The sequence below is a fragment of the Paraburkholderia sp. BGA-UO-ETr-F12 genome (assembly GCF_059567945.1).
This window is the reverse complement of the sequence record NZ_JCAQOZ010000046.1, coordinates 458,832-500,529: the sequence shown is the minus strand read 5'-3', so window position 1 is coordinate 500,529 and position 41,698 is coordinate 458,832. Positions and strand designations below refer to the sequence as shown.

Annotated in this window: 41 protein-coding genes and 2 pseudogenes (1 of these 43 running past the window's edge); 18 read left to right on the top strand and 25 right to left on the bottom strand. The window is 61.5% G+C overall.

Going from position 1 to position 41,698, the window contains the following annotated elements; genetic code table 11:
- Positions 1–355: 355 nt before the first annotated feature.
- Positions 356–1,087 (bottom strand): TetR/AcrR family transcriptional regulator, encoded by a 732-nt coding sequence (locus AC57B6_RS21500; protein WP_028645872.1) that lies wholly within the window; start codon positions 1,085–1,087, stop codon positions 356–358.
- A 297-nt stretch (positions 1,088–1,384) separates the two neighbouring features.
- Here AC57B6_RS21500 and AC57B6_RS21495 point away from each other — a divergent pair, with 297 nt between their 5' ends.
- From AC57B6_RS21495 to AC57B6_RS21480, 4 genes are all read left to right on the top strand, one after another.
- The gene (locus tag AC57B6_RS21495) at positions 1,385–2,566 is read left to right on the top strand and encodes an isovaleryl-CoA dehydrogenase (RefSeq protein WP_106356306.1); all 1,182 of its coding nucleotides are present in this window, start codon (positions 1,385–1,387) and stop codon (positions 2,564–2,566) included.
- Positions 2,567–2,694: 128 nt separating this feature from the next.
- Complete coding sequence (locus AC57B6_RS21490; RefSeq protein ID WP_028194802.1) at positions 2,695–4,302, top strand: carboxyl transferase domain-containing protein; 1,608 nt, start codon at positions 2,695–2,697, stop codon at positions 4,300–4,302.
- A gap of 28 nt (positions 4,303–4,330) precedes the next feature.
- On the top strand, positions 4,331–5,116 hold the full coding sequence (locus AC57B6_RS21485; protein WP_496422062.1) for an enoyl-CoA hydratase/isomerase family protein: 786 nt from the start codon (positions 4,331–4,333) through the stop codon (positions 5,114–5,116).
- Between the two features lie 107 nt (positions 5,117–5,223).
- Entirely contained in the window at positions 5,224–7,257 is a 2,034-nt protein-coding gene (locus AC57B6_RS21480) for an acetyl/propionyl/methylcrotonyl-CoA carboxylase subunit alpha (protein ID WP_028194800.1), read from the top strand.
- 26 nt (positions 7,258–7,283) lie between these two features.
- Here AC57B6_RS21480 and AC57B6_RS21475 read toward each other — a convergent pair whose 3' ends face one another.
- Positions 7,284–8,075, bottom strand: a complete 792-nt coding sequence (locus AC57B6_RS21475; protein WP_028194799.1) for a phosphate/phosphite/phosphonate ABC transporter substrate-binding protein — start codon at positions 8,073–8,075, stop codon at positions 7,284–7,286.
- Positions 8,076–8,093: 18 nt separating this feature from the next.
- Entirely contained in the window at positions 8,094–8,372 is a 279-nt protein-coding gene (locus AC57B6_RS21470) for a DUF1488 family protein (protein WP_028194798.1), read from the bottom strand.
- Positions 8,373–8,955: 583 nt separating this feature from the next.
- Here AC57B6_RS21470 and AC57B6_RS21465 point away from each other — a divergent pair.
- Both AC57B6_RS21465 and AC57B6_RS21460 read left to right on the top strand, forming a co-directional pair.
- Positions 8,956–10,257, top strand: a complete 1,302-nt coding sequence (locus AC57B6_RS21465) for an NAD(P)/FAD-dependent oxidoreductase (protein WP_496422061.1) — start codon at positions 8,956–8,958, stop codon at positions 10,255–10,257.
- A 42-nt stretch (positions 10,258–10,299) separates the two neighbouring features.
- Positions 10,300–10,668: a cupin domain-containing protein gene (locus AC57B6_RS21460; RefSeq protein WP_028194796.1), complete on the top strand. Its 369-nt coding sequence runs from the start codon at positions 10,300–10,302 to the stop codon at positions 10,666–10,668.
- Between the two features lie 254 nt (positions 10,669–10,922).
- Here AC57B6_RS21460 and AC57B6_RS21455 read toward each other — a convergent pair whose 3' ends face one another.
- Positions 10,923–11,801 carry a LysR family transcriptional regulator gene (locus AC57B6_RS21455; RefSeq protein ID WP_281664353.1) on the bottom strand — a complete coding sequence of 293 codons (879 nt, stop codon included), beginning with the start codon at positions 11,799–11,801 and terminating at the stop codon, positions 10,923–10,925.
- Between the two features lie 116 nt (positions 11,802–11,917).
- Here AC57B6_RS21455 and AC57B6_RS21450 point away from each other — a divergent pair, with 116 nt between their 5' ends.
- Positions 11,918–12,529 (top strand): NIPSNAP family protein, encoded by a 612-nt coding sequence (locus AC57B6_RS21450; RefSeq protein WP_028645876.1) that lies wholly within the window; start codon positions 11,918–11,920, stop codon positions 12,527–12,529.
- A 42-nt stretch (positions 12,530–12,571) separates the two neighbouring features.
- On the opposite strand, the gene AC57B6_RS21445 is transcribed toward AC57B6_RS21450, so the two are convergent.
- Genes AC57B6_RS21445 through AC57B6_RS21435 form a run of 3 tightly spaced genes read right to left on the bottom strand, consistent with a single transcriptional unit; the run spans position 12,572 to position 16,127 of the window.
- Positions 12,572–14,062, bottom strand: a complete 1,491-nt coding sequence (locus tag AC57B6_RS21445; protein ID WP_496422060.1) for an MFS transporter — start codon at positions 14,060–14,062, stop codon at positions 12,572–12,574.
- A gap of 15 nt (positions 14,063–14,077) precedes the next feature.
- Positions 14,078–14,902, bottom strand: a complete 825-nt coding sequence (aroE, locus tag AC57B6_RS21440) for a shikimate dehydrogenase (RefSeq protein WP_252890356.1) — start codon at positions 14,900–14,902, stop codon at positions 14,078–14,080.
- Positions 14,903–14,936: 34 nt separating this feature from the next.
- Positions 14,937–16,127 (bottom strand): YncE family protein, encoded by a 1,191-nt coding sequence (locus tag AC57B6_RS21435; protein WP_496422059.1) that lies wholly within the window; start codon positions 16,125–16,127, stop codon positions 14,937–14,939.
- 199 nt (positions 16,128–16,326) lie between these two features.
- Here AC57B6_RS21435 and AC57B6_RS21430 point away from each other — a divergent pair, with 199 nt between their 5' ends.
- On the top strand, positions 16,327–17,220 hold the full coding sequence (locus AC57B6_RS21430; protein WP_496422058.1) for a LysR family transcriptional regulator: 894 nt from the start codon (positions 16,327–16,329) through the stop codon (positions 17,218–17,220).
- 99 nt (positions 17,221–17,319) lie between these two features.
- Here the strand turns inward: AC57B6_RS21430 and AC57B6_RS21425 are convergent, their stop codons facing one another.
- The 5 genes from AC57B6_RS21425 to AC57B6_RS21405 form a co-directional block, all read right to left on the bottom strand.
- Complete coding sequence (locus AC57B6_RS21425; RefSeq protein ID WP_496422057.1) at positions 17,320–18,510, bottom strand: mannitol dehydrogenase family protein; 1,191 nt, start codon at positions 18,508–18,510, stop codon at positions 17,320–17,322.
- Positions 18,511–18,512: 2 nt separating this feature from the next.
- Positions 18,513–19,523, bottom strand: a complete 1,011-nt coding sequence (locus AC57B6_RS21420; RefSeq protein ID WP_252890352.1) for a zinc-binding alcohol dehydrogenase family protein — start codon at positions 19,521–19,523, stop codon at positions 18,513–18,515.
- Positions 19,524–19,633: 110 nt separating this feature from the next.
- Positions 19,634–20,578, bottom strand: a complete 945-nt coding sequence (locus AC57B6_RS21415; RefSeq protein WP_028194789.1) for an ABC transporter substrate-binding protein — start codon at positions 20,576–20,578, stop codon at positions 19,634–19,636.
- An 81-nt stretch (positions 20,579–20,659) separates the two neighbouring features.
- Positions 20,660–21,676, bottom strand: coding sequence for an ABC transporter permease (locus AC57B6_RS21410; protein WP_028194788.1), 1,017 nt, complete (start codon positions 21,674–21,676; stop codon positions 20,660–20,662).
- Positions 21,673–23,181, bottom strand: a complete 1,509-nt coding sequence (locus AC57B6_RS21405) for a sugar ABC transporter ATP-binding protein (protein ID WP_496422056.1) — start codon at positions 23,179–23,181, stop codon at positions 21,673–21,675. Before AC57B6_RS21405 ends, AC57B6_RS21410 begins: the two co-directional genes overlap by 4 nt.
- Before the next feature lie 559 nt (positions 23,182–23,740).
- Here AC57B6_RS21405 and AC57B6_RS21400 point away from each other — a divergent pair.
- Positions 23,741–24,439 carry a FadR/GntR family transcriptional regulator gene (locus AC57B6_RS21400; protein ID WP_028194786.1) on the top strand — a complete coding sequence of 233 codons (699 nt, stop codon included), beginning with the start codon at positions 23,741–23,743 and terminating at the stop codon, positions 24,437–24,439.
- Between the two features lie 82 nt (positions 24,440–24,521).
- Here the strand turns inward: AC57B6_RS21400 and AC57B6_RS21395 are convergent, their stop codons facing one another.
- The 8 genes from AC57B6_RS21395 to AC57B6_RS21360 form a co-directional block, all read right to left on the bottom strand.
- A complete protein-coding gene (locus tag AC57B6_RS21395) occupies positions 24,522–25,163 on the bottom strand; it encodes a DUF1109 domain-containing protein (RefSeq protein ID WP_496422055.1) in 642 nt (213 codons plus the stop codon).
- A 91-nt stretch (positions 25,164–25,254) separates the two neighbouring features.
- Entirely contained in the window at positions 25,255–26,034 is a 780-nt protein-coding gene (locus tag AC57B6_RS21390; RefSeq protein ID WP_496422054.1) for an HvfC/BufC N-terminal domain-containing protein, read from the bottom strand.
- The gene (gene bufB, locus AC57B6_RS21385) at positions 26,024–26,947 is read right to left on the bottom strand and encodes an MNIO family bufferin maturase (RefSeq protein WP_496422053.1); all 924 of its coding nucleotides are present in this window, start codon (positions 26,945–26,947) and stop codon (positions 26,024–26,026) included. The genes AC57B6_RS21390 and bufB overlap by 11 nt, the downstream gene beginning before the upstream one ends.
- A gap of 32 nt (positions 26,948–26,979) precedes the next feature.
- A complete protein-coding gene (locus AC57B6_RS21380; protein ID WP_028194783.1) occupies positions 26,980–27,291 on the bottom strand; it encodes a BufA1 family periplasmic bufferin-type metallophore in 312 nt (103 codons plus the stop codon).
- A 159-nt stretch (positions 27,292–27,450) separates the two neighbouring features.
- The gene (locus tag AC57B6_RS21375) at positions 27,451–28,092 is read right to left on the bottom strand and encodes a DUF1109 domain-containing protein (RefSeq protein WP_496422052.1); all 642 of its coding nucleotides are present in this window, start codon (positions 28,090–28,092) and stop codon (positions 27,451–27,453) included.
- Positions 28,089–28,634, bottom strand: coding sequence for a sigma-70 family RNA polymerase sigma factor (locus AC57B6_RS21370; RefSeq protein ID WP_144194204.1), 546 nt, complete (start codon positions 28,632–28,634; stop codon positions 28,089–28,091). The genes AC57B6_RS21375 and AC57B6_RS21370 overlap by 4 nt, the downstream gene beginning before the upstream one ends.
- 16 nt (positions 28,635–28,650) lie before the next feature.
- Positions 28,651–28,809 (bottom strand): hypothetical protein, encoded by a 159-nt coding sequence (locus AC57B6_RS21365; protein ID WP_496422051.1) that lies wholly within the window; start codon positions 28,807–28,809, stop codon positions 28,651–28,653.
- A gap of 82 nt (positions 28,810–28,891) precedes the next feature.
- Positions 28,892–29,593, bottom strand: a complete 702-nt coding sequence (locus AC57B6_RS21360; protein ID WP_496422050.1) for a glutathione S-transferase family protein — start codon at positions 29,591–29,593, stop codon at positions 28,892–28,894.
- Positions 29,594–29,765: 172 nt separating this feature from the next.
- Here AC57B6_RS21360 and AC57B6_RS21355 point away from each other — a divergent pair, with 172 nt between their 5' ends.
- Positions 29,766–30,359, top strand: a complete 594-nt coding sequence (locus AC57B6_RS21355) for a TetR/AcrR family transcriptional regulator (protein WP_406869597.1) — start codon at positions 29,766–29,768, stop codon at positions 30,357–30,359.
- Positions 30,360–30,444: 85 nt separating this feature from the next.
- On the opposite strand, the gene AC57B6_RS21350 is transcribed toward AC57B6_RS21355, so the two are convergent.
- Positions 30,445–31,218: a YkgJ family cysteine cluster protein gene (locus AC57B6_RS21350; protein ID WP_406869598.1), complete on the bottom strand. Its 774-nt coding sequence runs from the start codon at positions 31,216–31,218 to the stop codon at positions 30,445–30,447.
- Positions 31,219–31,455: 237 nt separating this feature from the next.
- Here AC57B6_RS21350 and AC57B6_RS21345 point away from each other — a divergent pair, with 237 nt between their 5' ends.
- Positions 31,456–31,896 (top strand): thioredoxin family protein, encoded by a 441-nt coding sequence (locus tag AC57B6_RS21345; RefSeq protein ID WP_496422049.1) that lies wholly within the window; start codon positions 31,456–31,458, stop codon positions 31,894–31,896.
- Positions 31,896–32,624: a cytochrome c biogenesis CcdA family protein gene (locus AC57B6_RS21340; RefSeq protein ID WP_496422048.1), complete on the top strand. Its 729-nt coding sequence runs from the start codon at positions 31,896–31,898 to the stop codon at positions 32,622–32,624. Before AC57B6_RS21345 ends, AC57B6_RS21340 begins: the two co-directional genes overlap by 1 nt.
- Positions 32,625–32,842: 218 nt before the next feature.
- Here the strand turns inward: AC57B6_RS21340 and AC57B6_RS21335 are convergent, their stop codons facing one another.
- Positions 32,843–34,945, bottom strand: coding sequence for a protein-disulfide reductase DsbD family protein (locus AC57B6_RS21335; RefSeq protein ID WP_496422047.1), 2,103 nt, complete (start codon positions 34,943–34,945; stop codon positions 32,843–32,845).
- 78 nt (positions 34,946–35,023) lie between these two features.
- Positions 35,024–35,716: a DUF1223 domain-containing protein gene (locus AC57B6_RS21330; protein ID WP_496422046.1), complete on the bottom strand. Its 693-nt coding sequence runs from the start codon at positions 35,714–35,716 to the stop codon at positions 35,024–35,026.
- 281 nt (positions 35,717–35,997) lie between these two features.
- Here AC57B6_RS21330 and AC57B6_RS21325 point away from each other — a divergent pair, with 281 nt between their 5' ends.
- The 5 genes and pseudogenes from AC57B6_RS21325 to AC57B6_RS21305 all read left to right on the top strand — a co-directional run bounded on the left by AC57B6_RS21325 (position 35,998) and on the right by AC57B6_RS21305 (position 39,555).
- On the top strand, positions 35,998–36,678 hold the full coding sequence (locus AC57B6_RS21325) for a peroxiredoxin-like family protein (protein ID WP_252890345.1): 681 nt from the start codon (positions 35,998–36,000) through the stop codon (positions 36,676–36,678).
- A 100-nt stretch (positions 36,679–36,778) separates the two neighbouring features.
- Positions 36,779–37,351 (top strand): annotated as a pseudogene (locus AC57B6_RS21320) (sigma-70 family RNA polymerase sigma factor).
- Positions 37,348–37,989 (top strand): DUF1109 domain-containing protein, encoded by a 642-nt coding sequence (locus AC57B6_RS21315; RefSeq protein WP_474631764.1) that lies wholly within the window; start codon positions 37,348–37,350, stop codon positions 37,987–37,989. The pseudogene AC57B6_RS21320 and the gene AC57B6_RS21315 overlap by 4 nt, the downstream one beginning before the upstream one ends.
- A 270-nt stretch (positions 37,990–38,259) precedes the next feature.
- Positions 38,260–38,508, top strand: a complete 249-nt coding sequence (locus tag AC57B6_RS21310) for a DUF4148 domain-containing protein (RefSeq protein ID WP_030100360.1) — start codon at positions 38,260–38,262, stop codon at positions 38,506–38,508.
- Positions 38,509–38,670: 162 nt separating this feature from the next.
- Entirely contained in the window at positions 38,671–39,555 is an 885-nt protein-coding gene (locus AC57B6_RS21305; RefSeq protein WP_042274023.1) for a patatin-like phospholipase family protein, read from the top strand.
- A 93-nt stretch (positions 39,556–39,648) separates the two neighbouring features.
- Here AC57B6_RS21305 and AC57B6_RS21300 read toward each other — a convergent pair whose 3' ends face one another.
- Positions 39,649–40,152 carry a DoxX family protein gene (locus AC57B6_RS21300; protein ID WP_496422045.1) on the bottom strand — a complete coding sequence of 168 codons (504 nt, stop codon included), beginning with the start codon at positions 40,150–40,152 and terminating at the stop codon, positions 39,649–39,651.
- Between the two features lie 227 nt (positions 40,153–40,379).
- Positions 40,380–40,691: a BufA1 family periplasmic bufferin-type metallophore gene (locus AC57B6_RS21295; RefSeq protein WP_028194768.1), complete on the bottom strand. Its 312-nt coding sequence runs from the start codon at positions 40,689–40,691 to the stop codon at positions 40,380–40,382.
- 618 nt (positions 40,692–41,309) lie between these two features.
- On the opposite strand from AC57B6_RS21295, the pseudogene AC57B6_RS21290 reads away from it, so the two are divergent.
- Positions 41,310–41,698 (top strand): annotated as a pseudogene (locus tag AC57B6_RS21290) (DoxX family protein) (its annotated part continues 787 nt past the right edge of the window); the annotation flags it as partial.

The window sequence follows — 41,698 nt, the reverse complement described above, 5'->3', positions numbered from 1 at the left end:
CGGGCGGCATTCGACTGGTCCTCAGCCATGAACCAGTTCGCGATTCTGTTTGGAGAGCGTTTTACCAACGCACGCGGGTAACTCCGCTAACCGCCTCGCACACAAAAATGCGGACAGGTTCCCGCACAGGGGCAACGCTAATAGACCACTAACAAAGCAAGGAAAGGCCAAAAGACCAACCCAAACAGACCACTAACAAACCAAGGAAAGGCCAAAAGGCCAACAACAGAATGGACCACTGACACAACAAGGAAAGGCCAAAAGACCAACAACAGAACGGACCACTAACAAATCAAGGAAAGGCCAAAGAGCAAGACCAAAAAACAAACCCGCCGAACAGGCAAAAAACCACCCCCTACACCCCACCCGCCGCGCGAGCGGCCTCATCAAACCGCCGATTCGCCTCAGCCACGTCAGCCCTGAACTGCTGCAACGCACTGACAGCCAAATCCACCGGCATTAACGCCGCCCACAAAACATCGATCAACTGATCCGCGGTAGCGTCAATATCAATATGCCGATTCGCCAAAGTGGCATCCCAAAGCACATGTTCCATCGGCCCGAACACCATCGACCGGAGCAGCCTCAGTGGCATGTCGGCGCGGATCTGCCCAGTCTCCTGGCCTCGTGCCAGCACCCGCATCAACGGCGCCGTGTAGCGCCGCTGCAATTCGGTCAGCGCCTCACTCAACTCATGATGCCGGGCCCGGCCCTCGGACAACACCAGGGCGCACAGATCAGTGCCATTAACCAGCATCAGCCGCAAATGCGTGCGCACAATAAATGCAAACTGCTGCCGCACCGTGCCGTCACGCGGCAACCCGGATTCGATCGCTTCAATGATCTCGTCGTACCAATCGCCGATCACCCGCGCGCATAACTCGCGCTTGCCGCGGAAATAACTGAAGACAGTCGCCTCGGAAATGCCCAGGCGCTGCGCAATCTCCGCCGTCGTCGCGCGCTCGTAACCCTTCTCGGAGAAGACGTCGCGTCCCGCCTCCAGAATCTCCTTCACGCGCTGCTGCGACTTGCGCCCGGCCGGTTGGCGGCGCGAGGCAGGTAACTCGGCCTTCAAGGCAACCGTCATATGAGTTAAGTTCAGTTTTGTGGGGCAGATAGCCCCGGTAGCGACAATATTATCACGCTATAGCCTCGCCACAAGACCAGAGAATGCGGGCAGGCCAGTTTCTGAGTGTTACTCAAAATACCTATTGACGCTTACGTAAATCTAGCGTGAAATGCGGCTTGAACATTTCGCGCCTCGTGCAGGACGGTGCTGGCAGCGCAGAACGCCCAGAAGGCCGCCGCCGTCCGCTGAGCCGCACTCGGACCAGCCGCGCCTACCCAGGCTGAGCGGCCGCCAACGAACTCTGGAGACACCGCAATGAGCAACCTGCCCGGTTTGCAATTCCCGCTCGGCGAAGAAATCGAAATGCTGCGTGACAGCATTGCAGGCTTCGCCGCCAAAGAAATCGCCCCGCGTGCCGCGGAAATCGATCGCACGGATCAGTTCCCCATGGACCTGTGGCGCAAATTCGGCGATCTGGGCGTGCTCGGCATGACGGTCTCGGAGGAATACGGTGGCGCGAATATGGGCTACACGGCGCACATGATCGCGATGGAAGAAATCTCGCGCGCGTCGGCATCGGTCGGACTCTCGTATGGCGCTCACTCGAATCTGTGCGTCAACCAGATTCATCGCAACGGCACGACGGCGCAAAAGGAAAAGTATCTGCCCAAACTGGTGTCCGGCGAGCACGTCGGTGCACTCGCCATGAGCGAGCCGAACGCGGGCTCGGACGTTGTCAGCATGAAACTGCGCGCGGACAAGAAGGGCGACCACTATGTGCTGAACGGCACCAAGATGTGGATCACCAATGGCCCGGATTGCGACACGCTGGTCGTCTACGCGAAGACCGATCCTGAAGCGAATTCGCGCGGCATCACCGCGTTTATCGTCGAGAAGGGCATGAAGGGCTTCTCGGTCGCGCAAAAGCTCGACAAGCTTGGCATGCGTGGGTCGCACACCGGCGAACTGGTGTTTCAGGACGTCGAAGTGCCGGAAGAAAATATTCTCGGCCAGTTGAACGGCGGCGTGAAGGTGTTGATGAGCGGCCTCGATTATGAGCGCGCGGTGCTCGCCGGTGGTCCGACCGGCATCATGGTCGCGGTCATGGACGCAGTCGTGCCGTACATCCACGATCGCAAGCAGTTTGGTCAGCCGATCGGCGAATTCCAGCTCATTCAAGGCAAGGTCGCCGATCTGTACACCACGCTGCAAGCGTGCCGCGCGTATCTCTACGCAGTCGGCCGTCAACTCGATACGCTCGGCAAGGAACACGTGCGCCAGGTGCGCAAAGATTGCGCGGGCGTGATTCTCTACACCGCTGAAAAGGCGACGTGGATGGCCGGTGAGGCGATCCAGATTCTCGGCGGCAATGGCTATATCAACGAGTACCCGGTCGGCCGTCTATGGCGCGATGCCAAGCTCTATGAAATCGGCGCGGGCACGAGCGAAATCCGCCGCATGCTGATTGGCCGTGAACTGTTTGCCGAGACGGCTTGAACCAAATTTTGCATGGGACCAGAGTCAGCGCTATAGGAGCAGCGTAAGCGCTTTGCGACCAGAGTCGGCGCTAATGCGTCAACTCTGGTCAACGCGCTAACTGTGGTCGACACCGGAGAAGCCACGCAATGCCGATCATCGAATCAAAGCTGAACCCGCGCTCGGACGACTTCCGCGCCAATGCGGCGGCGCTCGAAGCGCTGGTCGCCGATCTTCGCGCGAAGATCGAGAAACTCGCACTGGGCGGCGGGCAAGCTGCGCGCGACAAACATACGGGCCGCGGCAAACTGCTGCCGCGCGACCGGATCGAGAAACTGCTCGATCCGGGTACGCCGTTCCTCGAGTTCTCGCAACTTGCGGCCTATGGCATGTACCACAACGACGCGCCCGGCGCGGGCGTTATCACGGGCATCGGCCGTATCGCGGGGCAGGAGTGCGTGATCGTCTGCAATGACGCAACCGTCAAAGGCGGCACGTACTATCCCATCACCGTGAAAAAGCACGTGCGGGCCCAGGAGATCGCCGCCGAAAACCATTTGCCATGTGTCTACCTGGTCGACTCGGGCGGGGCGAATCTGCCGAATCAGGACGACGTGTTCCCCGATCGCGATCACTTCGGCCGCATCTTCTTCAACCAGGCGAATCTGTCCGCGGCGGGCATTCCGCAAATCGCCGTCGTGATGGGTTCGTGCACGGCGGGCGGCGCGTATGTTCCCGCCATGAGCGACGAGTCGATCATCGTCAAGAATCAGGGGACGATTTTTCTGGGCGGCCCGCCGCTGGTCAAAGCCGCAACCGGCGAAGTAGTGAGCGCGGAAGACCTGGGCGGCGGTGACGTGCACACGCGGCTTTCGGGCGTGGTCGATCATCTCGCGCAGAACGATGCGCATGCGCTGGGCATTGCGCGCAGCATCGTCGGCAATCTGAATCGCACGAAGCAGGTGCCGGTGGCGTTGCAGGAGCCGAAGCCACCGCGTTATGACGTCAAGAGCATGTACGGCGTGATTCCCGTCGACACGCGCAAGCCGTTCGATATTCGCGAAGTGATTGCGCGCATCGTCGACGATTCGGCTTTCGACGAATTCAAGGCCCGTTACGGCACCACGCTCGTCTGCGGCTTTGCGCATATCTGGGGGCATCCGGTCGGCATCATCGCGAACAACGGCATTCTTTTTTCGGAGTCGGCGCTCAAGGGCGCGCACTTCATCGAGCTATGCTGCCAGCGCAAGATTCCGCTGGTGTTCCTGCAGAACATCACGGGCTTCATGGTCGGGCGCAAGTACGAAAACGAAGGCATCGCACGTAACGGCGCGAAGATGGTGACAGCGGTAGCTACGGCGAAGGTGCCGAAGTTCACGGTGATCATCGGCGGGTCGTTCGGCGCCGGCAACTACGGCATGTGCGGCCGTGCGTATTCGCCGCGTTTCCTGTGGATGTGGCCGAACGCGCGCATTTCGGTGATGGGCGGCGAGCAGGCGGCGTCGGTGCTGGCTACGGTCAAGCGTGACGGCATCGAAGGCAAGGGCGGTTCGTGGAGCGCCGAGGAAGAAGAGGCGTTCAAGCAGCCGATTCGCGATCAATACGAACACCAGGGCCACCCGTACTATGCAAGCGCGCGTCTGTGGGACGACGGCGTGATCGATCCGGCGCAAACGCGCGACGTGCTCGGTCTGGGCCTCTCCGCGACGATGAACGCGCCGATCGAAGACACGCGTTTCGGCGTGTTCAGAATGTGACCAAACGCTACGCGCAGGAGCTGCAACGATGCAATACGAAACGCTGAATCTCGGTTTCGCCGGGCAGATCGCCACGGTTACGTTGAATCGGCCTGACGTCCGCAATGCGTTCAACGAAACCATGATCGCCGAGGTGACGTCGGCCTTCACGGCGCTCGATGCTCGCGACGACGTCCGCGCGGTGGTGCTCGCCGCGCACGGCAAGGCGTTCTGTGCGGGCGCCGACCTGAACTGGATGAAGAAGATGGCCGCTTACTCGGACGCGGAGAACCGCGCCGACGCGATGCTGCTCGCCAACATGCTGGCGTCGATCTATCGCTGCAGCAAACCTGTGATCGCGCGCGTGAACGGCGACGCGTACGCGGGCGGCATGGGTTTGATCTCGGCGTGCGATATCGTCGTCGCGGTAGAGAGCGCACGTTTTTGCCTCTCGGAAGCGCGTCTTGGCCTGATCCCGGCGACCATCGCACCGTACGTGATCCGCGCGCTGGGCGAGCAGGCGTCGCGCCGCTACTTCACCACCGCCGAGCAGTTCGATTGCGCGACGGCGTATCGCCTCGGTCTCGTCAGCGAAGTGGTGAGCGCGGAGCAACTCGACACTACCGTGCAGCAGATCGCGCAAACGCTTTGCGCAAACGGTCCGCAAGCGGTGCGTGCCTGCAAGCAGCTGGTGCAGGACATCGCCGGGCACGAGTTGAACGACGCGATGATCGAAGACACGGCGGCGCGCATTGCGCGTACGCGCGCCGGGGCGGAAGGCCGCGAAGGCGTTGCATCGTTCCTTGAGAAGCGTACGCCGTCCTGGCGCAGTTGAAGCATCGCGAAGGCACCTATTCCGAGGCTCAGGCAGGCCTCCACCAGAACACCCCGGCCCCCGACGGGACACGTCGGGACACTTCGGGACAATCACCGAGACACCTCATGTTCAACAAGATCCTGATTGCCAACCGCGGCGAGATTGCATGCCGCGTCGCCGCGACCTGCAAGCGGCTCGGCATCGCGAGCGTGGCCGTGTATTCCGATGCGGACGCCAACGCGAAACACGTGGCCGCCTGTGACGAGGCGGTGCACATCGGCGGATCGACCGCGGCGGAAAGCTATCTGCGGGTCGAACGCATCATCGAAGCCGCGCGCGCCACTGGCGCACAGGCGGTGCATCCGGGCTATGGCTTCCTGTCGGAAAACGAAGACTTTGCGCATGCCTGCGAAGCGGCCGGCATCGTCTTCATCGGACCGCCGGTCGAAGCGATCGCCGCGATGGGCTCGAAGGCGGCCGCGAAAGCGCTGATGCATGCGGCTGCCGTGCCGCTCGTGCCGGGCTATCACGGCGACGATCAGGATGCGCAACTGCTGCATCGCGAAGCCGATGCGATCGGCTATCCGGTCTTGCTGAAGGCGAGCGCGGGTGGTGGCGGTAAAGGTATGCGGGTCGTCGAACGCACTGAGGATTTCGCGGCGGCGCTGGCATCGTGCAAGCGCGAAGCGGCCAGCAGCTTCGGCAACGATCGCGTGCTGATCGAAAAATATCTGACGCGGCCACGTCACGTGGAAGTGCAGGTCTTCGCGGACCGTCACGGCGGCGCGGTGTATCTGTTCGACCGCGATTGCTCGGTGCAGCGGCGTCACCAGAAGGTGCTCGAGGAAGCGCCGGCGCCGGGTTTGTCGGCGGAGATCAAACGCGAGATGGGCGAGGCGGCCGTGGCCGCCGCGCGCGCGGTGAATTACGTCGGGGCGGGGACGGTCGAGTTCATCATGACCGGCACCGGCGATTTCTACTTCATGGAGATGAACACGCGTCTGCAGGTCGAGCATCCGGTCACGGAAATGGTGACGGGGCAGGACCTGGTGGAATGGCAACTGCGCGTTGCCGCCGACGAACCGCTGCCGCTCTCGCAGGAACAACTGAAAGTCGACGGGCACGCGATCGAAGCGCGTATTTACGCCGAGCACCCGGCACGCGGTTTCCTGCCGTCGACGGGTACGCTCAAGCATCTGCGCATGCCGGAAGGCGTCGAATTTTCGATCGGTGAGCCGGGCCGCAAAGCCTCGGTTCGCATCGACAGCGGCGTGCGTGAAGGCGATACGATCACGCCGTTCTACGATCCGATGATCGCCAAGCTGATCGTTCACGGCGCGACGCGTGAAGAAGCGCTCGCGCGGCTGAATCGCGCGCTCCGGGCCTGCGAAGTGGTGGGGCCGCATACCAACGTCGAATTCCTGCAACGTATCGTCACGAGCGAACCGTTTGCAACGGGCGATCTCGATACGGGTTTGATCGAACGTCATCACGATGCCTTGTTCGCGCCGGCCAGGAAGCCTTTCAAGGAGGCCCTGGCGCTCGCCTGCGCCGCGTTGCTGACGCGCGAAGGCGGCAGCGCGCATGGCGCGTCGCCGTGGGATGCGCTATCGCACTGGCGCCTGAACAGCGGCTACACGCAGACGCTAGGCTGGCGCGACATTGACAGCAACCGCAGCGCAAACGAAAGCGACAGCGTCTTCACGGTCACGTTTGCCCGCGACGGCGCCACGCAAACGCTCGAACACGATGGTGTGCGCGAGAACTTCACGTGGTCGGGCGGCACAGGCGAGCACGAATACCGTGCGACGATTGGCGACGCGCGGGTGACAGGGCGCGTTTTCATCGACGCCGACACGTTCCACGTGTTCTGCCTCGGCGAGGCGCTGGCCTTCGAGTGGCAGAACCTGCTCGCGCATGCCGCGGATGCCGAAGGCGGCGAAGGCCGTTTGACCGCGCCGATGCCGGGTAAGGTGATCGCGGTGCTGGTCGAACCAGGCACGGTGGTGGAGAAGGGCACGCCGCTGATCGTGATGGAAGCGATGAAGATGGAGCACACCATCGGTGCGCCGGCGGCAGGCACGGTGTCGGAAGTGCTGTATGCGGTCGGCGATCAGGTCGCCGATGGGGCGCAGCTTCTGGTGCTGGACGTAAGCTAGTAATCCAGCCCGGAGGCGCAGAAGGCTTAAACGAGGCGCACGTAACCGTTAGCGCGCGCTTCGTTTTCGAGTTGCTCGATCCGTTCGTAATCCGTCAGCGGCAACGTGGAAAAGCCCTTCAAACGCAAGCGTTTGGCGCGCTCGGGCTGAGTGCGGTGTGCTTCGCTCAGGGCCTCGCGCAGCGTCTCGATCGTTGCGGACGGCACGTTGCCGGAGGCGATCAAAGGCAAGCCCGGCGACGCCGCCGTCATGCCGATTTGCCGAACCCGTTGCGCCAGTTCCGGCAGCTCATCGCAGACAAACGCGAATGTCACGCAGTCGATCGCGGCGATGTCCGCGCGATTTTCCACGACCGCGCGCAATGATCCGAGATGCGAACCGGTGCGCAGGACAGCACTGAAAAATGCGCCGTTGCGGGCAAGCGGCGCCACCGCGTGGCGAAATACATTCATGCCGCTATTCGAATCGTCCTGATTGTAGGCCGCCCGTGCGCCGCGGCACGCCGCGAGCGAATCGAACGGCGCATCGACCCGCGTGACCAGTACGCTCGAATAATCCGCGCCTTCGCAGCCCGGCGCATCGAATTGCGGCGTGGCGACTAGTTGAACCTGCTCGTTCAATCCATGCATCAGGGGATAGCCGCAGGTTTGCGAGAGCAGTACGTTAGGGCGCCGCCAGAAGCCGTGCAACTCCTCGTCGGGCTCGACGATGCGGCAGGCCGGCTTCACCCTGCTTAAGACGTCGCCCAGCCAATCGCGCCACGCAGTCGCGAGCGCGGGCGTCACGTTGTACATCGGCAGGGCGGCGATCCAGGTCATGACGCAATTCTGGCATATCTAATGTCTGACCATTCGGAATTCGTCGAGCCCCAGGCGCACGGGCTCGCTCTGTTTGAATGGCCATTTACACTCCACCACTTTCAGTATCTCGAGTTGCGCGGCCTCGAACGCAACAAGCAAATCGCGGCGCCGCTTGCTTGCTGCGCCACAATAGGTCATCAGTGCCTCGGCGCTGACCTCGAAGATCCGCACCCGATCGTCAAAACAGACCCGGAACGCGACGGTCGCGCATTCTGTGACACAGGGCCTGAATCCTTCATCGACATATACCGACATCGCCATCTCCCGCCACCTGCCCGAGTCATCACGGTGACAGGGCGTGAGCTTCCGGTCTGTGGGAAAACCGGCATTTGAGGGTAAAAGGGCACGGCGAGTACCAGGTCGCGAGACACCTTGAGCCGAATGGGGTTTCCCGGCTCGTGCACGTATATACACCAGAACTCAGCGGGCTTTCGCATCACCGCGACCTCTCCGCACAAACCCTGGTTTAACCCGCGTTCCTCGCGGATTGCCGCTTTGTGCTGCCGCTCTTCATTTTTTGCTTCCCACATTGTGTCTCGACGGCATGTTGCTGCGCGGGCCCTGCGCTGGGCCGGTCGTGCACACGGTGGCGCGTCACGCGTTGCCGATATGCGCTAACGGTCGCCTTTCTGGGCGCTTAAAGTAAATCGCATCGTGCAGACCGCCTCGCAATGCAGGCCGGGCAACCGCAGGTACCGGCGGCGCAGCTCGATGTACAGCATTAAACCGGCATTAGGCACGGCGAGTCCGCTCCCGGCCAGACGAGGGTACGCGACCTGGTGCTCCGATCGATTAATTTTGCGCGCTTTGATGATGCAACGCGCCAGCAGGAAATACGATGCACATTGACGAAACCGCTACGTACTACACGGCCACGAAAAAATACGAGCTGAGCTTCCCGTCGCTGGAGGAGGATATCCAGGCCGATGTGGTCATCATTGGAGGGGGCTTTTCGGGCATTCATACCGCGCTCGAACTGGCTGAGAACGGCGTGACAAACACCGTCGTACTCGAGGCCCGCTACCTGGGTTTCGGTGGAAGCGGTCGCAACGGCGGCCAGGTAATGGCGGGAATCGGCCATGACCTCGATGCGATCAAGAAGGATGTCGGTGAAGAGGGACTGCGTACCATTTTCGCACTCAGCGATCTCGGCCCGCAGATCATGCGCGAACGCATCGAGCGATACAACATCGACGCCGACTTTTGCAGTGGTTACGGGTATCTGGCCTACAACGCCCGCCAGGCGAAAACGCTGCGCAGTTGGGAAAAGGACTTCAAGTCGCTCGGCAGCCAGCACGAAATCCGCTACGTGGAAGGTGCCGACGTCAAACAGATCATCGGATCGGATGTCTATCACGCAGGCCTGCTGCATATGGGCGGCGGGCACGTGCATTCGTTGAACCTGCTGCTCGGCGAAACGAAGGCGGTAGCGGAAATTTACGGCGTGCGTATCTTCGAGTACAGCCCGGCACTCCAGATCACCTACGGCGACATGGTTCATGTGCGCACCGCGAAGGGCAGCGTCAGGGCCAGCAAGATCGTCTGGGCATGCGATGGCTTCATCAACGGACTCGAGCCGGAACTGCACAGAAGCACGATCAATGTCTACGCGTTCAACTCCATGACGGAGCCGTTGAGCGACGAGCTGATCGAACGTATCAGTCCGATTCGCGGTGCGTACAGCGATATCCGGCCGGTCATTAATTACTATCGCGTGACGAACGAGAATCGTTTGTTGTTCGGCTCGTCCACGGCGCTCATCGAGCATATGCCGAGTGACCTGAAAGAGTGGAACCGGCGGCTAATGCTCGAAGTCTTTCCCTATCTTAAGGACGTCAAGATCGACCTGGCCTGGGGCGGCCCGATGGCCACCACGCTCAATCTTTTTCCGCAGATTGGCACGCTGCCGGACCGGCCCAACGCGTTCTTTGTGCAAGGCTATTGTGGATTCGGCGTCACGCCCAGCCAGATCATCTGCAAGATTCTGGCAGAGGGCATTCTGGACGGCTCGGATCGCTACCGTCTGTTGAGTTCGATTCCGCGGGGGAGCATCCGGGGCAAGGATCAATATCGAGCGTTCCTGGTCTCGCTCGGTAAAGTGATGCACCAGACGTCGGGCTACTGGCATGGCCGGCGTTGATTTCTTCTAATTCGCTAACTGATTGATAAGGAGTACCAATACGTGAGTCTTACCGCGATTCAACACGGCATCAAGATTTCCGAACTCGACGCCTGGGGAAAACTGAGCGACCTCGGCGGCCAAATCCTCGAAGGGGGCGATGTCGCGGCGTTCGGCAGAATGACGCACGGGGCGCCGACTGATCCTGTTTCGGCGGCGTATTTCGGAACCACCAAGGGCAAGTTCCGGCTCGTTTACCCGTTCTCGGAGCAGGCGACGGTGGTCGAGGGCGAGGTCCGCATTACAGACGAGTCGACGGGCGAAACCCGTAGCTTCAAGGCTGGCGATTCGTGGTTCGTTGCGAAGGGGACGTCGACGGTCTGGGAAGTGGTCTCGGACGGCTTCGTGAAGCATTACCTCGCATTCGTCTGAACGCCGCGCGCCATACCGGCGCCATGGTACCGAGCCGCGCGTGTCGGGCGCCGGTTCGGTCGAACGATGCCAGTTACTTTGCCCGTGAATACCGGCGACTCTTCGGCGAATTGCCTTCGCAGACATCGCGCAAGGGCTGAATCCGCTCACGTGCCACTGTTGCCGATGCTAGCGCGAACATCTTTTGCGACAGACGCATGACATTTTCGCGCTGGGGCTCGCTGGGGCGCATTTCTGCCACAGTTGACGGCGATCTATTTGCGGGCGTCCTTATCGGCGTAATGGGTTTCTCGACCGATGTGGTGGACCAGGAATTCCATAACAGCCTTGATCGCAGGCGTACGGCGCAGGTCGGGGTAGGTCACCAGCCAGAGCCCGGTTTCGGGCGGCTCGGATCCAATGTCCAGTCTGACCAGTTCAGCGTCGTTGTCGCCGATCATCGTGGGCAGAAGTGCAACACCCACGCCGTTGCGCGCGGCCATCTGCTGCCCGGTCGCATCGCTCGCTTCGAATACGATGGGCCGCTCGTCGATATTTTTGCGCAGCCACTTTTGATGTTTCACATGATCCAGCGACGAGTCATAGACGATGAACTCCCATTGCGCGGAAGGGCGAGCCGCATAGGCACGGCTGGCATATAGACCAAACCGGATTGTGCCTATGCGCCGTGCAACGAGACTGCCTTCCTCGGGCTTGACCATGCGAACAGCAATATCCGCGACGCCTCGGTCCAGTGGTGCTATGTCGGGCGATCCCTCCATCACGATCTTCAAGGCCGGATGCGATTCACGGAACGTGCGTATGTGCGGTGCGATGCAATAGTTACCCACTGTAGGCGGCACGCTGATACGGACCGTGCCGGACAGCGTGGACGACGCCCGCAGCGCGTATGTTTCAATTGTCCCGGCGCCTTGGGCCATGGATCGGGCGAGCATGGCGATGGCCTTTCCGTCCTCGGTCAAACGGGTGCTGCGGGGGAGCCGGTGAATCAGTTTCAGTCCGAGCGCCGACTCCAGAGACGTTACACGCCGCCCCACGGTGGCGTGTTCGACTGACAGTTTGCTTGCCGCGCCCGAGAGCGTCCCGGTGTCCGCAAGTACCAGAAAGTACTGCAAATCTTGCCAGTCGAACATAGCGATTTTTTAACAGAGTTTGTGAACCGATGAGGAATTCCCAGGCGACCACGGTAAGTCTAGTCTCGTTTGTGGCGGTCGACTGAAGACCGTTCACGGACTTAGGAGAATCTGACATGCTCTACGAACTGGTTACCTTGTCGTCGCATATTCTGAAGCTGCCGGAGGTGATCGCGAACGCGGAAGCCTACCTCAATCATCCCGAAACCACAGGTTGCCGGCTCGGCGCATGGACCTCGGAAAACGGGCGGCTAGGGAGCGTGCGCATTCTGCGAGGGTTCGCCGATGCCGAGGAATTGTCTCAGGAAAGAACGCGTGCGTTACATCACGCGAACCCGTTCGGAGCGGCAGGCAGCACCTGTACGATCGAGATGGAGAGCTACGCCGGCTTTCCTTTCCTTCCTCCCGTCGAACCGGGTTCGTTCGGCAGGTACTACGAGTTCCGCACCTACTGGCTAAGACCAGGCGGACTCGTGCCTACTATGGCGGCGTGGCAGGCCGCGATGCCTGAGCGGTCAAAACGCTCCCCTCTGACCGTCAATATGTACGCGCTTGACGGCGTGCCGCGCATCACGCACATATGGCCCTGGGAAAGCCTGGATGAACGCATCGCGATACGTGCAAAGTCTTTCGCCGATGGAATCTGGCCACCCGTAGGCGGCCCCGAGAATTTCTATGAGGCGACGTCCACGATCTGGATACCGACGATCAATTCGCCACTGCGGTGACATGGATTCTGTTGCGATCCCGCGCCGTAGCGCTCGTATCGATCAATTTTCTTCGGCGAGCTTTGCTGCGGCAAAACCGTTCACTGGTGCGTCAGCAGCGTCGCGTAGATCATCGAGATCACGCCCGCGTGTTTCCGGTGTGAAATAGGTCGTTACCACGCCGATCAAACTAAGAATCGCGACGTAGCTGGCAAGCGGAATCCACGCCAGAAGCGTCCCTTCGTGTCCACCCCAATGCACCGTCGCCCAGGCGATGATGGATGCGCCGACGAGCGGCGCCACGCCGCCTGCGATGACGGCCGACACTTCGCGTCCCACCGCCACGCCGGCATAGCGATGCTGCGCGCCAAAGAGCTCCGGCAGCAACGCACCCTGCGTCGCGAACATGCCCCAGACGCCGGCCAGCGCGACGCATAACATCGCAATGCTTGCCGTAGCGTTGCCGAGGCTCAGCACCCACCAGGTCGGATAGGCCAGCAGCAATTGATAAAAAGCGAAGGCGCGATAGACGGCGATGCGTCCGAACCGGTCGCTCGCCATGCCGGCCAGCGGAATGATGATCGCCCCCGAGGCGCCGGCGAGCAGCAGGGCGATCGGGCCGATCTGGCCTTTGAGGCCGGTCGCGGTCGCGATGTAGCTGATAGCGAGTGATTGATAGATCGACGAACCGCCGTTCTCGGCCATGCGCATGCCGATGACTTTGAGGAGCGTCGGTTTCGAATGCCGCATGAGGTGCTTCAACGGATTCTCGTTGACCTCGCTTCGCGCTTCGAGTTTGGCAAACGACGGCGACTCCTTGAGCTTCAGCCGGATCCAGATCGCCACCGCAATGATCACAGCGCTCAGCAGGAACGGTACGCGCCACAGCCAGCTTTGCGAAAGGTCTTCGACGCGGACCAGCGCGAAGTAGATCGCAGCCGCCATCACGGTGCCGAGCAACACGCCCATGAACGGCAACGCGGCGAAATAGCCGCGCCGTTTGGCCGGCGCGTACTCCGCCATCAACACGGCGGCGCCTGCCTGTTCGGCGCCGGCGCCCAGTCCCTGCAGCAAGCGGCACCCCACGAGCAGGATCGGCGCCCAGATGCCAGCGGACGCATAGGTGGGCAAAACGCCGATGAGCGTGCTGGCGATGCCCATCAAAAGGATCGTCGCCATCAGAACGAACCTGCGTCCGTAACGGTCGCCGAGCGTGCCGAAGATGATGCCGCCCACCGGCCGGATGGCGAAGCCGAGAAAGTACGCGCCGAAGCTCGCGATCAGTCCGATGGCCGGCGTGCTGGACGGAAAGAAGAGCGGCCCGAAGATCAGCGCCGACGCGAGGTTGTACAGCGCGAAGTCATAATATTCCAGAGCGCTGCCGAGCGACGCAGCCCATGCGGCACGATACAGGTCGGCGTTTGTGACCTCGTGCTTGCCGCCATTGGCGCGCGCGCCGGTGGTATGACCTGGACTGCGTGGGTCCATTGCAACGGTTTGCTGGTTTTTCATCTTGTCGTCTCCTCCAATCGGGAATGCCATCCGGTCACTCATGACCCGAATGCTCCTCTAGCCGACGCGTGCAATCTCGTCGAGCAAGGCCGTGCTCATCGTATCGAGCGGCGCGGGCTTGCCCGTGTAAAGCTCGATCTGACCGCAGAATTGATGCAGCAGCATCCGCGTGCCATCGACGACGCGGCATCCAAGCTCAGCGGCGTCGCGAATCAGCTTGGTGCGCACGGGGATAAACGCCGCATCCATGATGAACAGATGCGCCGCAAGTTGTTCGGGCTTCAGCGGATTGACGTCGGGCGCGCGGAAGCCGGCGGCTGTTGCATTGACCACGCCGTCGAACCCGGCCGCATCGAAATCGTTCAGATCGCCGCCGAAAGCAAGGCCGAAGTGGTGGGCGAGTTCTTCTCCACGCGACGCGGTGCGGTTGAATACCGTGATCTCCGCACCGGCGCGCCGTACGCCCCAGGCGATTGCGCGCGCCGCGCCGCCCGCGCCGAGCAGCGCGATGCGGCGGCCCGGTAGCAAGGTTACTTCTTCGAGCGCGCGCACCGCGCCTGTGCAGTCGGTGTTGTAGCCGGTCAAGTGGCCGTCGCGGTTGTCGATCGTATTCACGGCGCCGATTTCGCTCGCCGTTTCGTCGAGCGCGTCGAGGTAGGGAATGACGGCCTGTTTGTGCGGCATCGTCACATTCAGGCCGCGAATGCCGAGCGTGCGCATCGCGTTGATCGCACCGGCGACATCCTCTATACCGAAGCTCACAAATGTATAGTCGACGCCGAGCGCCTGATAAGCCGCGTTGTGCACCTTGACGTTGAACGTGAATGGCTGGCCGGCGAGCGAGCCGCATAGCGTCGGAATCGAGTGAGGCATGAAGCGCATGGGCTATTTCCCTGTTGTGTTCAGTTGACGATGGTCAGCGCGGGGTCGTACGAAGCGACGAAGGGCCGCCCGTCAGCGCAATGCGCTGCCCGGTGTCCTGCAGATGGCCGCCGTTCACCGCAAACATGGCGAGCTGCTTCTCGACGTTGAACTGCACGATCAGATGCTTGCTGTCGGCGGTAAACACGATGCCCTGCGCAGCTTCGCCACCCGGCGCCTCGGACATCTTTACGGCCTGGCCGTTGCGGATCGCGAACAGAAGCACCTTGCCGCGCGCATGGCGTCCGGGGTTGTCCGGCGTCAGGTTCGAGCCGTCCATGGCCTGTACGCCGATCCACTTGCCGTCGGGCGAGATCGCCACGCCCTCGGGCAGCGACGGCACCGCGAAGTGCTGCACCGCGCGGAACGGTTCGTGCGACACGTCGATGAGCGTGATCGCGTCGGCGTCGCCCGCGAGCGTGCCCGCGTAGCCGGGCAGGCCGGCGAGACCGACGTCGCTCACGACGGCCCATTTACCGTCGCTCGATACGTCGACGGTGTAGGGCGCCACGCCACTCGACAGACGTACGCCGCTGTCGGTGACATGGCCGTCCGCAACATTCAGCACGGCGACGCCTTGCTCGTCGCGCAGTGCAACCAGCGCATGCCTCGCGTCGTGTGTGAAGCTCACGCCGGCCAGACGCTTCTGGCCGATCTTCAGCGTATCCGCCAGCGTCACGCGGTTTCCGTCTATGCCGAGCACCACCACGCTACCGTCGACGCACGCGACGAGCGCAAGTTTTCCGCTGCGGTCGATGGCGATGCCCTGCGGATGGCTGCCGATCTCGAGTCGGCTAACAGCGGGCGGCGACGCGTGCAGATCGACGACCTGGACAAAGGAATCCATCAGCAGCTTATTGGCGGCGTGGCCATAGCGGGTAGGCGCGCCGACCAGCGCCACGGCGGCGTCTGGCGTGACCGCGACCGCCTGCGGCGGTCCCTGAATACCGTTCTCCACCTCTACCTGAAGCTTGACCTGCGGGGGAAAGCGGCTGGCGTCGAGAAGCGTGAGCGTGTCGGGTTGAGCATTGGCCGGGTAGGTATCGCGCCCTTCGACACGCTGATACTTGCCGTCATTGCCCGAGACGATCCAGTCCGCGGCATGTGCGGCGCATGCCGCGAATGCGATTGTCAAACCGGCGAGCGTTTGCGCGCCGCGCGTCCGGCTCGCGATGAATGAGTGCATGTCGATGTCTCCGATCTTTTGTTTGTGGCGTATTGCCGTGCTGGCCGGCGTTTACCGGACTGCACTGCGTGCCCAGTGAGGCAGCCCGTAACCTTGAATGCCCACAAGTTCAACGCAAGTGCAGCAAACGCGCCAATAGTCTTTCGTGACGTTGTTATCATGATTCGTGATAACAAGCGACCGCTTGCGGAGAGACACCATGGAATTGAAGCACCTGCGCGCGTTCGTGGCACTGGCTGAAGAGCTGCATTTCGGCCGCGCGGCGCAGCGTCTATGTATCGTGCAGCCCGCGCTGAGCATGCAGATCAAGGCACTGGAAGAGGAACTGGAGGTGCGGCTCTTCGAGCGCGACCGGCATAACGTTGCGTTGAGCGACACCGGGCGGCTCTTTCTGCCCGAAGCGCGCGCCACGCTTCATCAGGCGATGCGCGCGGAGCAGACCGCGAGGCTTTCCGCGCGTGGGGAGATTGGCGTGCTGCGCATTGCGTTCGTGTCGTCGGTCCTGCCGAAACTGCTGCCTGATCTGATCCGCAGCATGCACGCACGCTATCCGCTCATTACGCTGGAGTTGAAGGACATGACGACGCCGGAGCAGATCGCCGCCTTGCACGGCAACAAGCTCGACTTCGGCCTGATACGCATGCCCGTGAGCGGCGCAGGACTCGAAACGCGCATTGTGCTCGAGGAATCGTTCGTGGTGGCGGTGCCTGAAGATCACGCGCTAGCCGCGAAGCCCTTGATTCATCCGACCGATCTAAGCGGCTCGCCCGCTTTCGTGCTCTCGCGGCGATACGCGCCCGGTTTTTACGACGAGATGCTGGTCGCGCTGACACAGCAGGGCGCGGTGCTCGACATCGCCCAGGAGTTGGGCGAATTCCCGACCATGCTGGCGCTGGTGGCGGCGGGACTCGGCATCGGCGTTATTCCGGCTGCTGCGGCGCTGGCTTTGCCGCCCAAGGTCGCCGCGCGTCCGCTCGATCTTCCTGGTCACCGTACCGGCATCGGTCTTGCGTACACGCGGCTCGATAGCGCGGCGAAACGTGTGCTCTTCGAAGTGATGATGCAAAGCGTCGGAGATGCATCGGATAACTGATGATCGTCGCCGAAAAACGACGACCTTGGCAAAGCGAGTTCGCTTTCTTCATCACCCGATGTTGCCCGGCCGTCGCTGCAACGTGACAGTGCCATCGTGTCAGATGTCGCCAGCCATCATTTCTGTAAGAAGTGGTTGATCGACTATCGTGCCGTTAGCTCGCGTCAGTGAGGCCGCCAACGCCAACAATGGGACGACCCGACGCTGCTTCTTCTGCGCATGGTTCTGTGCAATATCGGCAAGGCGGTGCGCCAGAAAGGGATTGAGCAAGCGTTCGCGAACCTGTGCGACGTAGGCCAGCGCATCATCCCCCTCACCGAGGAGATCGAATACCGGCAAGACCTCCTGTTGCCAGACCTTCTCCAGTTCCGCGCGCAGGGCAGGGTCGTTCATCGCACCGCAGACCGTCTCTTCAGCCGCCCGAGCGTCGCGTAACCAGCGCTCGGCGAGAAAGGTATGCCCGAGATTCAGCAGGAACAGCTTGCGTCGCTCGAAATGGTGAAGATTGTCAGTGAGGACGATCGAAGGATGGACGCAGGGCACCTGCAGTCGCGGCTGCTTTTCTATCGCCCACAATGCATATGGTTCGGCTATCGCGCCCACGGGCCGGATCGGCTCCGACACGATCCGGTCGACCAGCGAATTGGCCCATACGCAATGTTCCGTCAGATAGCGGATAAAGTCGTCGGGCATGTGCCATTGCAACGCCAATTCCGCGGCAATGCCTCTTAACACTTCACCGTTTTTCTCGATCAGCTCGCAAGGAAACAGCGATAGCGGTGCGTCGGGCCGGTTTTGCCAACGCGTGTGCAAGAGGGACAGCAGTCTGGCGGGGAAGCTGTGCGGTACGCGGCTCGGGTCAGCGAAAGCGCGAGCGTTGTCGCGTTCGTCGAGTCGATAGCCCTGGTCTCCCGTGTTCGAAATAATGATCTGTACAGGACCGGAGATCGCCTCGCGCAGCAGAGCCCAATCCTTGCGGACGTGCACGGCCTGGCGTATCGCGCGCCCGGTCAGCGTCGCGTCAATCAGTCGACCCGCGTGCAGTCCGCGTACGTGGACCGGATAGCCGCTGCCGTTCGCGAGCGCGGCGATGCGCGCGGCGCTGTCGGCGTTTTCTGTGGTCTGAACCACGGTAATGCCGCCTGGCGCCGCGCCTGGTTGGCCGGACTCGAGCGCCTCCGAGACGAACAGATCGACATGCGCCTGCAGGAAACGGCTCGTGCCAAATTGCAGAATGGGTTGTGTGAGCGGTGCGTCCGGTGCCTGGTCTTCCTCATGCGAAGGGCGCATCGCTAACATTCCACGATAGCCTTCACGACACCGCCGGCAGGATCGAGCAGTGTTGCGAAGCGAGCAGGGACATCGGCTAGCGCGAGTCTGTGCGTGTTCAGCGCACGGTCCGGGATATGGCCGGCGCGCATCGCCTCAATGACCGTTTCGAAGTCCTCGAGCGTCGCATTGCGGCTGCCGAGCAGGGTGGCTTCGCGCTTATGGAATTCTGGGTCGGAAAAACTGATCGTGTCGGCCACGATGGAAACGAGTACATACCGGCCGCCATGGGCGATGAATTGGAAGCCGCGCTCCATTGCCTTGGGGTTGCCGGTCGCGTCGAACACCACGTCGAAGAAGTCGCCCTCCGTCAGCGCCGACAATCGCGCGTGATCGCCGTCGCCAATCTGCACCGCTGCGGCGGCGCCCAGATGTTGCTCGCAGAAATCGAGCCGGTCCGCACGCGTGTCGAGGGCGGTCACCGTCGCGCCGCGCAGTCTGCAGAAGGTCAGGACCGCCATGCCGATCGGCCCCGCACCGACGACGAGCACGCGTTCACCCTGCTTCACGTCGCCGCGCCTGACCGCATGCGCGCCGATTGCAAGGAACTCGACCATGGCCGCCTGATCGAGCGTGATGCCTTCGGCCTTGTGGACGAACTGCGCGGGTACGCTCAGGTACTCGGTGAACGCGCCGTCTCGATGCACGCCCAACACCTGGATATTCATGCAGCAATTGGTTTTGCCGCGACGGCACGCGATGCATTGACCGCACGACAGATACGGCATCACGAAGACCTGGTCGCCGGCTGCCAGTCCGCTGCGCGGCGGCGCCTGTTCGACGATGCCGGACAACTCGTGGCCCATCACGCGCGGATAGGCCAGATAAGGCTGGTTTCCCGTGAAAATATGCAAGTCCGTCCCGCATACGCCAACACGCTTGACGCGCAACAGCACGTCGTTTTCTCCCGTTTCGGGTTTGGGTCTTTCCTGTGCGCTCAGCGTTCCTGGCGTCTCGCATATCACGGTTAGCATAGCAATCCTTATTTCGTCGCCGGTTCGAGCGGCGCAGCGTTAGTTCGGGTACATCTTGCCGCGGCAGCCGGGCGCGCATTCGATCGAGCCGCCCGGTTCCGCCTGGACGATCAATACAGCACGTTCTTCGCTTCGGGTTTGTCGATGTTGTCTTTGGTCACCATCACGACGCCGGTGTCGAGGTTCTTCGACACGGGCTTCTTCTCGATCAGATTGACCACCGTTTTCACGCCCAGCTCGCCCATCTGGTATGAACCCTGCACGGCGGTGGCGGCAAGCGTGCCGTCCTTGACGAACCCCTGCAGGTCCTGATTGCCGTCGAAGCCGATCGCGACCACTTTGCCGGCTTTGCCAGACTGCTCGAGCGCGCGGCCCATGCCGACCGCGGTGGGCTCATTCGCGCCGAAGATGCCTTTCAGATCGGGGTTGGCGGTCAATGTGTCGGTAGTCTGATTGAGCGCCGTCGCCATCTGCGAATTCGAATAGAAAGGTCCCACCACCTGCAGTTGCGAATGCGCCTTCAGATAATCGCGGAACCCGCCGACCCGGCCGATTTCCGAGCCCGCGCCGGCCACGTAGGACATGATCGCGACCTTGCCGGTCTGGCCGACACGATCGATCAACGCCTTCGCGCAGAGTTCGCCGGCCTTCTTGTTGTCGGTCGAAAGGAACGACTGGTAATACTGCTTGCCGGAATCGGAGAGCGCCGAGTCGATGATGACGACCGGAATATGGGCTTCCCACGCCTTCTTGACGGCCGGCACGAGTGCGTCGGGGTCGGACGGAGCCAGCACGATGCCGGCCACCTTGCGATTCACCGCGTTCTCGACCATGTTGACTTCGTCGGCAATGGCGGTTTCCGCCGCCGGGCCCTGGAAGGTCATCGTGTAGCCCTTGAGCTGACCCATCGCGGCATTCGCGCCCTTCTGCACGTTCTGCCAGTAGTTCGAACTCGACGTCTTCACGATAACCGCGATCTCGCCGCCGGCGGCGCGGGCAAGGCCGGTCGCCAGCATCAGCGTGGCGGCCAGCAGGCTTAGTTGAAATGTGCGCATGTCTCTACTCCTGTGAGGATTTGTTGTCGTACATGGACTTCTCGGCGCTGCGGACCAGCCGGTCTGAAGCGCCGATGGATTTCACCGGCGATTGCGGAGCTGGTCGATCCAGACAGTGCCCAGAATCACCAGGCCGATGATGATTTGCTGAATGAAGCTGGATACTCCATTCATGTTCAAGCCGTTGCGCAGAATGCCGATCACGAAAGCGCCGATCGCGGTGCCGGAAATCGTGCCGACGCCGCCCATCAGCGAGGTGCCGCCGATCACCGCGCTGGCGATCGCGTCGAGTTCGTACATCACGCCTTCGTTCGGCTGCGCGGTGAGCAGCCGTGACATCAGCACGCAGCCAGTCACGCCGGCAAGCGCACCGGAGAGCACATAGGTGAACATCGTCACGCGCGCCACATTGACGCCGGACAGCCGGGCCGCTTCGGCGTTCGAGCCCACCGCATAAATATGCCGGCCGAGCGTGGTGCGGCTCAGCATGATCGACACGGCGATGGCGATCACGATCATCAGCAGCACGGGGTAGGGGATGCCTGGAAACTTCACGTCCGGAAAGCCGTCCGCCCCAATCGTCTCGATCCTGAACAGCGTGCCGTTGCCAAGCACGCCGAAGGCTTCACCCAGCCCCGACACCGGGCGTGCGCCGGTGATTTGCAGTGCGAGGCCACGCGCCACGAGCATCATGCCGAGGGTGGCGATAAACGGCGGCAGGCGCATGCGCGTCACGCACAGACCGTTCACCGCGCCGCACAGGGCGCCGACCACGATGCCAAGCAGCATCCCTACGGTGACCGGCATGCCGGCCTTCACCGCGAGGGCCGCCACCACGCCGGCAAGCGCGAGCACGGAACCGACCGAGAGGTCGATGCCGCCGGTGATGATCACGCAGGTCGCGGCGACGCCAAGATAGGCGATCGAAGTGACCTGCAACGCGACGGTCATCGCGTTGTCGACGGTATGGAAGGCTTCGCTGGTGGAGGAGAACACCAGGATCATCACAATCAGACTGGCGAAGGCGGCAAACTTCTGGATCAGATCCTTGCGCCGTTCGCTGGCGAGCGAAGGGCTGGGACGTGTAAGCGTGCTCATTGCGAAGCTCCCGAGGTGTCCGAAGCGCCGCTGCGTCCGGAGGCGTAATGCATGATTTCTTCCTGTGTCGTCTGGCGGGTCTCGAGGATCGTCACGAGCTCGCCCTCGTGGAAAACGGCCACGCGATCCGTCATGCCGAGAATCTCGGGCAGTTCCGAACTGATCATGACCACGCCGATCCCTTGCGCCGCGAGCTTGTCGAGCAGTTCGTAGATTGCGAATTTGGCGCCGACGTCGATGCCGCGGGTGGGCTCGTCGAAGAACAGCACGCGCGAGTCGCGAAACAGCCATTTGCTGATGACGACCTTCTGCTGGTTGCCGCCCGACAGGTTGCGCGCGATCTGCCTGACGCTCGGAGTGCGTATGGCGAGGGCGTCCACGTAGCGCTTCGCAACGGCGGCCTCGGTTGCGAAGCGGATAAAGCCCAGCCGGTTCGACACCGCAGCCATGTTTGCCAGCGTGATGTTGCTGGCGACGGGCATGTTGAGCGACAGGCCGTTGGCTTTGCGGTCTTCCGACAGGTATGCAATGCCGCGCCGGATCGCGTCGATCGGCGAGCGGATCGCGAGGGTCTCGTTGCCTAGTTTGACCGTGCCGCTGTCGGGCAGGTCGGCACCGAAGATCGCGCGCGCCACTTCGGTACGGCCCGCCCCCATCAAGCCGGCGAAACCGAGAATTTCGCCGCGCCGCAATTCGAAGCTGACGGGTCCGAAGACATTCGCGCGCGTTAATTGATCGACCGACAGCAAGACCTCCCCGGTCGGCACGGACGTGCGCGGCGGAAACTTGTCTTCGAGCGAGCGACCGACCATGCGGGCGACGACCTTGTCGATGGTGGTCTCGCGAAACACGTCTGTCGACACATAGCGTCCGTCGCGCATGACGGTGACGCGGTCGACGATCTCGGTCATTTCATCGAGCCGGTGCGAGATATAAATGATTCCGACACCGGCGCGTTTCAGCTCGTGAATGATCCTGAAGAGCTGGCTGGTTTCCGTTTCCGTGAGCGACGATGTCGGCTCGTCCATGATCAGCACTTCGGCGTCCAGCGACAGTGCCTTGGCAATTTCCACCATTTGCCGTTGTGCGACCGGGAGCGTGCGCACGACCGTTCCCGGCGCGATGTCGACGCCGAGCCGGTCGAGGCAGCGCTGCGCATCGGCGCGCAGACGCGCCCGGTCGACGAACACCCCGCGGCGCGGTTCACGGGCAAGAAAGATGTTCTCCGCCACTGACAGGTGCGGCACCAGGTTCAACTCCTGGTGAATGATGGCGATGCCCGCGGCCAGGGCTTCGAGCGAGGAAGCGAAACGGCATTCCCTGCCCTTATAGACGATGGAACCCTCGTCCGGCGCGTACTGGCCGCTGATGATTTTCATCAGCGTCGATTTGCCCGCGCCGTTTTCGCCGCATACGGCGTGCACCTCGGCACGCCGCAAGTCGAAGCTGACGCTGTCGAGTGCGACTACGCCCGGGAAGCGCTTGGTCACGCCCGTGAGTCGCAATAACTCGCCGTTCTCGTCAGGCCGTGACGAGCGAGCGGGCGCATCGGCAGCCGGGGCGTTTGCCGGTTCGGACGTCGATACACGCGCGGACAGGGCAGACGTCCGATGTTCGCCCGGAGCGACTGCGAGGCGGGCATGACCAGAATGCGGGCGTGCCGAAAGAGCGCGGCGCGGCGCGGGCCGTGTTGAGAATTCCAGCAAGGCTGTCTCCAATTCGTGACGCCGCCGGCGGGCGGGTACGTGGTTTTGTTCTTCGCGAATCGAACCCGCAACCGCTGCGGCAGCGAACGGTGGGGGCAAATTGATCATAGATACATCGTGAAAATTGGTCAAGCCACTTTTTTGGATCGACGGATGGGATCGACCGTCTTGGTGGCGACGCCGGTGTCGGGCAAAGCCAAGATCTGGACTGTAAACCGTGCAGAATCAGGGCTAATTGGCGGCCGTACGGACGGGAGCCTATAATCTCTAGCGAGTTTTCGCTGCGGTAAATTGGCCTGACCAAAATGCGGGCCGATCGCTCGCGCAGCGGGTAACATACGGTTCACAGGGAGGACATTTGACAAGCACTCAACTCAAACAGGTCGAGACGAAACGTCTCTACCAACACATCGCTGACCAGATACGGGCGCTCATTCAGTCGGGTGGTTTCGCCCAGGGCTCGCGTTTGCCCCCCGAGCGCGATCTCGCCCAGCAACTGGGTGTTTCGCGGCCCTCATTGCGAGAAGCGTTGATCGCACTGGAGATTGCTGGCTCCGTCGAGATTCGGCAGGGTTCCGGTGTCTACGTGTGCCGCACACCTGAGCGTTCGCCGAATGCGACCGCCGCCCTCGGCGAAAGTCCTTCGGAGCTGATGCAGGCACGGGCGGTATTGGAGGGCTCGCTGATCGTGCTGGCCGCCGCGCTGATTACGCCCGAGCGATTGGTCCGCCTGCGCGAGACGCTCGACGGGATGCGCGCGCAGATCAACGCAGGGCGTTCCCCGCTGGATCACGATCGAGCGTTCCATGTGGGTATCGCGGAGATGACCGGCAATCTCGTGCTGGTCCGGATGGTGAGCGAGTTGTTCGACGAGCGTCATAGTCCGATTTCAGCGCGTCTGAGCGGCCGCGCGGAAACGGGGCAAACCTGGGCGGCGGCGCTCGCGGAACATGAAGCGATTTATCGCGCGCTTGAGGAGCGCGACCCGCTCGCGGCTCAATCGGCAATGCGCAGTCATCTCAGGGCATCGGAGATGCGATGGACCGAGGCGGGGTGATGCGCGCGGTGCGTCACATCTCGTGCTTGAAGAGCCTTATACGGATAACCCGTGGGGGCATTGTGCTCGTGCTCTTCCCGGACTACCACCTCAAATAGAGCGGACCGAGCAGGGCACCGATACCGGCGGTGATGCTGATGCCCAGTACGTACCAGATACCCCAGAACGGTACCGACATCTCCGAACAGTAAAGCGAATAGAGAAGCAGACCCTGCGCGCCAGCGAGCAGTCCGGCGCCTGTGCCTGACAACATAGGGTGGATGGGCGCGAGTCCCTTCAAGGCGTGCATCACTGCGGCAAGCGATGGTAGAGAGAGCAGAACGATATTCGCTGTGGTGACACGCCATGTTGTCCCTAACATCAGTTGCAGACGATAGCCTGGCGGGGTCGCGAATACCACGAACGTGGCAGCGAACAACATGATAATGAATGGTAGTGTGACCGCTAACCATGCCAGCCTGACGGGTGCGCCGGGCCGCCCAAGCCGTCCGGCGAGGTTCATCGCAGCGATGAATGTCGTTACCGGAAACGCGAGGCGTACCCAGAACATCGTCGTCAGTATCAATTCCGGCATGTCGCTGCGGATGCCATAAAGCACTACCAGCAAAGCCGCGCTGCTGGCCATGCCGACGCTAAGCGCGCGATTGAGCCGCTTCGAAGCAAAATTCGACTCGATCGGTGTCAGATTGTTAGTTAGCCTTAGTATAAGATCTGAAGTTCTCATGTGGCCCAACGGAAAACGTCGCAACGTTTTGAAAGTGGATACGTGATGCGATACGGGCGCCGGCTGTCGGGCAAGCGGTCCGACAGCCGGGTCAATCTCCGTGCCGAATGCCGGTAAATACGCCGGCTGAAAGCATCCCTGCCAGGTTGCCCTGGATGTCGAAGGAGGGCGCCTCCTCAAACGCCGCCGCGACCGCTTCGCCCAGCGATGCCCCTTCGAGAAGATGGGTCAGGAAGGCCGCACCGCCAGCCGGCAGGCGCGATACCAGCACCTCATCTTCGGGTCGTGTCACGAGTGCATCCTCCGCCTCGCTTGAGCGCAGCGGCGTAACGGGGCCGTCGTTCCGGTTCATCGCAAAGATGGCCACGGCGGGATAGCGTGAGCGCACCACTCTTGCGGCCGCATGTGGCATGAAACGGACGTTAGCGAGTAGCGCCGGTTCGATCCCGGCTAACGCTTCGGCGGCGAGCACAGGCAGGTCGGCTGCGTGATAGGCATCCAGCCATGCCCGCTCGATGCGCGCGATATCCGCAAGCCAGGGCATCTCGCGCGCATATTCGTAAGATTCGATGAACGCAGGGAAGTCCCGTCCGTACTCGAACAGCAGCGGCGAAGCAGGAGGTGTCGCGCGCAGATGGAAACGGGCCATCGCCCTGAAGAAGTCGGCGCCGGTGATGCGCTGGATAGCAGGATAGACCGCTGCCAGCGCATCGATGAGGCTGACCGTGACGTTGTTGCGATAAACGTTGTAGCGCTTGACCACACCCTTGCCCGGCGCGGCGATGACGTCTTCAGGCGTGGCGCTCGACGGGTCCGTCAAACCCGGTGCAAACGCGGCGGCGTGGCCGCCCGAAGGATGTTCAGCCCGCATGGCTGACCTCCTCGGCGAGTGATGCGTCTTCTTCAGCCATGATGTGCCGCGCGGATAGTGCCTGAGCCCGCAGCACCGGCCATGCGGGAAGCTTGCTGTCCCATTCGATCAGCGTGGGCCTTGGGCCGATTCGCGCAACGAGATCCCGATGGAGACGCCAGACGGGATCGGAAATAGCGCAGTCGTGGCTATCGATGAGCAGCCGTTCGTCTTCGTCGTCGCGCTGCTCGCTATGTCCGGCCAGGTGTATTTCGCTCACCTGTTCAAGCGGTAATCCTTCAAGATACGCTGCGGCGGAAAAGCCGTGATTGGTCGTGGAAACGAACACGTTATTAAGGTCCAGCAACAGGCCACAGCCGGTGCGTTGAACGACTGCGCGGATGAATTCGGTTTCGCTCAATGTCGAGGACGCGAACGCGACATAGGTCGACGGGTTCTCAAGAAGGAGGGGGCGTTTGATCGCGTCCTGGACCTGGCCGATGTGTTCGCACACGTGATCGAGCGTTGCTTTCGTGTACGGCAAAGGCAGGAGATCATTGAAGAATGTGCCGCCGTGCGACGACCACGCGAGGTGCTCAGACACCAGCAAGGGTTCGTAGCGCGTCACCAGGTCGCGAAAGCGCGCGAGATGCGCGAGGTCCAGTGCTTCAGGGCCGCCGATCGACATGCACACACCGTGAACGGAGAGCGGATAGGCCTCGCGGATCGCCGCAAGTGCCCGGTGGGGAGGACCACCGGCGCCCATATAGTTCTCGGCATGAACTTCGAAGAAGCCATCCTGCAGGCCATCCGCGAGGATCGCGCTCAGGTGCTCATGCTTGAAACTGGTTCCGACAGGCGCCTGAGCGCGACGCGTCACGCCACTCGAGCAGCCTCGCTCGCAAACCGCGGTTGTTCCTGAGATATCGTTCATGGCCGCTCCCGTTCGTCGAGCCGTTGGCCGGTTCAGGACTTCAGCGGCGTGAGCGAGCCATGGCCGCCGCCCGGCACTTCGATACTCGTGCAGGTGCCGCCTTGAACGAACTTCCACGAGTTACCCTGGAAGTCCATTGCCGACGTCCCCTGGCACGTCGTGCCGGGACCGGCGGCGCAATCGTTCTGCCCCTTCAGTGCGACGCCGTAGCACTTTTCCTTGTGGGCCGCAATGGCGGCGCCTTCTTCCGCTTTTGTGAGCGGTGCTGCATGGACGACTGATGCAAGCAGGCTCGCAACAACGCCGGCGAGCAGGGTGGAACTAACAGTGGCTTTTGTGGACATCGCATTTCTCCAGAGATTAGAAGGTATCCGTGATGGATACGTCATCTAATTCGTGGGTCACGGACGTCTGGTTACAGAGGCGTTTTGTTTTTTTGCCTGTGGCGGTCGACATCAGTTATTTGATCAGGGGGACTGCCGCGCGTATTGTCGGAGCGTGGCTCACCAGCGAAGGAGTTTGGGACCAAGCACCGCACCGAGCGCGGCTGGGAGCAACATGCCAGCCATATACCAGACGCTCCAGAACGCCGGACTCATCTCAGGACAATGAAAGCAGTACGCGACCGTGGCGATCGAACTCGCAAGCAGTCCGCAGGCGGCACCCGCAAGCCGCAGACTCGTGGGCGCCAGACCTTTGACGGCCCAGAGTATGGTGATGAAGCCTGGAACGGCGAGCAGAAGAATATTGAACGGACATGACCGCCACGAGTGCCCGAGTAGCCCGGGCAGCCGGTCTTCCGGCGCCGCGGTGACGACAATCACGATTGCAGCGATCCAGACGGCTAGCACCGGAGTCGTCATGACGGGCCATCCGGCTCCGACCCTGGCGCCGGGGCGCGCCAGCCGAACGGTCGCAATCAGGGCACCGATTGCCAGGCTCAGTGGGAACGCGAGCTTTTCCCAGAAGATCGGGGTCTTGGCGGCTGCAGCCAGATCGGGGCGAACGCCAAACACGATAGCCATCAACGCCGTTGCACCAAGCGTGGCGATAGGCAGTGAGATGCCGAAGCGGCGGGCTGCGGTGCCTCTTCGCACGGGTGTTATGCCGGTCGAGAGCAATCCGACAAGATCATCTGTTCTCATGCGATTCTCCGGACGTGTGCGGCCAGAGCCTTAAGTCCCCTGTGAATACTGACCTTGACGGCCGACTCCGATAGCCCTGTCAACTGGGCGGCTTCTGCAACCGACAGTCCCTGCAACTTGACGTGCAGGATCGAGAGCCTCTGTTTGTCCGGCAGACGACCAAGCAGTTTACCGACATCGCGACGGGCATCCGCCGGCTCGTCGTCGCACTCGGCGAAAATGTCGTCGTGCTCGTCAAGCGGTTCGTGCAACGACTCGCGTCGAGCACGGGTCCGGAAGAAATCCATCAGCTTATAACGCGCGATCGCGTGGACCCACGCGGTGAGTGGTTCATCCGGGCGGTAGGTATGACGTGCATTATGTACGGCAAGCAGGATTTCCTGAACGAGATCCTCGACGTCGTCGTGGAGGTGTGGAATCCGCTTGCGAAGATAGGCCCGCAGGTGGCGCGTCAGTTCGGACAGGAACAGGCGATATTCGGATGCGTTGCCCGCGAGGCCCGCAACAAGCAATGTTTTCAGACGCTGCTCTGCGGAATACACGGTTCTGACTCCCGGGTCAAAGAGCAGAGTGATCCCGAACAGCTTCCTCGAGCACGGCTTTCATGCCGGCAAAGCGTCGGTGGAGTGCAGCAGGGTCGCCCAGCACCTGGGCGAGTGCCAGGCCAATGCCGCTAGAGTCGCCCGTAATCGACATCCGCCTGTTCCTGATTTCCATTCCTCGTGTTCCTGTTTGATCTGATTCTTCGGAGCTAGGGATCGCCTGTCGCAGGGGATGAATTCCCCTGCGCCTCTGTACGTCATGCGGCTGGGTAGTTGGACGGGAAGAGGGCGTGCCGCGCTTCCTCATCCATCTCCTGCTTGAATGCGTAGCCGGCGCCGACCGCCCTCGCGCGAATCGCAGCCGGGCGGGCGTCGATTTCAGTGAACCAGCGCTTGAGATTGGCGAATGGCGCCAACGGATCATCAGTGCCGGGACGGACGAAAGCCGCGCGTGCTATCCAACCCCACGCGGACATGTCGGCGATCGTATAGGTTTCTCCGACGAGATACTCGCGGCCTGCGAGCTGGTCGTCGAGTACGCGATAGTGCCGCTCTGCTTCACGGCGGAACCTGTTGATCGCGTACGGCAGCTTCTCCGGTGCCGCATGCTGGAAATGTACCGATTGACCCGAGAACGGTCCGAGACCTGAACTGACGAAGAACAGCCAGGAGAGCAGTTCGGGGCGATCGGTTGCGGCGCCGAGATACTGTCCAGTCTTCTCAGCCAGATAAAGCAGAATGGCACTGGAATCGAACACCCTTGTTGCCCTCCCGCCTGGCCCGTCCCTGTCGACGATTGCGGGAACTTTGCCGTTCGGGTTGACTTTGAGGAAAGCGTCGAGATGCTGTTCGCCCTTCTTGGTGTCGACGGGCCGAAGTTCATACTCGAGGCCCGTTTCTTCAAGCATCAGGGCAACCTTTGCAGGGTTGGGCGTAGGGTGAAAATAAAAGTCGATCATGAGGTTACCGTGCGTTGCGTTCAGACCGCCTGATGCGTGCGTGATGGCTTTCGTGGGACCCCAGCAAGTGCTATCGCCTCAGGTCATTTTAGATCAGTTGATTTAGAATATCGTAACGTGTGTGACGTTGCAATGCCGACCGGCAAAACGTTACCCGATGCGAGGAGTTAACATGGCCCGACCACGGGAATTTGATGAAAATGCAGTCCTCGATGCCGCCGCCCACCAGTTCTGGGTCTATGGCTATACCGCTACATCCGTCCGGGATCTCGCGCAGGGGATGGGAATTACGGGGGCGAGCCTGTTCAACGCGTTCGGGGATAAACGGTCGCTGTTTGAACGAGCACTGGCACATTACATTGAAAGAAGCTTCGGTGACCGGGTATCGAGATTTGAGCGAAGCCTGCCGCCGTTGGAAGCCATCAAGGCCTTCTTCCGGGAGATCGTCGAGCGGTCGGTCCGCGACAGGGACCGTAAGGGATGCCTGCTGGTCAATTCGGCGCTCGAGGTTGCACCACACGACGCCGATTTTCAGGCGATGATCGCCAACGTACTGGTGGAGGTCGAAGCGTTTTTCCGGCGCTGTGTGAATGCGGGCCAGCAGACCGGCGAGATTTCCAGCGCGCAGCCTGCCGATGATCTTGCCCGGTTACTGCTTGGGCTGCATCTCGGCATACGGGTGCTTGCCCGGACAAGACCGGAGCGTGCTCTGCTGGAGGGCGTTGTACGGCCAGCGCTGGCGCTTCTTGAGCCTCACGTAAACTGAGCGCCCGGCGCGGGCGGATATGGCATTGCACATTCGCACATACAAGGGCTAGCCTGCTGCCCTTCGGAATCCAAAGGGACGGACGCTAGTTCGCTTCAAAGAGCGGGATGTAGCCCTCGGTCGGCAATAGAGCCGTGTGCATTTCCGCGTGAGCGCCCACCGAATTGAGGGTGTCTACGGTCGTGCGTCGATTCGACAGGATGCGCCACGGCACCACTTGCGTAGCAGGCGCGGCAGGATCCAGCGCTCTGCGTAACTCATCAAGCATTGCATGAGTAGGTAGCGTGTGCGTCACAAACCCCTCATTGGCCAGCGATGCGGTACGAAAACCAGCATTTCCACACAGACGCTCCTTCACAGGAACATCACGAACGGCTGCCTCACGGGAGTTCTGGATCAGATCCGCCGTGATGGAGTCCACGATTCGACCGCCTTTGATGAATGAGGGCCTGTCGGCGGCCCACGCCTCAGGCGGGCAAGCCTTGTGCGCAGGCATAAGTTCGATGAAAGGATTGACTTCGGCCGGATAGATTCTGCAGACGTTGGGCCTTGCCTCGTATGCGCCACATCGCATATCGGGTCGCAGGTGCGGGCAGGCGCCCTCGAAGGCGGCCGCAACTGTCACCATCACGCGGATCGGAAGCTCACCGCTGTCGGCGGCAAACGACCGCATTCGCCTGTGTTGCACCTGTCCATCGTCCGTTGATGGTTCGACGGGCCACGGCATTGCTTCACAAAAGACCTGAATGTCACCGCCACGTTCCAACCAGCGTATGGCTTCGTTGACGCTCAGGGGCAGACGAAGATTGTGACAACAATCGCCGCACATCGTGCATGCGAAGCTTAAATCCATGGCCATGTCGATCTCGGGGTCCAGAAGCAAACATAGAAACGCAAAGGGAAATGAAAGGCGGCCCAACGTCGGCCGCCATCGCTAATTCCCTAGTTCGATCTGAAGCCCGCTTCGGTTACATCGAGAATGCGAAATGGACCGCCGCTTCGCCGGACGCACACGCGACCCATCGGGAACGGCGAACAGGCGCGCAGCAGATTTGAGCGGCGCTGTAACCGATATTGCCGAATATCCGAACTAGGATTGGAGCATCGACAATTCCCTCTCTTTCCCAACCGCCAAAAGGGTCTAATCATGAACCGGATACGATTCGTCAAACACATCGTAGGCGCGGCGTTGCTGGCGGCGTCAGCCGCCACGTTCGCAGGTGAAGTGCCATTTACTCAGGCAAGCTTCGATCAGACCGTGTCATCGGGCCGGCCGGCGGTGGTCTATCTGCACGCAAGTTGGTGTCCAACATGTCGGGTTCAAAAGCCGATTGTCGACCGTCTGTCTGCCGACCCCAAGTTGAAGCAGGTGACGATTTTCATCGCAGACTATGATGCGGAAACGAAACTGAAAAGAGAACTCAAGGTAACCCAGCAGTCGACCTTCGTTGTCTTCAAGGACGGCCACGAAGTGGCGCGTTCCACGGGACGGACCCAGGAGGCCGCCATCCGGGCCGTGTTTGAACAGGCGTTGTGATGCAATTCACCGCTGCAACGTACGGACTAGGTCTCGTCGCCGGGTCGGCATCGGTGTTGTCCCCGTGCGTTCTGCCGCTACTCCCGATACTCGCGACGTCAGCGTTGGCTAAACATCGATTCGGCATCATCGCGCTGGCAGCCGGCCTGGCCATTTCGTTTGCGGGCGTCGGCATATTTCTCGCCACCCTCGGAGCGTCGGCTGGACTGGACCCTGAGATTCTTCGACGCTGGGCCGCGGGCCTGATGGTGTTTTTCGGTCTTGTCATGTTATCGGGCACCCTTCAAGGGTTTTTCTCCCGGCTTAGTTCGGTCGTCGGTGCGAAGGGCCAGCAGGCGCTCGACGATGTGAAAGGCAACGGATTGCTCGGGCAGACAATGATCGGGCTGTTGCTGGGGTTCGTCTGGACCCCCTGCGTCGGGCCAACGCTGGGTGCGGCAACGTCGCTGGCGGCACAAGGTCAGGACCTCGGCCAAATCGCTATCCTGATGGCGCTGTTCGGTTTGGGCGCGGCACTGCCGCTCGTTTTGCTCGGAACGATCTCGAGAGTTTCGCTGATGAAGGTGCGAGGCACGCTTGCCGCGTGGGGCAAGACGGCCCGCTGGACGCTCGGCGCCCTTTTCGTTGTCATGGGGACGGTCGTCATCACCGGCGTCGACCGCGAGTTGGAAACCCTTCTCCTGTCCGTCAGTCCGGCCTGGCTCACCAGTCTGACAACATCTCTATGAGAACGGGTCTGCGGCACCGCAGCGCAAGGAATGGCTGCCGGGAGTCCGCAGCGCTGCATTCGCATGGCTCGCATAACGGGAGACTCGCCGAAAATTGCCGCCGGTCTATGGGTCGCGGACCTCTACCGCCCGTGCGAGGGCCAGCAGACTATCAAGAAGCGGTCGATCCGCGCTATGTGCCGGTTGCGTCTGCGCTCATCTGAAGAAATCGTGTCATGTCAGCCGGCCGATGAATTGCTCTTCGCTGTTTTGGGCGGAGTGGCGTTGTCGAGCGCATGGAAGAGCGTCGAAGTTTGCAAGATCTCAGGCAGCAATTGCCCTTGTGGCATGCGAGGCCCGTATACGACGTCGAGCGGAATGCCGAAACGACCGAAACCCTGAATGTAGGCGAGCACTCCGGGGTTATACCGGCTCCAGTCGGCTCGCATGCGCACGATATTGTCCTGTTTGAGCCGGGTGCGCACGGCAGCCGTGTCCAGAACGGATAGCTCATTGACCTTGCAGGTGAGACACCAGCTCGCCGTTACGTCGACGAGCACAGTCTTGCCGCTGGCGACCAGCGTGCTGATTGCATTCGGATCGAACGCTTGCCATTCGGTCGGTGGAGCGCTTCGGGCTCCTGCGCCGGGCGACGTAAGCGAGGAAATTGCAATGGCGCAGCACGCAAGGAGCGCAGTCGCTGCGCCTGACCATCGCGCGGTCCGCAGGCTTGCCCATCGGGTCACGGCGGCCCGCACCGCGAGCATGGCAATCAGCACGATACTGACGAGTGACGCGACGGCCATACCCGCAATATTCCACAACGACGCGATCAGCCAGATCGAAGTCGTCAGCAGCAGTAGACCCATGATCCTGCGCAACTGGATCATCCACTGGCCGGGGCGCGGAAGCCGCGTCGCAAGCGACGGCGCGAGCGCCAATGTCAGGAATGGGAGCGCCATTCCTACCCCAAGTGCGAGAAGCACCGCCGTGATCTCGAACGGACTGCGTGCCAACGCAAAGCCGACCACGGTGCCGACGAGCGGAGCCGAGCACGGTGTGGCAAGAAGCGTAGAAAGCATGCCGCCGACGAACGCCTCGACAAGCGGCCCCCGATTGCTTGCACCGCTCGCACCTCCGGAAAGGATTGGCGGAAGATTGATCGGGAGCCAGTCAAAGAAGCTCGCCGCAAACAACGTTGTGACGACGGCCATGCCTGCGAGGAACCACGGTTGCTGGAACTGTATGCCCCATCCGAGCGACGCGCCCGCGAGTTTGAGGATGGACAACACGGTGGCAAGCAATCCGAACGAAGTGATGATTCCCAAGGCCGTCGCGAGCGCCACCCGCCTTGCCGTTTTGCGTTCGGTGCCTGCGGCTTTCGCTACCGAGAAAACCTTGATTGAAAGAACGGGCAACACGCATGGCATGAAGTTCAGAATCAGGCCGCCAAGCAGCGCCAAGCCCAGAATGACGACGATGCCGTGATCGTCGTCTCCCGTGGAGACGACTGATGCGACCGTGAATTCGGCCGCTCTGGGTCCGTCCACCACGGTCAGGCGCAGCGGCTCTTTCGCTGCAGCGGCGGGTGGCAGATCGACTTCCAGCGCAGCCTGGTGGCCGTGGTTTGAAAGGTGTACCTGTGGCGCTGCGGGCAGACCGGCTTCGGCTCCTTCGACGAATAGATCCGGCGACCGAAACGGGGTGCCATCGCTACGCAGATCGACGTTCAGGCGCCGGCGGGCGGAGGTTTGCTCCAGCATGCTATGCACCACGCCGATTCCGGCCTGCGCGGGCGTTTGCGGCACCCTTTGCGCCGCTGCGGCGATCGCTGCAGCTTCGCTTGATGCTCCGTCCATGCCCGGCGGCAAGGTGAGCGCCACCTCCGCATGTTCGGGCACGCAGACATTCGCGCAACTCGCATAGTCGAGCGTCAGCGCAAGGCGGGTCGCCTCGTGCGGATGGTCCAGCTTAAGGCTCACCGGCAGAATGAAATCGCCCGTATAGACACTGTTTTGCAGACCCGAGATAACGAGGCGGGACGGCGCGGGCCAGGACACGGATGCCGATGCGACATTACCGGACCGCGACCAGTCGAAAATCGGCGCGATGCCGGCATCGCCAGGGGTGCGCCAGTAACCATGCCAGCCGTTCGGATAGCGGAACTCGACGCCTATCTGCAGCGTGTTGCCTGCAACGGCGTCGGTTGCCGTGATGATGCGCACACTGGCGCGCTGATCGCCGGCCCAGTTCGAGGACGCCGCACGAGCCTCCAACGATGGAGCAAGAAGAAGCGTTGCGACGAGGGCAAAGAAGGCGCCAACGCGAGTGAATCGGGGCATCGCTTGCTCCTCATCGAAAAGATCGTAAGAACATCGGGCTTTCATAAGGCGTCCCCCCCGGGGCGGAGGGCGCGCACGCTAAGGCTCATCGGTCACGCGGGCAGCGCCGACAATGTGTCCGTCCGGTGCCTCGAGCAATACTGCGGTCTTCTCACCCGCAGGGACCTGAGGGGTGAACATGGCCGGTTTGCCGGTCCATTGACCAATCGGCTCGAACGAGCGAACGATGTTGGACTCCTTCAGCGTTCGCCCGCCGTTTTCGCCGCGCCCGACGGTGGTCGTGTGCTGCGCGTCGTAACCCACCAGAATCACCTGCGCGCTTCCGGAGCCGGCACCGACCGAGACGGTAATGGCGTTGCCCTTGCGCACCGCGGACAACGGCGCGGACGTTGAATCCGCGGCCTTCGCTTTCTGAATCGCGGCCTCGGCGGATGAGCGGTCCGAACCCACGAAGGCAGTTGTTCCGTCGACGACCATCTCTGGCGTGTAGGATCCGTCGCCGAAGCGTTGCCCGTATTCAGCCTGGCGTTGAGTGGCGACATCGAGGGAAAAAGGGTCCTTCCATCCGAGGCTGTTCCAGTAGGTGACGTGAAAAGCCAAAGGGAGAATGTCGTTTCGCTGCTGACTTAACTCCGACAGATAGGCGTCAGCCGGCGGACACGATGAACAGCCTTCGGACGTGAAAAGTTCGACGACCACCGGTCGGGGCATTGCCGCGGCGACGGGCAGCGCCACAAGCAGTGAAGCGGAAGCAAGCAGACGGGATAGCATGAGTTGACTCCTGGTGAGGATCGTTCATGCATTGGTCGAGGTGGGGGAGGCGATATGACAGTCCGGCGAGAAAAAGCCAAGGAATTTCTCGCGCAGCATCGGTTGTTACTGGACGCCCGGAAACCCGGAAAGGCGGAACGATTCCGCTTATATCGTGTGTCATCTTTGGTGCCGAGCCACGACCAAAGGACGAAAGGTAAGTGTCCGTCGTAGTCAGGTGAAGCGTTGCCTTCCCGCTATTTGTCGAGCGGTGAGCAGACGTCGAACCGGAGAACCCTGTCATGTCATTGCAGAAACGTCTCGATGCCTTCAAGGCGACATTCGAGTCCGGGCTGCCTCCTTACAATGTGCATCGTTCTGTCGTCGATACGCTCCAGCGGGCGACCGACGAACTGATCGAATCCGGTCTTGCTGAGCGGGCAAAAAAGGTCGGCGACGTTGCGCCGTGTTTTGTCCTGAAGGATCCAGACCACTGGCCGATCGGTTCGCGCAAGCTGATTGCCGACGGCCCGCTGGTATTGACGTTCTATCGCGGTGTATGGAGCCCATACTGCAATCTGGAGCTTCGGGCGCTGCAGGCGGCACTGCCCGATATCGTCGCCCGTGGCGCGAGCCTGATGGCAATTTCGCCGCAGAATGGGGTCAATAGCCGCAGGACGATCCACGAGAACCGCCTCAGTTTCCCGATACTCGGAGACCCGCGCGGTGAACTGTCGGCCGCCTATGGACTGCGCGTCGCGTTGCCGGACTATCTTGTCGAGCTGTACCTGAGCACATTCGAGACCGACCTGTCGTCCTTCAACGACGACCCCTCGTGGACGCTGCCGATGCCCGCGAGGTTCGTCATCGACCAGGACGGCATCATCGCTTACGCCGAGGTGAGTCCGGACTTCACGAAACGTCCCGACCCCGCCGAGCTGCTTCCGGTTCTTGACGGACTTGCCGCCGGAGGCCGGACATGAGATTTCCGCCCCACGCCTCCGGGAGGGAAGCATTTCTCCGCTATCCGCGTAAATGTTTTTCACGCAGTTTATTTCGCGCCAACTGTAACCAGAACCCGCAATGAACCGAACTACCGAAAATGGACCTGCGAGTCCCGTCGAAGAACGACTGAAGGGTCTATTCCTGCGGGGTCTGGATGGGAACGCAGCGGCTTATCAGGCCTTTCTCTGCGACCTGACCGGGCATCTGCGCGGATTTCTGAGAAAGCGTCTCTTCCACCTGCAAGACGATGTCGAGGACCTGGTCCAGGAGATTTTGCTGGCAGTGCATAATGGACGCCATACCTACCATCCGGACCAGCCGTTGACGGCTTGGGTGCATGCGATCGCCCGCTACAAACTGGCGGATTTTTTTCGCGCGCGATCGCGCCGGGAAGCCTTGCACATGCCGCTGGACGACGAGCTCGAGATCTTCGCTACCTGCGATGTCGAACCGGCAGAGGCCCGGCGTGACCTAAGCAAGCTGCTCGAACAGTTGCCCGACCGCTAGCGCCTGCCGATTCTGCACGTCAAGCTGGAAGGGTTGTCGGTGACTGAAACCGCAAAGCTCACCGGCCTGTCGGAGTCGGCGGTCAAGGTTGGCGTGCACCGCGGTTTGAAAGCATTGGCACTAAAGTTTCAAGGCGCATCATGAAGACAGAGGATCTGGTTTCACTGCTGGCCGCGGGCGTGCCCGCTATCGATCACAACGTGTCGGCAAAGCGATTCGGCTGCGCGATGTTATGCGGCGGTGTCGGTTCCACGGTGCTCATGACACTCGTTTATGGCGTTCGCCCCGACATCGGCGCGGCGATGAAGCTGCCGCTGTTCTGGATCAAGCTGGCTCTGCCTGTGTGCCTCACGCTCGCTGCGTTGCTGGCGACAGCGCGACTGTCCCGGCCAGGATCTGCGGTAGGCCGCGCATGGGCCGCGCTTGCCGCGCCTGTGCTCGCCGTGTGGATTGCGACGCTCGTCCTGTTGTGGTTGGCCCCTCCCGATGCGCGCTTGCCCCTCGTCATGGGCAATACGTGGCGCGTATGTCCACGTAATATCGCGTTGCTTTCAGTGCCGGTGTTCATTACGGTGTTCTGGGCGATGCGCGGTCTGGCACCCACGCGACTCAGGCTGGCCGGCGCCGCAGGCGGCCTGCTGGCGGGAGCGACTGCCGCGATTGCTTACTGTTTCCACTGCCCCGAGATGGGTGTGCCATTCTGGGCCGTCTGGTATCTCCTCGGCATGCTGATTCCCACGCTTGCCGGCGTGGTGCTGGGGCCCCGGCTGTTGAACTGGTGAGTTGGACCGCTGGAAGGTCGCACTGTGTTCAGCCAGCGTTATGCAGAGATGCGTGCCGAAAGCCTGGTGCCGCGTAACTGAAACCCAACCTTACTTTTTGCGTGTTCTGTAACCAATCCGGGCAAACGGGCGAAATACCTTACGAAACGCAGGCATAAGCCTGTGCTTGAGCGATCGACGCCGGGAACTCCGGAGGACCTGGAGGGCCGGGATTAGTTGGCATTCGGGCCGGTCGATCGATACCTCCATCAATACCCCTTTGGGAGAGTAATGATGAAAGTGAACAAGTTGGCGATGATCATGGCCGTGGCAACGCTCGGCATGTCGGCGCTGGCGAGCGCTCAATCTGTGCAGCCCGCTGACGCAAACTCAATGGCGGCAGGATCGAATCGAGGTCCGAAGACTCGCGAGCAGGTGCGTGAAGAATTGGCTCATGCTCGCATGAACGGTACCATCCCGCGTTTCGGTAATCCCGATCCTTATGGGCCTGGCGGCACGCCGAATTTCATCCGGCGCTGAATGGAGGGCAGGGAATAGCCAGGCAAACTGATCGTCGAGGTTCATTCCGTTCGCGGTAGTAATACGGGTACGGAAGATCACGGCGTGAAGCACGTCTCGTGGCATGCGCAAACCTGGTTCCGGTGGGAAGGGATCCGGTATTACACGGCAGCAGAGGCAGACATGTCCACTTATCCGAATTTGTCCGCGCCACCCGGCTTGACCGCTTTTGTGTTCGCAGGCGGCGGCAGCCTCGGCGCGATCGAAGTTGGCATGCTGCGCGAGCTGCTCGATCATGGTGTGCATCCGGGTTGCGTGATTGGCGCATCCGCCGGTGCGATCAATGCGGCGTATTTTGCTGGCCGGCCCGACGGCGATTGCGTAGCCAAGCTCGAATCGCTGTGGTGTCGGATCAGGCGGCGGGACATCATGCCGCTCACCATGTTCGGGTTGCTCGAGATGGTGCTGAGTCGCCGCTCCCACCTTGTCGAAGCCACAGCGCTGCGCATGCTGCTGGAAAAGAATTTGTCGTTTTCCCGGGTCGAGCATGCGGCCATACCACTTCACATCGTGGCGACGGACATGCAAAGCGGCAAAGAAATTATCCTGTCGTCTGGCCCGCTGGTGGACGCCGTCCTCGCGAGCGCTGCGATTCCCGGTGTGTTCCCGCCGGTGCGCATTGACGGCGTGGATCTGGTCGATGGCGGCGTGGCCAACAATACGCCGATCTCCGTGGCCATTTCACTGGGTGCGACACGCGTCATTGTGCTTCCGGCCGGGTTTGCCTGCGCAATCCGCAAGCCGCCCGGTAACCCAATCGCGCAGGCCATGCATGCGCTGACACTTCTTATTGCGCGTCAGCTTGTGCGCGATCTGGAATCCTACTCATCCCGCGCAGAGATCTTTGTTGTGCCGCCACTGTGTCCGCTCGATGTATCGCCTTACGACTACACGCAGTGCGACCGCCTGATTGAGCGTGCGGCCGCGAAGACGCGTGCATGGTTGCACGAAGGCGGTCTTGAGCGCGGACTTATCCCGGGTGAACTACGCGAACACACGCATGCATGACTGGAGCGAGCAGAAGCGCTAAACGACAGTGGCATCGTTGCCGCGATTCAGTCGCTCTCTTACGCAGTTGCGCATCGCCATGACAGCACCCGGTCACGACCTGGGCGACCTGTCGCCAAGCAGGTAGTCCATCGATATCAGGCCAGGCCCCCAGGCTGCAATTCCCAGTGCCATCGCCAACCAGGTCAGATGGATGGGCCAGCCGTCCGGTACGGTCAGCTCGACAATGCACGTCATCAATATCAGGCCGGCCGCGGCGAACCGGGTTCCGAGGCCGAGCACGAGCAGCACCGGGAATGTCACCTCGCCGAGGCCCGACAGAAACGCAAAAACAGCTGGGGCGGGAAACGGATACGGGCCGCCTGGGAGGTGCAACTTGAACTCGTCCGTGAACAGGTCGATCGCCGTATCGCTCAGTTGAAGGAAGCCGTGCCATTTGAGAATGCCCGACTTCCAGAACGGCACAGCCAGAGCAAGCCGCAGGACGAGTTGAACGAGCCACGGTTGTGCGAGCTGCTGGATCAGCCGCCTCGCCGTGCCAATCGCGGATACGACTACATCCGGAATCGGCAGTTTTACGTTCTGTAGGTTCGACATCTCAATGAATCTCCAAGTTGGACGGCGACAAACACGCCGGCGGGGATCATCCCTGTCAGGTCGGCCAGTCCGTCCGCGAGGATCGCAGGCACTTGCTGATGGCTGAAACGGGTGCAACCAATCCCGTGTGCGGCAGGCATCGCGTGGAGGGGCGGTCTGTCTGGCTGACTGCCGTTGTCACCGTGGAATTGCCCATGGCCGCCCCGTTCCTCGTGTCGTTCGCCGAATCAGGACTTCAACGGAGTGAGCGAGCCGTGGCCGCCACCCGGCACTTCGATACTCGTGCAGGTGCCGCCCTGAACGAACTTCCACGAGTTACCCTGGAAATCCATCGCGGACGTGCCCTGACACGTGGTGCCGGGACCGGCGGCGCAGTCGTTTTGCCCCTTCAGGGCAACGCCGTAGCACTTCTCCTTGTGTGCGGCGACAGCAGCGGCTCCTTCGGCGGGCGTAAGTGGTGCTGCATGGGCGACTGATGCAAGCAGGCTCGCGACAACGCCGGCGAGGAGGGTGGAGCTGACCGTGATCTTTGTGGACATTGAATTTCTCCAGTGGTTGGGATGGAAGGTACCCGTGATGGATACGTGATCTAGTTCGCGGGCTGGAGATGTCCGGTTACAGGGGAATCGCTATTTTTTTGCTTTCGACCTTTGGAGCGTCGACATCTGCCAGAACCGCCGCGGCCAAACCGCTTGCAATAGTTCGTTGCCGGTTGGCAGACGGTTACAGCACACCGCTGTTTTTTGTCGAGGGCGACAAGATGAAGTGGCTCCGGTCGTCGGAGACGAACGAGCCGCATGCGTGCCGGCTGGGTTCGGCACAGAGTTGACGGCTCGCGTTCAGCATAATTATTTTGTATCGCTAAACGAAAATGCCGATTACGTACATTCGCTATTCCTTGCGGGCTGGCATCCGAGTGGCGAAGCAAAATTCGTCGATCGACGTAACCGTCCGGCAGCCGGAGACGAACTATCAGTCGGATGTGGACGGCATGATCCCGGAGAGCCGTTGATGTCTGGCGGCGAACCAGAGACGGGCAGGCGCTACTGACTTGCCGCCCAGGCCCTTCAGGTTACCCCGTGCATCCGACCGCCGGTTTGTTCTCTGTCCGCAGTGGAGCGCCGGGCCGTTCATGGATATTTTGGCGCTCTATCCCTATGTTACGAAAGACCCTTAGACGTGCCTGCGGTTTCGGCCTCGCGCTACGCGTGCTATGTATGCCCTGGGTGCTGTTGTGTGCTCGGATCTGGTTTGGACAGGTCGTCTTCGTGCATCAGATCATGACGATGGCAGAAGGCCCCCACGATGGTCTGTTCTCCGGCGGCCTGCATGTCCCGTCCGGGCTCGATGCAGCGCTGCACAGTGTGGTGCCGTTGCTGCTTACCATGGGGCTGCTGACTCGTCCTGTCGCACTGGTGCTGCTCGTCGAAACGATCGTCGACAGTCACGGTGCGCTGGCGGTTGGCGCACAAGGAGCCAAACTTGCGCTCCTTTCGTGGCTCATCGTAAGTGGGGCGGGGGCGATATCGCTGGACAATCTTCTGGG

Excerpts from the sequence above, each read along its gene's own strand:
- AC57B6_RS21500 (WP_028645872.1), bottom strand. The coding sequence starts at position 1,087 with ATGACGGTTGCCTTGAAGGCCGAGTTACCTGCCTCGCGCCGCCAACCG.
- AC57B6_RS21495 (WP_106356306.1), top strand. The coding sequence starts at position 1,385 with ATGAGCAACCTGCCCGGTTTGCAATTCCCGCTCGGCGAAGAAATCGAA.
- AC57B6_RS21490 (WP_028194802.1), top strand. The coding sequence starts at position 2,695 with ATGCCGATCATCGAATCAAAGCTGAACCCGCGCTCGGACGACTTCCGC.
- AC57B6_RS21485 (WP_496422062.1), top strand. The coding sequence starts at position 4,331 with ATGCAATACGAAACGCTGAATCTCGGTTTCGCCGGGCAGATCGCCACG.
- AC57B6_RS21480 (WP_028194800.1), top strand. The coding sequence starts at position 5,224 with ATGTTCAACAAGATCCTGATTGCCAACCGCGGCGAGATTGCATGCCGC.
- AC57B6_RS21475 (WP_028194799.1), bottom strand. The coding sequence starts at position 8,075 with ATGACCTGGATCGCCGCCCTGCCGATGTACAACGTGACGCCCGCGCTC.
- AC57B6_RS21470 (WP_028194798.1), bottom strand. The coding sequence starts at position 8,372 with ATGTCGGTATATGTCGATGAAGGATTCAGGCCCTGTGTCACAGAATGC.
- AC57B6_RS21465 (WP_496422061.1), top strand. The coding sequence starts at position 8,956 with ATGCACATTGACGAAACCGCTACGTACTACACGGCCACGAAAAAATAC.
- AC57B6_RS21455 (WP_281664353.1), bottom strand. The coding sequence starts at position 11,801 with ATGTTCGACTGGCAAGATTTGCAGTACTTTCTGGTACTTGCGGACACC.
- AC57B6_RS21450 (WP_028645876.1), top strand. The coding sequence starts at position 11,918 with ATGCTCTACGAACTGGTTACCTTGTCGTCGCATATTCTGAAGCTGCCG.
- AC57B6_RS21445 (WP_496422060.1), bottom strand. The coding sequence starts at position 14,062 with ATGAGTGACCGGATGGCATTCCCGATTGGAGGAGACGACAAGATGAAA.
- aroE (WP_252890356.1), bottom strand. The coding sequence starts at position 14,902 with ATGCGCTTCATGCCTCACTCGATTCCGACGCTATGCGGCTCGCTCGCC.
- AC57B6_RS21435 (WP_496422059.1), bottom strand. The coding sequence starts at position 16,127 with ATGCACTCATTCATCGCGAGCCGGACGCGCGGCGCGCAAACGCTCGCC.
- AC57B6_RS21430 (WP_496422058.1), top strand. The coding sequence starts at position 16,327 with ATGGAATTGAAGCACCTGCGCGCGTTCGTGGCACTGGCTGAAGAGCTG.
- AC57B6_RS21425 (WP_496422057.1), bottom strand. The coding sequence starts at position 18,510 with ATGCGCCCTTCGCATGAGGAAGACCAGGCACCGGACGCACCGCTCACA.
- AC57B6_RS21420 (WP_252890352.1), bottom strand. The coding sequence starts at position 19,523 with ATGCTAACCGTGATATGCGAGACGCCAGGAACGCTGAGCGCACAGGAA.
- AC57B6_RS21415 (WP_028194789.1), bottom strand. The coding sequence starts at position 20,578 with ATGCGCACATTTCAACTAAGCCTGCTGGCCGCCACGCTGATGCTGGCG.
- AC57B6_RS21410 (WP_028194788.1), bottom strand. The coding sequence starts at position 21,676 with ATGAGCACGCTTACACGTCCCAGCCCTTCGCTCGCCAGCGAACGGCGC.
- AC57B6_RS21395 (WP_496422055.1), bottom strand. The coding sequence starts at position 25,163 with ATGAGAACTTCAGATCTTATACTAAGGCTAACTAACAATCTGACACCG.
- AC57B6_RS21390 (WP_496422054.1), bottom strand. The coding sequence starts at position 26,034 with ATGCGGGCTGAACATCCTTCGGGCGGCCACGCCGCCGCGTTTGCACCG.
- bufB (WP_496422053.1), bottom strand. The coding sequence starts at position 26,947 with ATGAACGATATCTCAGGAACAACCGCGGTTTGCGAGCGAGGCTGCTCG.
- AC57B6_RS21380 (WP_028194783.1), bottom strand. The coding sequence starts at position 27,291 with ATGTCCACAAAAGCCACTGTTAGTTCCACCCTGCTCGCCGGCGTTGTT.
- AC57B6_RS21375 (WP_496422052.1), bottom strand. The coding sequence starts at position 28,092 with ATGAGAACAGATGATCTTGTCGGATTGCTCTCGACCGGCATAACACCC.
- AC57B6_RS21365 (WP_496422051.1), bottom strand. The coding sequence starts at position 28,809 with ATGGAAATCAGGAACAGGCGGATGTCGATTACGGGCGACTCTAGCGGC.
- AC57B6_RS21360 (WP_496422050.1), bottom strand. The coding sequence starts at position 29,593 with ATGATCGACTTTTATTTTCACCCTACGCCCAACCCTGCAAAGGTTGCC.
- AC57B6_RS21355 (WP_406869597.1), top strand. The coding sequence starts at position 29,766 with ATGGCCCGACCACGGGAATTTGATGAAAATGCAGTCCTCGATGCCGCC.
- AC57B6_RS21350 (WP_406869598.1), bottom strand. The coding sequence starts at position 31,218 with ATGGCCATGGATTTAAGCTTCGCATGCACGATGTGCGGCGATTGTTGT.
- AC57B6_RS21340 (WP_496422048.1), top strand. The coding sequence starts at position 31,896 with ATGCAATTCACCGCTGCAACGTACGGACTAGGTCTCGTCGCCGGGTCG.
- AC57B6_RS21335 (WP_496422047.1), bottom strand. The coding sequence starts at position 34,945 with ATGCCCCGATTCACTCGCGTTGGCGCCTTCTTTGCCCTCGTCGCAACG.
- AC57B6_RS21330 (WP_496422046.1), bottom strand. The coding sequence starts at position 35,716 with ATGCTATCCCGTCTGCTTGCTTCCGCTTCACTGCTTGTGGCGCTGCCC.
- AC57B6_RS21325 (WP_252890345.1), top strand. The coding sequence starts at position 35,998 with ATGTCATTGCAGAAACGTCTCGATGCCTTCAAGGCGACATTCGAGTCC.
- AC57B6_RS21315 (WP_474631764.1), top strand. The coding sequence starts at position 37,348 with ATGAAGACAGAGGATCTGGTTTCACTGCTGGCCGCGGGCGTGCCCGCT.
- AC57B6_RS21310 (WP_030100360.1), top strand. The coding sequence starts at position 38,260 with ATGATGAAAGTGAACAAGTTGGCGATGATCATGGCCGTGGCAACGCTC.
- AC57B6_RS21305 (WP_042274023.1), top strand. The coding sequence starts at position 38,671 with ATGTCCACTTATCCGAATTTGTCCGCGCCACCCGGCTTGACCGCTTTT.
- AC57B6_RS21300 (WP_496422045.1), bottom strand. The coding sequence starts at position 40,152 with ATGTCGAACCTACAGAACGTAAAACTGCCGATTCCGGATGTAGTCGTA.
- AC57B6_RS21295 (WP_028194768.1), bottom strand. The coding sequence starts at position 40,691 with ATGTCCACAAAGATCACGGTCAGCTCCACCCTCCTCGCCGGCGTTGTC.